At 50.2% G+C, this 57,671-nt stretch carries 49 protein-coding genes (2 of these 49 cut by a window edge); 39 read left to right on the top strand and 10 right to left on the bottom strand.

From position 1 onward, the window contains the following. From KB186_RS17310 to KB186_RS17395, 18 genes are all read left to right on the top strand, one after another. A protein-coding gene (locus tag KB186_RS17310) for a thiolase family protein (RefSeq protein WP_232774051.1) crosses the window boundary here: on the top strand, nt 1-1,003 show its 3' portion. Its footprint begins 197 nt before the window's first position; only the last 1,003 of its 1,200 coding nucleotides appear in the window; the start codon falls outside the window, past its left edge; its stop codon occupies nt 1,001-1,003. A gap of 29 nt (nt 1,004-1,032) precedes the next feature. Beyond that, entirely contained in the window at nt 1,033-1,458 is a 426-nt protein-coding gene (locus KB186_RS17315; RefSeq protein WP_232774052.1) for a thioesterase family protein, read from the top strand. A gap of 169 nt (nt 1,459-1,627) precedes the next feature. Further along, nucleotides 1,628-2,455 carry a phenylacetic acid degradation operon negative regulatory protein PaaX gene (paaX, locus tag KB186_RS17320; protein ID WP_232774053.1) on the top strand — a complete coding sequence of 276 codons (828 nt, stop codon included), beginning with the start codon at nt 1,628-1,630 and terminating at the stop codon, nt 2,453-2,455. A 133-nt stretch (nt 2,456-2,588) separates the two neighbouring features. Next, a complete protein-coding gene (locus tag KB186_RS17325; protein WP_106656170.1) occupies nt 2,589-3,467 on the top strand; it encodes a branched-chain amino acid ABC transporter permease in 879 nt (292 codons plus the stop codon). Beyond that, entirely contained in the window at nt 3,464-4,495 is a 1,032-nt protein-coding gene (locus KB186_RS17330; RefSeq protein ID WP_229088168.1) for a branched-chain amino acid ABC transporter permease, read from the top strand. Before KB186_RS17325 ends, KB186_RS17330 begins: the two co-directional genes overlap by 4 nt. Continuing rightward, nucleotides 4,492-5,253, top strand: a complete 762-nt coding sequence (locus KB186_RS17335) for an ABC transporter ATP-binding protein (RefSeq protein ID WP_221867813.1) — start codon at nt 4,492-4,494, stop codon at nt 5,251-5,253. Before KB186_RS17330 ends, KB186_RS17335 begins: the two co-directional genes overlap by 4 nt. 22 nt (nt 5,254-5,275) lie before the next feature. Next, entirely contained in the window at nt 5,276-6,019 is a 744-nt protein-coding gene (locus tag KB186_RS17340) for an ABC transporter ATP-binding protein (RefSeq protein ID WP_232774085.1), read from the top strand. Nucleotides 6,020-6,070: 51 nt separating this feature from the next. After that, nucleotides 6,071-7,258, top strand: coding sequence for an ABC transporter substrate-binding protein (locus KB186_RS17345; protein WP_232774054.1), 1,188 nt, complete (start codon nt 6,071-6,073; stop codon nt 7,256-7,258). An 84-nt stretch (nt 7,259-7,342) separates the two neighbouring features. Beyond that, the gene (locus tag KB186_RS17350; RefSeq protein ID WP_173609904.1) at nt 7,343-8,170 is read left to right on the top strand and encodes a methyl-accepting chemotaxis protein; all 828 of its coding nucleotides are present in this window, start codon (nt 7,343-7,345) and stop codon (nt 8,168-8,170) included. Nucleotides 8,171-8,285: 115 nt separating this feature from the next. Then, nucleotides 8,286-9,254, top strand: coding sequence for a 1,2-phenylacetyl-CoA epoxidase subunit PaaA (gene paaA / locus KB186_RS17355; protein WP_173609905.1), 969 nt, complete (start codon nt 8,286-8,288; stop codon nt 9,252-9,254). A gap of 10 nt (nt 9,255-9,264) precedes the next feature. Further along, the gene (paaB, locus tag KB186_RS17360) at nt 9,265-9,597 is read left to right on the top strand and encodes a 1,2-phenylacetyl-CoA epoxidase subunit PaaB (RefSeq protein WP_015893218.1); all 333 of its coding nucleotides are present in this window, start codon (nt 9,265-9,267) and stop codon (nt 9,595-9,597) included. A 17-nt stretch (nt 9,598-9,614) separates the two neighbouring features. After that, nucleotides 9,615-10,448 (top strand): 1,2-phenylacetyl-CoA epoxidase subunit PaaC, encoded by an 834-nt coding sequence (gene paaC, locus KB186_RS17365; protein WP_173609906.1) that lies wholly within the window; start codon nt 9,615-9,617, stop codon nt 10,446-10,448. A gap of 17 nt (nt 10,449-10,465) precedes the next feature. Beyond that, a complete protein-coding gene (gene paaD, locus KB186_RS17370) occupies nt 10,466-10,969 on the top strand; it encodes a 1,2-phenylacetyl-CoA epoxidase subunit PaaD (RefSeq protein WP_173609907.1) in 504 nt (167 codons plus the stop codon). 24 nt (nt 10,970-10,993) lie between these two features. Beyond that, on the top strand, nt 10,994-12,436 hold the full coding sequence (locus KB186_RS17375) for an NAD-dependent succinate-semialdehyde dehydrogenase (RefSeq protein WP_232774055.1): 1,443 nt from the start codon (nt 10,994-10,996) through the stop codon (nt 12,434-12,436). A 552-nt stretch (nt 12,437-12,988) separates the two neighbouring features. Further along, nucleotides 12,989-13,861, top strand: a complete 873-nt coding sequence (locus tag KB186_RS17380) for a cytochrome c oxidase assembly protein (protein ID WP_173609909.1) — start codon at nt 12,989-12,991, stop codon at nt 13,859-13,861. Between the two features lie 43 nt (nt 13,862-13,904). Continuing rightward, entirely contained in the window at nt 13,905-14,363 is a 459-nt protein-coding gene (locus KB186_RS17385) for a DUF420 domain-containing protein (protein WP_232774056.1), read from the top strand. Between the two features lie 96 nt (nt 14,364-14,459). Then, complete coding sequence (gene cyoE, locus KB186_RS17390) at nt 14,460-15,395, top strand: heme o synthase (protein WP_232774057.1); 936 nt, start codon at nt 14,460-14,462, stop codon at nt 15,393-15,395. Between the two features lie 122 nt (nt 15,396-15,517). Continuing rightward, nucleotides 15,518-16,432, top strand: coding sequence for a COX15/CtaA family protein (locus KB186_RS17395; protein ID WP_232774058.1), 915 nt, complete (start codon nt 15,518-15,520; stop codon nt 16,430-16,432). A gap of 485 nt (nt 16,433-16,917) precedes the next feature. Here KB186_RS17395 and KB186_RS17400 read toward each other — a convergent pair whose 3' ends face one another. Beyond that, nucleotides 16,918-17,667 (bottom strand): inositol-3-phosphate synthase, encoded by a 750-nt coding sequence (locus KB186_RS17400; protein WP_232774059.1) that lies wholly within the window; start codon nt 17,665-17,667, stop codon nt 16,918-16,920. A gap of 172 nt (nt 17,668-17,839) precedes the next feature. Between KB186_RS17400 and KB186_RS17405 the strand changes: the two genes are divergently transcribed. From KB186_RS17405 to KB186_RS17440, 8 genes are all read left to right on the top strand, one after another. Next, entirely contained in the window at nt 17,840-19,081 is a 1,242-nt protein-coding gene (locus KB186_RS17405) for an exonuclease SbcCD subunit D (RefSeq protein WP_173609913.1), read from the top strand. Then, on the top strand, nt 19,078-22,728 hold the full coding sequence (locus KB186_RS17410) for an AAA family ATPase (protein ID WP_232774060.1): 3,651 nt from the start codon (nt 19,078-19,080) through the stop codon (nt 22,726-22,728). Before KB186_RS17405 ends, KB186_RS17410 begins: the two co-directional genes overlap by 4 nt. Before the next feature lie 15 nt (nt 22,729-22,743). After that, nucleotides 22,744-26,241 carry a helicase-exonuclease AddAB subunit AddB gene (gene addB, locus KB186_RS17415; protein ID WP_173609915.1) on the top strand — a complete coding sequence of 1,166 codons (3,498 nt, stop codon included), beginning with the start codon at nt 22,744-22,746 and terminating at the stop codon, nt 26,239-26,241. Then, nucleotides 26,210-30,037 (top strand): helicase-exonuclease AddAB subunit AddA, encoded by a 3,828-nt coding sequence (gene addA, locus KB186_RS17420; protein WP_232774061.1) that lies wholly within the window; start codon nt 26,210-26,212, stop codon nt 30,035-30,037. Before addB ends, addA begins: the two co-directional genes overlap by 32 nt. Nucleotides 30,038-30,599: 562 nt before the next feature. Then, nucleotides 30,600-31,067, top strand: a complete 468-nt coding sequence (locus tag KB186_RS17425; RefSeq protein ID WP_221867823.1) for a DinB family protein — start codon at nt 30,600-30,602, stop codon at nt 31,065-31,067. Between the two features lie 116 nt (nt 31,068-31,183). Next, nucleotides 31,184-32,605, top strand: a complete 1,422-nt coding sequence (bcaP, locus tag KB186_RS17430) for a branched-chain amino acid transporter BcaP (RefSeq protein WP_304502571.1) — start codon at nt 31,184-31,186, stop codon at nt 32,603-32,605. A gap of 118 nt (nt 32,606-32,723) precedes the next feature. Next, nucleotides 32,724-33,242, top strand: a complete 519-nt coding sequence (locus KB186_RS17435) for a ribonuclease FAU-1 family protein (RefSeq protein ID WP_232774062.1) — start codon at nt 32,724-32,726, stop codon at nt 33,240-33,242. 245 nt (nt 33,243-33,487) lie between these two features. After that, entirely contained in the window at nt 33,488-34,390 is a 903-nt protein-coding gene (locus KB186_RS17440) for an Ig-like domain-containing domain (protein ID WP_232774063.1), read from the top strand. 259 nt (nt 34,391-34,649) lie between these two features. Here KB186_RS17440 and KB186_RS17445 read toward each other — a convergent pair whose 3' ends face one another. The 3 genes from KB186_RS17445 to KB186_RS17455 are packed head-to-tail and all read right to left on the bottom strand — an operon-like array spanning nt 34,650 to nt 37,136. Next, nucleotides 34,650-36,197, bottom strand: coding sequence for an MFS transporter (locus tag KB186_RS17445; RefSeq protein WP_232774064.1), 1,548 nt, complete (start codon nt 36,195-36,197; stop codon nt 34,650-34,652). Further along, nucleotides 36,194-36,634 carry an SRPBCC family protein gene (locus KB186_RS17450; RefSeq protein ID WP_232774065.1) on the bottom strand — a complete coding sequence of 147 codons (441 nt, stop codon included), beginning with the start codon at nt 36,632-36,634 and terminating at the stop codon, nt 36,194-36,196. The genes KB186_RS17445 and KB186_RS17450 overlap by 4 nt, the downstream gene beginning before the upstream one ends. Next, nucleotides 36,627-37,136, bottom strand: a complete 510-nt coding sequence (locus KB186_RS17455; protein WP_232774066.1) for a MerR family transcriptional regulator — start codon at nt 37,134-37,136, stop codon at nt 36,627-36,629. The genes KB186_RS17450 and KB186_RS17455 overlap by 8 nt, the downstream gene beginning before the upstream one ends. Before the next feature lie 243 nt (nt 37,137-37,379). Here KB186_RS17455 and KB186_RS17460 point away from each other — a divergent pair, with 243 nt between their 5' ends. Next, nucleotides 37,380-39,578 (top strand): DNA topoisomerase III, encoded by a 2,199-nt coding sequence (locus KB186_RS17460; protein ID WP_173609923.1) that lies wholly within the window; start codon nt 37,380-37,382, stop codon nt 39,576-39,578. Between the two features lie 53 nt (nt 39,579-39,631). Here KB186_RS17460 and KB186_RS17465 read toward each other — a convergent pair whose 3' ends face one another. After that, nucleotides 39,632-40,009: a VOC family protein gene (locus tag KB186_RS17465; RefSeq protein ID WP_173610237.1), complete on the bottom strand. Its 378-nt coding sequence runs from the start codon at nt 40,007-40,009 to the stop codon at nt 39,632-39,634. A 329-nt stretch (nt 40,010-40,338) separates the two neighbouring features. On the opposite strand from KB186_RS17465, the gene KB186_RS17470 reads away from it, so the two are divergent. From KB186_RS17470 to purU, 5 genes are all read left to right on the top strand, one after another. Then, nucleotides 40,339-41,529: an HlyD family secretion protein gene (locus KB186_RS17470; protein ID WP_173609924.1), complete on the top strand. Its 1,191-nt coding sequence runs from the start codon at nt 40,339-40,341 to the stop codon at nt 41,527-41,529. Continuing rightward, nucleotides 41,526-42,284 carry an ABC transporter ATP-binding protein gene (locus KB186_RS17475; RefSeq protein WP_173609925.1) on the top strand — a complete coding sequence of 253 codons (759 nt, stop codon included), beginning with the start codon at nt 41,526-41,528 and terminating at the stop codon, nt 42,282-42,284. Before KB186_RS17470 ends, KB186_RS17475 begins: the two co-directional genes overlap by 4 nt. Beyond that, the gene (locus KB186_RS17480; protein ID WP_232774067.1) at nt 42,281-43,420 is read left to right on the top strand and encodes an ABC transporter permease; all 1,140 of its coding nucleotides are present in this window, start codon (nt 42,281-42,283) and stop codon (nt 43,418-43,420) included. Before KB186_RS17475 ends, KB186_RS17480 begins: the two co-directional genes overlap by 4 nt. A 17-nt stretch (nt 43,421-43,437) precedes the next feature. Beyond that, on the top strand, nt 43,438-44,118 hold the full coding sequence (locus KB186_RS17485) for a TetR/AcrR family transcriptional regulator (RefSeq protein WP_047073249.1): 681 nt from the start codon (nt 43,438-43,440) through the stop codon (nt 44,116-44,118). Between the two features lie 111 nt (nt 44,119-44,229). Further along, on the top strand, nt 44,230-45,126 hold the full coding sequence (gene purU / locus KB186_RS17490; RefSeq protein WP_173609927.1) for a formyltetrahydrofolate deformylase: 897 nt from the start codon (nt 44,230-44,232) through the stop codon (nt 45,124-45,126). A 68-nt stretch (nt 45,127-45,194) separates the two neighbouring features. Here purU and KB186_RS17495 read toward each other — a convergent pair whose 3' ends face one another. Then, nucleotides 45,195-46,088, bottom strand: a complete 894-nt coding sequence (locus tag KB186_RS17495) for a LysR family transcriptional regulator (protein WP_173609928.1) — start codon at nt 46,086-46,088, stop codon at nt 45,195-45,197. 125 nt (nt 46,089-46,213) lie between these two features. Between KB186_RS17495 and KB186_RS17500 the strand changes: the two genes are divergently transcribed. Continuing rightward, nucleotides 46,214-47,428: an MFS transporter gene (locus tag KB186_RS17500; protein ID WP_232774068.1), complete on the top strand. Its 1,215-nt coding sequence runs from the start codon at nt 46,214-46,216 to the stop codon at nt 47,426-47,428. On the opposite strand, the gene KB186_RS17505 is transcribed toward KB186_RS17500, so the two are convergent. The 3 genes from KB186_RS17505 to KB186_RS17515 all read right to left on the bottom strand — a co-directional run bounded on the left by KB186_RS17505 (nt 47,406) and on the right by KB186_RS17515 (nt 49,667). Beyond that, complete coding sequence (locus tag KB186_RS17505; RefSeq protein ID WP_173609930.1) at nt 47,406-48,170, bottom strand: alpha/beta hydrolase; 765 nt, start codon at nt 48,168-48,170, stop codon at nt 47,406-47,408. The two genes, KB186_RS17500 and KB186_RS17505, sit on opposite strands and share 23 nt — an antisense overlap. 101 nt (nt 48,171-48,271) lie before the next feature. Further along, nucleotides 48,272-48,928: a CoA transferase subunit B gene (locus KB186_RS17510; protein WP_173609931.1), complete on the bottom strand. Its 657-nt coding sequence runs from the start codon at nt 48,926-48,928 to the stop codon at nt 48,272-48,274. Nucleotides 48,929-48,974: 46 nt separating this feature from the next. Continuing rightward, entirely contained in the window at nt 48,975-49,667 is a 693-nt protein-coding gene (locus tag KB186_RS17515) for a CoA transferase subunit A (protein WP_015893185.1), read from the bottom strand. Between the two features lie 265 nt (nt 49,668-49,932). Between KB186_RS17515 and KB186_RS17520 the strand changes: the two genes are divergently transcribed. The 5 genes from KB186_RS17520 to KB186_RS17540 all read left to right on the top strand — a co-directional run bounded on the left by KB186_RS17520 (nt 49,933) and on the right by KB186_RS17540 (nt 56,756). Beyond that, a complete protein-coding gene (locus tag KB186_RS17520; protein ID WP_232774069.1) occupies nt 49,933-51,180 on the top strand; it encodes an efflux RND transporter periplasmic adaptor subunit in 1,248 nt (415 codons plus the stop codon). Continuing rightward, nucleotides 51,173-54,421 (top strand): efflux RND transporter permease subunit, encoded by a 3,249-nt coding sequence (locus tag KB186_RS17525; RefSeq protein ID WP_232774070.1) that lies wholly within the window; start codon nt 51,173-51,175, stop codon nt 54,419-54,421. The genes KB186_RS17520 and KB186_RS17525 overlap by 8 nt, the downstream gene beginning before the upstream one ends. A gap of 110 nt (nt 54,422-54,531) precedes the next feature. After that, a complete protein-coding gene (locus KB186_RS17530; RefSeq protein WP_173609934.1) occupies nt 54,532-55,035 on the top strand; it encodes a VanZ family protein in 504 nt (167 codons plus the stop codon). Between the two features lie 61 nt (nt 55,036-55,096). Beyond that, on the top strand, nt 55,097-56,215 hold the full coding sequence (locus KB186_RS17535) for an acetate/propionate family kinase (protein ID WP_304502566.1): 1,119 nt from the start codon (nt 55,097-55,099) through the stop codon (nt 56,213-56,215). A gap of 127 nt (nt 56,216-56,342) precedes the next feature. Next, nucleotides 56,343-56,756, top strand: coding sequence for a S1 RNA-binding domain-containing protein (locus tag KB186_RS17540; protein WP_173609935.1), 414 nt, complete (start codon nt 56,343-56,345; stop codon nt 56,754-56,756). A 53-nt stretch (nt 56,757-56,809) separates the two neighbouring features. On the opposite strand, the gene KB186_RS17545 is transcribed toward KB186_RS17540, so the two are convergent. Then, on the bottom strand, nt 56,810-57,196 hold the full coding sequence (locus KB186_RS17545; protein ID WP_232774071.1) for a rhodanese-like domain-containing protein: 387 nt from the start codon (nt 57,194-57,196) through the stop codon (nt 56,810-56,812). Nucleotides 57,197-57,314: 118 nt separating this feature from the next. Between KB186_RS17545 and KB186_RS17550 the strand changes: the two genes are divergently transcribed. Beyond that, nucleotides 57,315-57,671 carry the start of a LysR family transcriptional regulator gene (locus tag KB186_RS17550; RefSeq protein WP_232774072.1) on the top strand. It continues 531 nt past the right edge of the window, so the window shows 357 of its 888 coding nt (coding positions 1-357); it begins with the start codon at nt 57,315-57,317; the stop codon falls past the right edge of the window.

Genomic DNA, 57,671 nt, shown 5'->3' on the forward strand with positions numbered 1-57,671 from the left:
CGCGCGTATGTCACTTCTATTGGCGGGATTGCCTGTCGAGGTGCCGGGAGTGACAGTAAACCGTCTGTGCGGCTCAGGGCTGGAGGCTGTGAACCAAAGCGCGAATGCAATCAAAGCCGGAGCAGGTCACGTCTATATCGCGGGCGGGACAGAGAGCATGACACGCTCTCCGCTGGTGATGATGAAGCCTGGCACGGCTTTTCAGCGCGGTAATCAGCAGTTAGTCGATACGACGTTGGGCTGGCGATTGGTTAACGAAAAAATGAAAGAGATGTATCCGCCGATCAGTCTAGGAGAAACAGCGGAGAAGGTAGCGGAGCAATACGGCATAAGCCGCGAAGCGCAGGATGAGTTTGCTTTGCGCAGTCAGCAAAATTACGCGCGTGCCTTGGCAGAAGGAAAGTGGGATGCCGAGATCGTTCCGGTAGAGCTGAAAGGGCGCAAAGGCGAGGTCACGCTGTTTGCTCAGGATGAGCATGCACGTCCAGAGACGACTATCGAACAGTTGCAAAAACTGAAACCAGCATTCCAAGCAGATGGTAGCGTCACAGCAGGCAACTCCAGCGGTCTAAACGATGGAGCCTGCGCTCTGCTCATCATGGAACAGGAAGCGGCTCTTGCGGCTGGCTTGAAGCCTCGTGCAAGAATCGTTGCCTCCGCAGTAGCAGGTGTTGATCCATCCGTGATGGGAATTGGGCCAGTACCTGCTACGCGAAAAGTACTGAAGCAGGCAGGCTTGTCACTTACGCAGATTGATCTGTTCGAATTCAACGAGGCTTTTGCGGCGCAGGCAGTGGCAAGCGTACGCGAGCTGGGGGTCAACCCTGATCTGGTCAACGTAAACGGCGGAGCGATTGCTTTGGGGCATCCGCTCGGGTGTAGCGGAGCGCGCATCCTTACTACTCTTTTGTATGAAATGGAGCGTCGGGATGCCCGTTACGGGTTGGCTGCGATGTGCATTGGAGTTGGGCAGGGGATTGCGACGATTATCGAGCGTGTGTAGCTTGGGCGCAGATAGGGAGGCAGATACTCTTGATAGATAGACTGCAGCCGGGTACGACGGAAGAATTTACTGTCACAGTGACAAAGGACATGCTGCCTGTTTTTGAAGGCCAAGTGGTGCACCCTGTGATGTCGACAGTCAGTATGATTTATTACATGGAATGGGCGGGAAGGCGCGTCATTTTGCCGTACCTGGAAGATGATGAAGAGGGCTCGGGATTTGCTGTCGACATCAAGCATGTCGGACCAGCTGTGATTGGTCAGGAGGTCACGTTCCGGGCTACCTGTGTGCAGGTTACCGAAAAACGCGTAGTGTGCGAGGTTACGGCGGACACTACGCGCAATCGTGTAGGGCTCGGGACGTTCGTCCAGGCTATCTTCAAAAAGGATGAGATCAAGCGGCGTTTTGAGGCCTTGCAAGCTGAGATCAACGAGGAAGTACATGGAAAATCATGAATTTGACAGAATAAATTGACTCTTTTAAAATGTTTTACTATAATTACGTTTAAATAACGTTATATGATTTTATCGTCATATACTCTCGATCGATTCACGCACTTCCTACAGAATATGGTACAATTTCACACAGCATATAGGTATGAATCGATTTGGGGGTAGAAGAAACGTGAAGCCACAATCCATGCTTTTTACAATTTACGGTGAATACGTCCGCCATTATGGAAGCGAAATCTGGATTGGTAGTCTAACCAAGCTGATGGGGGAATTCGGACTGTCGGAGCCGGCTGTTCGTGCAGCGATCTCCCGGATGCTTCGCCAAGGCTGGCTGGAATCGCGAAAAGTAGGGAACCGCAGCTTCTACTCGGTATCTGAGCGCGGCAAAAAGCGGCTGGAAGAGGCAGCGGCACGTATTTATAAGGTCGAGACAGATGTGTGGGACGGGAAATGGTGCATTGCCAGCTACAATATCCCCGAGGAGCGTCGAGCGCTGCGTGATCAATTGCGCAAGGAGCTGGGCTGGATGGGCTTCGGGATGCTGACAACCAGCACATGGATCAGTCCGAATAATCTTAGTGATCGTGTGAAGGACCTGACGGAAGCGCACGAGATTACAGAGTATGTGGAGATCTTTACATCCGAGCATATGGGCTGGAGCAATCCGAAGCAGCTCGTGCAGAAATGCTGGGATATCGATGAAATCAATGAGAAGTACAAGGCCTTCATCGATGACTACCGAGAAGAATATGAGCAGCTTTCAGCAAAACTGGGCAATGGAGAAGAGGTTCCAGACAGCCATTGCTTCGTGGAAAAGACAAAGCTCGTCCACCAATACCGCAAGTTCTTGTTCATCGATCCTGATTTGCCGCAGGAATTGTTGCCAGATCTGTGGTTGGGCAAAGAGGCGGATCAGTTGTTTCAAAATTACTATCAGTTATTAAATCCAGGGGCAGTACGATTCTTCGAGACCGTGTATGAAGCTGCGCCATCCGCATAGGCGAAAGCTGCGAAGGAAAGGCCCTAGCACGTCTAGGGTCTTTTTTCATAAATATTTTTCCATTATTTATAATGTAAGCGTTTTACTTGGGTGTAGTTTGGTGGACGCGAAACAAAGGGGGTACAGCACGAATATGACGGAATTGCTGCAGTACGTTGCAAACGGCCTCGTCAGTGGCGGGATTTACGCGATCGTAGCGGTTGGTTTCATCACGATTTACAACGTAAGCAAGGTGATCAATCTGGCGCAGGGTGAATTTTTGATGCTGGGCGGGATGGTTACAGTCGCCTTGATTGGCATGAATCTCCCGTATGGCTTGGCGGCATTGCTCGCGATCCTCATGGTCACCTTGATCGGTGTTTTGATGCAGAAATATGTAATCGCTTACGTCAAAAAGGCTAATCCGATTAGTTTGATTATTTTGACGATAGGAATCTCCACACTGATTCGTGGCATTGCCAGCTTCATTTGGGGAAAAGATGCGTTTGCACTCGAACCGATTACGAGCAATGAACCGATCTCAATCGGGGGCGTGATGATTGCACAACAAAGTATCTGGATTTTGGCCGCTGTTCTTATCATTCTTTTTTTACTGTGGTACTTGATGGACAAGACGATTCTCGGCAAAAAAATCAACGCCTGTTCGGTAAACCCGATGGCAGCTCGCTTGATGGGGATTAGCCCGACAAAGATGAGTATGCTGGCCTTTGCCATCAGTGGAGCGACAGGAGCGATAGCGGGAATCGTGATCGCGCCGCTTTCCGTAACGTCCTATGATATTGGTGTGTTGCTTGGAATCAAAGGCTTTTCCGCAGCCATTCTTGGCGGACTGGGAAATCCACTGGGGGCAGCCGTAGCCGCCTTTTTACTCGGGATTGTCGAGTCGCTGGGAGCTGGTTACATCAGCTCCGGTATGAAGGACGCGATCGCCTTTCTGGTGTTGATCGGCATGCTGTTGATCAAGCCATCCGGCATCTTTGGAGAACGCAGCGTTGGAAAAGGAGGGCTATGATGAAGCAGATCATCGATAAGTGGGGCAAAAGCATAGGAATCTACCTGTTTTTGATGATTCTTTTCCCATTCGTGATGCCAGATGAATACTATCGTTCTGTTGGAATTATTATCGGTCTTCAAGCAATCGTAACCATCGGGTTATGCCTCGTGATGGGGCTCGCGGGACAAATTTCGCTGGGACAAGCAGCATTTTGGGGGATAGGCGCCTATACCTCCGCAGTATTGACGACGAAGTACGGTCTACCCCCATTTATCGGCCTGATAGCTGCTGCGATTGTTCCAGGGTTATTCGCCTTTATCCTTGGGCGGGCGATAGCAGGGCTGCAAGGTTACTACCTTGCGATGGCGACACTCGCATTTGGCTACATCGTCCAGATCGGGATTACAGAGTGGGAGCCGGTCACAGGGGGAGCAAATGGGATGATCAGCATTCCGCAAATGACTTTCTTTGGTGGAAGCGAGCTATCCATGTACTTTCTGATTTGGGGAGTCGTCACCTGTGTGCTGCTCTTCTCACTTAATCTCTTGAATTCACGTGTCGGCAGAGCGTTTCGGGCGATTCACAAAAGTGAAATTGCCGCGACCTCCATGGGAATTGATGTCCGCAAGTTCAAGCTGAATGCCTTTGTGGTAAGCGGCATGTTCGCTGGTATTTCCGGCGGCCTGTACGCCCATTACATGGGAATTCTCGATCCGCAGCCGTTTGGACTGCACGAGTCGATCAAGTTTTTGACGATGGTCGTCATCGGCGGGATGACAAGCATCTGGGGCGCGTTGATCGGGACGATCCTGATTGGTTTTATCAGTGAAGCGCTGGTTCTCTTGAGTGAAGTGGTGCCAGGCTTGCAGGGAGATGTGGACACGATTGTATTCGGTGCGATTCTCGTGCTGTTCATCATGTTCATGCCAGAAGGATTGGTTCCGCGCATCCGGACTGCTTTCGAAAAAGGGCAGGCCAAAAAGGCGAAGGCCATGGCTGACGAAGTACAGCGAAAGCAGCAGGTGGAAAGGAAGGCTGCAACATGACAACACTTTTGGATGTGCAAAAGCTTTCTCGTGATTTTGGCGGCGTACGGGCAGTGAATCAAGTAGATTTTCAGGTGCGGGAAGGAGAGATTCTCGCGCTGATCGGTCCGAATGGCGCTGGAAAAAGCACGGTGCTCAACATGGTGTCAGGTGTGATCCCGCCTTCGGAAGGAGAGATTCGCTTTAGCAGCCAGCCGCTTACACGTGTGCAAGGCTATGAATATGCCGGATTGGGTATCACGCGAACCTTTCAAAACCTCCAGACCTTTGACGATATGACCGTCTTGGAAAACGTGATGGTCGGCATGCATACCAAGACTAGCGCGAGTCTCTTTTCCTGCGGCATGAATCTGGCAAAGTCCCGCAAGGAAGAGAAGATGATGCAGGAGCAGGCACAGACGTGGATAGAGAATGTAGGTCTGGCAGAGGAAGCGACCTCTTTGGCTGGGAGCTTGCCATACGGGAAGCTGCGGTTGATGGAGATTGCCCGCGCGATGGTAGCCAAGCCGCGATTGCTCTTGTTGGACGAGCCTGCTGCGGGTCTGAATCATACCGAGACGGCGGAGATGAGCCGTATGTTTTGCGAGATTCGCGACAACGGAACGGCTATTTTGCTAGTGGAGCATGACATGGACATGATCATGTCGATTGCAGACCGCATCGTTGTATTGGATCAAGGATCAAAAATCGCAGAAGGAACCCCACGTGAAATTCAGGAGAACCCGCGAGTGATTGCGGCGTATCTGGGTGCAGAATGAAGCGCGAAAGAGGTGGAACATGATGGGGAAGATAGTCCTTACAGTAGACAACATCACGGCTCGCTACGGCCCGGTAGAAGTGCTGCACGGCATTAACCTGCAGGTGAATGAGGGAGAAATCGTCTCCCTGTTAGGCGCAAATGGGGCGGGCAAAACGACGCTTTTGAACTGTATCTGCGGTCTGCACGGCGACAAGGAAGGCAAGATTTGGTTTCGAGACGCGGACATTACGCGTGTCCCTGCGGAGCTGGTGGTACCTCGGGGCATGGCGCATGTACCGGAGCGCAGACAAATTTTTTCCACGCTGACCGTGGAGGACAATTTGTGGCTGGGTGCCTCGCATCGGATGCCCAAGACGAACAAAAAGGAAATTGCCAAAGAAATGGAGACGGTGTATGAACGTTTTCCCATTTTGGCAGAGCGGAAATGGCAGCTCGGAGGAACGCTTTCCGGAGGGCAGCAGCAGATGCTTGCCATTGGCAGAGCGCTCTTGTCTCGACCGCAGCTCCTCTTGTTGGACGAGCCTTCGCTAGGATTGGCTCCATTGATTGCCAAAGAAATCCTGACGATTGTACAGGAGATTCGCTCGGAGTGGGGCACCACAGTGTTGTTGGTCGAGCAAAATGCTCGCGCAGCGCTCGCAATTTCCGACAGGGCATATGTACTCAGTACGGGAACCGTCATGCTGGAAGGGAAGGCAGACGAGATTAGCAATGACCCGCGTGTTCAATCTGCTTATTTGGGTAGCTCCCACGAAGCAGTGTAGCCAACATAGCAGTTTGATCAAGATCAACCACATACATGAGGGGGTACACCCATGAAAAAACGAGCATTCAAGAATTGGTTATTACCAGCAGCAGTCGCTTCACTTGTTTTCTTAAGTGCCTGTGGAGGCGGCGCCACGCCAGCAGCAGAGTCGGGCACTGGTGGTGCCAGCAAGGACCCGATCAAGGTCGGCGCTATTTTCTCACTAACGGGTCCGAACAGTCCGCTCGGCGTACCGGAGAAGCAAGCGGTAGAGCTGTTGGTAAAAGAAATCAACGGCGCAGGCGGAGTAGATGGTCGACCGTTGGAAGTTATTTTTGAAGACGACAAGTCTGACAATACAGAAGCGGTAAAAGCGATCAAAAAACTCGCTTCGAAAGAAAAGGTCGTAGCTGTACTCGGCTCCTCAGGCAGTGGTCCATCTCTCGGGATGGCTGAGTATGCTGCAGCAGAAAAGCTCCCGCTGATCTCAATGGCAGCGGCAGACCAAATCACCAATCCGGTTCGTGCAGGCATCTACAAAACACCGCACACGGACGTACACGGAACGAAGCGCATCTTCAAATATTTGAAGGAAAAAGGCATTACGAAAATTGCTACGCTCAATGACAGCAATCCATACGGAAGTGGCTGGACGACGCAATTGCAAAAATATGCGCCTGAATACGGCATCACGATTGTAGCTGAAGAAAAGTACGGTACAAAAGACCCGTCCATGAGCTCCCAATTGACCAAGATCAAAGGGACTGATGCGCAGGCTCTGATTGTGGCAGGTACGAACCCTGGACCTGCTACGATTGTGAAGGAAGCCAAGCAACTGAACCTCACTATTCCGATCATCAGCAGCCATGGCTCTGCGAACAGCAAATTCCTTGAACTGATTGGAGACGCGGGCGAGGGTGTCCTGATGGTAGCGGGAAAACTGCTCATTCCTGAACAAGTAGCGGCGGACGATCCGCAATCTGCCATCATCAAAAAATTCGTGGATGGCTATCAAGCTGCTTACAATACACAGCCAGACGGATTCGCGGGATACGGTTACGACGGCTTGAATCTGCTCGTGGAAGGCTTGAAGCAGGCAGGCGGCGACACATCCAAACTGGGCGAAGTATTGGAAAAGGTGAAATACGTAGGGGTAACCGGAGAATTCAAGTTCACGGCTGATGATCATAACGGTCTGACAGAAGACAGCATGATCATGGTTGAAGTGAAGGATGGAAAATTCCAGCTCGTTAAATAAGTGAAAGAAGTTCGTTCCCTCCGCGTTGTGAAAAAGAATGCGGGGGGAATCGTTGTTTTCATCACAAGGGTAGGAGGATCATGCATGTCTCAATTGCTGAATAGCGTCTTAATGGTCGCACCGATTTTACAAAAGGCATTTTTGTCCGAATGTATGGTAGGAGTCACTGACAAAGAGAAGTTTCTCGCCTATTATCCGGCACAGGGCTTGAACCTGGGGATTCGCGTAGGAGACGAATTGCGCCCGGGGAGTATCAATGCGACGGCGGTAAAAGAGGGCAAGCGGGTTGTAAAGAAGATTTCCAAAGAGCTGTACGGCATCCCTTATATCGCAGTCGGTTATCCGCTTGTGGAAAACGGGCAAGTGGTCGGTTGCTTGGCGACAGGCGTGACGACTGATCAAGAGGATCGCTTGCATGGCTTGGCTCAAAACTTGACGGACGCGCTGGAAAATATCGCTTCGCACACAGAAAGTCTGGCAAAGGATGCAGACCATTTGGCACAAGCGAGTCACACTTTGAGTGATGCAGCCGGTCAATTAGAGATGAAAATTGCAGAAACGACCCAGATCAACGAATTGATCCGGAATATCTCGACGCGCTCCAATGTACTCGGCTTGAATGCCGTCCTCGAAGCGGCACGTGCAGGGGCTGCTGGTCGCGGCTTTTCCGTGGTCGCAGAGGAAATCCGTCAGCTTTCCCAGACGACGGCTACTTCGGCGAAGGGTATTTTCCAACTATTGGATGAAATGAATGCACTCGTCGGAACGGTTACTGGCGAAATGGAGAAGACGATGAATCACAGTGTACAGCAGTCGACGCGAATACAGGAGCTGGATGCAGTCATGCAAGAGCTGCGACATATGGCCGAGCAGTTGAAAAAGACAGCAGAAATAACTGGGCGCGGGGAATAGGAGAGTCGCTATGTAAGCGTATTGCAAAAACGTATGACGTTATGTTATTATTGCGTTATAAAAACGTATTATAATTTTATCATAATGCATATCTGATAAAAGGAGGGCGTTCTCCATGCAAATGAGGCTCGAACATACCGATCTGACTGAAAACGAAAAGTTGGAAGCGTTTTTAGCGAGAATCGATCGCGGGGAAAAAATAGAGGCAGACGATTGGATGCCAGACGATTATCGCAACCAGTTGATCAAGCTGATTTCGATGCATGGCATCAGTGAGATCATGGGTGCCTTGCCGGAAAAAGAATGGGTACCAAAGGCGCCGACACTGCGCAGAAAGCTGGCGATTATGGCGAAGGTCCAGGACGAGATGGGGCATGGTCAATTGCTGCTTCGCGTCGCAGAAGACTTACTTGAGCCATTGGGAAAGACGCGCGAGGACATCATGAATGATTTGTTTACAAAAAGACTGAAATTTCACAATGTATTTCACATGGAAGCGCCTACCTGGGCTGATGCTGGTGTGATTGGCTGGCTGGTTGACGGAGCGGCTATCATTACGCAATCGATGTCCCTCGATACATCTTATGCACCTTATGCCCGCGCTCTGCATCGGATCTGTGCGGAGGAAAAGTTCCACGCCCAGCACGGGGAGAGCATCGTCTTGGAGTTGGCGGAAGGCACCGATGAACAGCGTCAAATGCTGCAAGATGCTATCCATCGTTGGTGGCCAGCGCTCTTGATGTTTTTCGGACCACCGGAAAACGGCAATATAACAAGCAATCAGGAAGCCAACATGCGTTACAAGATTCGTACACAGACCAATGAAGAATTGCGCCAAGTGTTCCTGAAAAAGTATTTGCCGCGTATTTTCCACCTTGGCTTCACAGTGCCAGACGATACGATTTACTTCGACGAGGCAGAAGACAAATGGGTCTACCAACAGCCTGACTGGGAAGAGTTCAAGCAAATCGTCAAGGGGAACGGACCTCGCTCCGCTCACCGTCTGAATCTTCGGGTAATGTCTTATGAGGAAACCAAATGGGTGCGCGATGCGATTATGTCGTACGGCCGACAAGTAGGGTAGGTGAATGTGGATGAGCAATGAAAACTTTTTCATATACGAAGTATTCAGCCAAAAAAGCGTAAATGCTCCGTTCGTCCAACAGTTCAGTTTGTTGGCACCCAATAAAGAAGTTGCCTTGAGCATGGCGAGGGAGAACTTCCTGCGTCGCGAGCCTTGTTTTAATTTGTGGGTAGTCAAGCGCGACGACATTTTTGGACTGCCGCCAGAGGAGCGTCCTTTCCTGGAAAGACTCGACAACAAGAGCTATCGGGAGACCAAAGGATACGGCGACTTGCAGTCGAGATGGCGCCACCATCGCGAGCAGTACGAAGAAAAACAGAAGCATGCAGGCAACGGCAGTTAAGCAGGAGGGATACAATCATGGGCGACCGTTTACATGTAGAAACAGTGGAAGCAGCAAAACAAAACCCGGCATTCGCAAAAGCCTTGACCGACCTGTTGTTCCAGCTTGCTGATGACGATTTTATATTGGCTTATCGTGGATCGGAATGGCTTGGGCTGGCTCCGCATATTGAAGAAGATGTGGCCTTTTCATCAATGTCTCAAGACATGATGGGCCATGCCGTAATGTTTTATGAAATGCTTGAGCAGCTAGGGGTGGGCAAAGCAGACGATCTCGCACAGCTTCGCGAGGCGAAGGCGTTTTCCAATGCGATCCTGGTAGAGCGTAAAAACGGCGACGGCGAATACAACGATCATCCCCATTACGATTGGGCTTATGCGATTGTTCGCAGCTATGTTTATGGCTTATACAAGCAGGTTCGCTTGGAGGCACTTATGCAGTCGTCATACGCACCACTCGCGCTGGTCAGTCGCAAAATGATGACAGAGCATCGCTATCATCTGATGCACTGGCAAGTTTGGTTGAAGCAATTGGCGAACAGTACGGCTGATGCCCGTCAGAGGCTGGAGGCAGCCATTGCAAAAGTTTGGAAGGATGCCGGGGAGCTGCCTCATCTTGGACCAAACCAGGGTGATATCGTTCAATTTGGTCTTATTGCAGATGAAGAGCAACTGAAACAAAAATGGCTGACGCTGACCAAAGACATTTTCGAAAAAGCAGGACTCGACTGGCCGGGTGAGCCAGGAATGCCACAAGAGCGAGGCCGTCACGGTGAACACACTGCTGATCTCGTGCAGGCTTTGGCTACCTTGTCTGAAGTGTATCGCATTGATCCGGCTGCAGGCTGGTAAAAAGGAGTGATTCTCTCATGGCGCAAGAAGAACTGCAACTGCATGAAGGGCTTGAAGCGACATGCTGGGAACTGCTGCAGCAAGTAACGGATCCCGAAATTCCGGTGATCAGCATGGTGGAGATGGGGATGATTCACAAAGTGCGCGTCGAGGCAGACGTCGTTCACGTCGAGGTGCTCCCTACCTTTGTCGGCTGTCCGGCACTCGAGATCATGAAGAAGAACATCACAGAAAAGCTGGTGGAGGCAGAAGGAATCAATCAGGTTCAGGTCGTGTTTGTCTATGATCCAGCCTGGACATCTGATCGTATCGCCTTGGATGCTCGCGATAAGTTGAAAAGCTTTGGCATCGCGCCGCCACCGCTTGACTTTAAACCGGGAGACACATGGGAAGTAGCCTGTCCCTACTGTGATTCCCCCTATACACAAATAGAAAATTTGTTTGGTCCTGCTGCTTGTCGAAGTATTTTGTATTGCCGGCACTGCAAAAATCCGTTTGAGGCCCTAAAACCAATCTATTGAGAGAGATTGAGAGGAGCGAAAGTCATGGGAGAGTACAAGCAAATGTTTATTAATGGAGAATGGGTGAATGCTGAGAGTGGCGAGTCCATTCAGATTACGAATCCTGCTACAGGTGAAACAGTTGGAACTGTAACCTTCGGCGATGGTCGCGATGCCAACAAGGCCATTGATGCCGCTCATCAGGCGTTTGCCAGCTGGTCTCGACTGACTGCTCGCGAGCGAGCCAAATATTTGTACAACTTGTCCGAGCTGGTGAAAAACAATCGGGATGAACTGGCGGGCATCATTTCTGCTGAAATGGGCAAGCCTTTGGGCGAGGCAAAAGGCGAAGTGCTGGGAGCCGCAGATAACTTTGTCTGGTACGCAGAAGAGGCCAAGCGTGTCAACGGAGAAACGATCCCATCCTCGGTTCCGAACAAGCGTATCATGGTGCTGCGTCAGCCTGTAGGGGTAGTAGGGGCGATTACCCCATGGAACTTCCCGGTGAACATGGTTGCACGGAAGATCGCTCCGGCTTTGGCTGCGGGCTGCACGGTGGTTTTAAAGCCAGCAGAAAGCACACCGCTGTCTGCGATTCGCATGTTTGAGCTGATTGAGCAGGCTGGCTTTCCAAAAGGCGTCGTAAATCTCGTCATTGGAAATCCGGAATCGATTGGGAAGGAGTTCATCGACAATCCGAAGCTCTCCAAAATCGGATTTACAGGCTCCACTCGTGTCGGCAAGCTGTTGATGGAGGGCGCGGCGAAGCAAGTGAAGCGCGTCAGCATGGAGCTTGGTGGTCACGCACCTTTCATCGTATTCCCGGATGCCGATCTGGATGCAGCGGTAAAAGGTCTGTTTGAGAGCAAGTTCCGCAACTCCGGTCAAATGTGCATTTGCACGAACCGCCTGTACGTCCATGAGGATGTCGCAGATGCGTTTACAGAAAAGCTGGTAGAGCGTCTGAAGCGTGCAAAGGTAGGGGATGGCCGCCAGAAAGAGACGGAGATCGGTCCACTGGTAAATGAGCGTGCCTTGAACAAGGTGCTCGAGCATATCGAAGACGCCAAAGACAAAGGCGGGCAAGTGGTTTACGGCGGAAATCGTTTGGTTGAAGGTGATTATGTAAAGGGCTTCTATTGTGAACCGACTTTGATTTCAGGCGTGACAGCCGAAATGAAAATCTCCTATGAAGAAACATTTGGTCCTGTCGTTCCGCTCATTCGTTTCACAGAGGAAGCGGATGTCGTGCAAATGGCAAATGATACGCGCTATGGCTTGGCTGCCTATGTGTACACGCGCGATAATCAACGTTGCTTCCGCATGGCTGAGCTCCTCGAATACGGAATCGTTGGAATCAATGACGGATCGCCAACTCAAACACAAGCGCCGTTTGGCGGTTTCAAGGAAAGCGGAATCGGCCGTGAGGGTGGCCGCTACGGAATGGATGAGTATTTGGAGACGAAGTTCGTTTCCTTTGGACTATAAGATTAGAAAGGAAGAAGAGTTCAGACAAGATCTGGACTCTTCTTTATTTTCATATGGGAAAGATTTTAAAACGTACCGATGAACAAACAAAGCTGGTGAGAAGAAAAAGCACAGGGCTCGTAGATCTTGACAACGCCTACCCAGTCGGAACTTCCAAAAGAGGACCACGCTTATCGAACACTTCTTCCCTGAGAAACTTCCGCCCGTAGGGTGGCTTTGGCTCGACGGTCCCCTTTTGGAAGTGGAGACGGACAGTAAATCCCCCTTGCGGGCGTGTCAGAGTCGAAGAGAACTGTGCTTTTTCTTCTATTCCACCATGATGACTCAATTCACAATAGGTTTTATGTGAATTTTTCGAATTGTATTGTTCAACACTTTGTTCATTTTTGTCTTCAAAGAAAAAGGGAATAAACGGTATAATGGAGATTGGATCAAGGGCAATATTTAATAGATAAAAATTGGTATTTCATATTGACACAAAATGTACATATGACGACGCCAAGTGAGAGTGGCATCGTCCAAGATTTCACATTCGGAAGGGAGGATATAAACTTGGGAAATGCACATCAAATGCACGAGATGTCACCGACTACCGGATCAGCAACCTTTTCGGATTTATGGAGTCCGGATGTGATGCTTCTATCGTTGCTCGTGACTACTGTCTACTTTCTCGTAACAGGTCCCATGCATAAACGTTTTGAAAACGCTACACCGGCGACTGGCAAGCAAAGATTGCTTTTTGTGTTGGCAATCGTATTGTTTTACATTGCACAAGGAAGCCCTATCAGTTATTACGGCCATCATTACATGTTTAGTTTACACATGCTCCAACAATCGATCTTGTACTTTGCTCTGCCACCACTCATGCTTCTGGCAATGCCTGAATGGCTTTTGGCCAAGATTTTCCGTCCGAAAGCGCTGAAGCTCATCCTAAACTCTTTGACACATCCGTTAGTGGCAGCGCTGTTGTTCAACTCCCTGTTTTCGTTTTACCATGTTCCGTTTATTTTTGATGCCGTCGCGATCAACCATGAGTGGATGACGTTTTATCATGTCATTCTCGTGATTGCCGCATTTGCAATGTGGTGGCCAATTGTGAGTCCGTTGTCTGATAACAAGCGACAACTGGCCGGATTGAAAAAACTGTCGTACGTTTTTGCAAACGGTGTCTTGATCACGCCAGCCTGCGCGCTGATTATTTTTGCCTCGGAACCGCTGTACGCTACGTATATAGCTGCTCCACAACTATTCCAGAGCCTGGACGCGTTTAATGATCAGCGTCTTGGCGGGATCATTATGAAGCTGGTACAGGAGCTTGTTTACGGCTGTGTGCTGGCCTATGTGTTCTACCATTGGTACAAGGCAGAGAAGCAGGACGACCTGCCGATGGATCAATCTTTCGGTGCTGAAAAGCCGACTTTTTAAATATGTGCGAACAGCAGAAACGTTTGTTGAATGAGGTGAAAAAATGGGGCTTATATTGCCTACAGTAAGTACGGCTTTTATCGTCATTAGCGGAATTCTCGTTGCGATTGGCTGGTACGCCATTGCGAAAAAGCAAGTAGAAAAGCATGTGAAGATTATGAAATGGGCTGCGATCTGTGCCACGATCTTCTTTATCACTTATGTTTCCAGAACGGCTTTTATTGGAAACACGCATTTTGGCGGACCTGACAGCATCAAACCAATCTATCAGACGTTCTTGTTCTTCCACATCGTCCTGGCAACAGTAGGTGGTGTGATGGGTCTGATTACACTCAGGTACGCTTACACGAAAAACTATGCTTCTCATCGGAAGATCGGTCCTTGGACGTCCATTGTCTGGTTTGTCACTTCGATTACAGGAGCTGCGGTTTATCTGCTGCTGTACTGGATTTATCCAGGTGGCGAGACCTCTGGCGTGCTGGATGTAATTTTTGGTAAGTGATCGTTTTAGTAGTTTTTGGGGCATTGGATACAATGTAGGTAGTTTATCCAGTCATGATTCGGATGTTCAGATAGAAGGAAACAGGAGGTACAAAACGTGGACCAGCAAATAACCGTGCAGGAATCGCTTGATGCCGATGCTTCTTCGCAGACACAGCCGGGAGGGCCAGCTACCTTTCGGGATTACGTACAACTGACGAAGCCCGGCATTACCCTGTCAAACTTGATGACCACTTTTGCTGCTTTATGGTTAGCGTCCTACGGTTATCCGAACTGGAAACTGGCTTTTTTCACCATGCTGGGAACCGCTTTGGTCATTATGTCGGGGGCGGCTTTAAATAATTTCTACGACCGAGATCTGGACAAAAAAATGAAGCGGACGCAACATCGGGCGGTAGCAACCGGAAGAATTTCTGCACGTAGCGCGATCATCTTGGGAATTGGTCTGCTGTTGGCAGGGGTTACTGTGTTGGCTGTATATGCGAATCCTTTGGCGGCGGTTTGGGGATTGATCGGTCACATTTTTTACGTGCTGATTTACACGCCGTTGAAACGAGTGACAACTCTCAATACGGTGATTGGCGGTATTTCAGGTGCAGCTCCTCCGGTAATTGGGTGGGTAGCAGTAACAGAGACCATGGACATGACTGCATGGCTGTTATTCCTGGTTTTGTTCTTGTGGCAGCCTCCCCATTTTTTGGCGTTGGCCATGCTGAAAACAGAAGAATACCGTGCAGGTAATCTGCCGATGCTACCGGTAGTAAAAGGCTTTGCCGAGACCAAGCGACAGATGGTGCTATGGGGTTCGGTGTTGCTCCCGGCTTCTTTGCTGCTGTTTGTCCATGCTAGTCTAGGCTATGTGTATTTGCTCGTCATGGGTGTGATGGGGATTGTGTACATGGTTTTGCTTTTCCAAGGGTTCAAAACCAAGGATGATCTTGCATGGGCACGCAAACTGTTCGGGTATTCCATCCTTTATTTGACAGTGTTTTGTGCAGCGATCGTCATCAGTACCATGGTCAACTATTATTGACACGAAACACTCACTAAATGTTCACGGAACATCCCTTGCTTAGCAGGGGATGTTTCATTATCGTAAAAGAGGACATAGAACGAGGTGTTGTTTGATCCTCACAAGAAACAGGGTGACTTACTATGGGAAAATGGCTGAAGCCATTAGCTTTTCTTGCTACCTTGATCATGTTTATCGTGATGGTAGCCGGTTCGCTTGTTACAAAGACAGATTCAGCACTCGGTTGTGGAAATGACTGGCCGCTGTGCAACGGTAAATGGGTTCCTGAATACACGTTGGCATCCATTATTGAATATTCTCATCGCCTGATTACAGGTGTTGCCGGTATTGTTGTCGCAATTTTTTCTGTGCTATGCTGGCGTTATTACAAAGACAACCAAGAAGTTCGCAATCTCGCTATTTTTGGTTTGTTTTTCATCGTAGTGGAGTCCATTCTCGGCGCTTCTGCCGTCATTTGGCCACAGTCCTCATCTGTTTTGGCTCTGCACTTCGGATTCTCCTTGCTTGCTTATTCAGGCGTGTTCTTGTTGAGTATGTTTGTTTATCAACGAGAAAAAACGCAAAGTCTGGTGAAAACGACCGTCTCAAAAGGCTTCCGCAACTGGATGTGGTTCGTCGCTATTTATACGTACGCTGTCGTTTATCTCGGAGCGTATGTCAGACATACGGGTTCAAGTATGGCATGCAGTGACTGGCCTCTGTGTCAGGGACAGGTCATCCCAGAGTTGTACGGACAGACCGGTATTCATTTTGCCCACAGAATCGCTGCGATGGTGTTGGGATTCTTGTTGTTGGGGACAATGATTTACTGTATACGTCATTTCAAGGAAAAACGGCGTGACTTGTACGGTGCAAGTATCCTGAGCTTTATTCTTTGCATTGCGCAGGTGTTCAGCGGCGGCTTCGTGATTATTTACAAACTTCACCTGTACGCTACGCTGACTCACTCGATGATTATCACGATCTTGTTTGGGATCATCAGCTACATGTGTTTGCAGACATTGAAGTCACCGACAAATGAAAAGCTGAGAAGATAAGAGGAAAAGCTGCGCTCCTGATTCGTGGGAGTGCGGCTTTTTATTATGTAGCTGTAGTGGTGGGGAAGAAGCGCATTTCCAGTCTACGCTTCGGCCTACGCCCCGCAAGGAGATTCACTGTCCGCTCCGATATGAATGGCAGGAGCGCTTCAAACGTTGAAGTTTCGAGGAAGGATCTCATAAGTGAAGCTGAAATTCCCTGCCATTCATTTCTACGCTAGGTAGGGCTCCAGAGGCGTTTGGACTGGAAATGCACTTCTTCCTAAGTGACCTTTTATTAAAAATCTTGCGAGTAAATTCAAGAAGCTACCTGCCCTACTTTCACAATGATGTAAAAGCATCGGATCAGGTACACAGCTGTTGGAAGTCCTGTCACATGTTCGGAAGGAGACCGCCCGAACGCAGAGAGGAAAAAGGCGACTGGAGAACATGTGGCAGGGCTTCGCCCCCATCACAACGGATAGAAGACATTCCGAACCGTCAGGCTATTGCCCTGGCGGTTTTCCTACATTCCAAGGAACAAAAACACCATTTTCCCAACGATAAATTTGCAAAGAAGTCTCGAGTTTGCCCGGAAGTGGTTCACCTGTATCCGGGTTTAGCTCTTGCTTTGTTTGCCAGTAGTAGAGCAAAGGTTTTTCAGTGTCGTCATAAAGGATTTGATAACTGCCGACAGTCCGCAATAGTTGACCACCCGGCATGGAAACCGTTTCCCGCAGCAGCCCTTCCCATGCTTTGACTAGACGCCCTTTGTCCAAATACCACAGATTCGCCTCGTAGATACATATGCCGGAGCCGCCTGTATGGTGGATGGTTTCAAATACTCGTTTTTCTGCGAGCAAACGCAGTTCAGCGTCGTCGTTTTTGTCGATCTCGGAGTGATTCACTTCACGCGTATAGTCCCAATGATCCAATTGCAGGTGCGGTGGATTCCATTGCTCTTCCGCGATGAGGGCATACGTACGATCTGGTTTTTGATCCAAGATGTAAAAATTTCCGATATGTACGCTGCCGTTATGCTTGGCGACAATTTCTGGTTCTGGGTCATCATCCAGATTGACGAGTTGAAAATCAAAGTAGTCGGAAACAACTGGATCTTTGGCTTGCTTGTTAATCCATTCTATTACTTGGGTCTTGGTAGGCTCCTTGGAGGCAAGAGAAGAGGGGGCACTGAGGACGAGACTGGAGGCGGCAAGTCCTACTGTCAGGTTGAGCAACAGGTGGGAATTACGCAACGGTAACGAGCTCCTTTCCGGGAAGAGATCGATTAAGCACGATCCTTTCAGTTGGAAGACGAGCAGTCAGGAGCAAAAGTTACGGAAAAGTGGAGTAAATTTCAACCGCGAACAGCGCTGTCTTTTGTTACAATGAAAAGCAAACACATGATCGTGGAGAGTGATAGTAGCTATGCGGATTTTACATACAGCCGATTGGCATTTCGGGCGGCAACTGGAAGGGCGGGACCGCCGCATTGAGCAAGTGGCATTTGTGGACGAGCTCTGTCACATAGCTGATGAGCGGGAAGTGGACCTGGTGCTCATTGCTGGGGATGTGTACGACTCTGTCAATCCGCCTGCTTGGGCGGAAGAGCTTTTTTATGATGCATTGGAGCGCTTGTCTTCGGAAGGCAGGCGAGGTGTTGTCGTGATCGCGGGGAACCATGACCAGCCTGAGCGGGTGCGGGCAGCAGCTCCGCTTGCCACAAAGCACGGGATCGTTTTGTTGGGGTTGCCGAAGGAAGCGCCATTGCTGACACAGGAAGCCTCGCCTGATCGCGTGCAAATTGTGCAGGGAGGCCCTTCTTGGCTGGAAATGAAGATTCCTGGCTGCGCCGCGAATGCGGTCATTTTGGCATTGCCCTATCCTTCTGAATCGCGATTAAAGGAGCTGTTGAGCGAAAGCTTTACCCAAGAGCAGATGCAGCTTGCTTTTTCCGAGCGTATTGCGCAATTGCTTGCTGATCTGTCTGTTCATTTTCGCGAGGATACGGTCAACCTGGTCACGAGTCACTTGTTTGTCATGGGCGGTAAGGAAACAGATTCCGAGCGACCGATTCAAATTGGGGGAGCGTTGACGGTATCGCCGCAGGCTTTTCCGAAGAACGCTGATTATGTGGCGCTCGGCCATCTCCATCGACTGCAAAAGCTCAGTGACAAGCCGTTGGTGCGTTACAGCGGCTCACCGATTTCGTACAGCTTTTCTGAAGCAGGTCAGAGCAAGGCAGTCGTACTGGTCGAGGTGGAGCCGGGACAAGAAGTTCGTGAGGAGATTATTTATTTGACGAGTGCACGGCCATTGGCACGTTGGAAGGCGACAGAGGGAATCGAGCAAGTCGAGCGCTGGTTGGAAGAGGGACGCGATGCAGGGGCGTGGATTGACTTGGAGCTGCATGTGTCTGGTGTGATCGACCCGGCAGAATTTCAGCGTGTCCGCAAGCTTTCGGATGATTTCTTGAAAATACAGCGTGTTGTCGTGAGAGAAGAGCGTGAGGAAGAAGAGGAACAGCGTGTCGAGTTGACAGAGCTGACCTCCGATCAATTGTTCAAACGCTTCTATGAACGAAAGAGGGGAGCAGAGCCGGATGAGCAGCTCGTGGCCTTGTTCCAGCGTCTATTGGCAGAAACCGGAGGAGAGGGGGAAGAAGAGTGAGACCGATACGATTGAAGCTGGCAGGGATGCACAGCTACCGAGAAATGCAAGAGGTCGATTTCGAAATGCTATGTCAGGCGGGACTGTTTGGGATATTTGGCCCGACTGGAAGCGGGAAATCGACGATTTTGGACGCGATCACGCTCGCGTTGTACGGGCAGGTCGTCCGGCTGGGCGGGGGAAACCATCCAAAAGAAGTGCTGAATCAGCTCGAGCAGCGCGTTTTCGTTTCCTTTACCTTTGAGCTGGGGACTGGCGATGAGCGCAAGCAATATACGGTGGAGCGGGAATTTGGTTTGGATAAAAAGGGGAACAAGCGACAGCCGGAAGTGAGGCTGATTCAGTCGGGCGCCTTGACCGGAGAGCCGGATGTCGTATTGGAGTCTAAAGCCACGTCCGCGACAGCCGCGATTGAGGCACTGATTGGTCTCACTTTGCAGGACTTTACCCGGGCGGTTGTTTTGCCACAGGGTCAATTTTCTCGCTTTTTGACGCTGAAGGGCAGTGAACGCAATGAAATGCTGCAACGGATGTTCCGCCTACATATTTATGGGGAAAAGCTGAGTGAGCGCGTACGGCACGCGTTGGAGCAGGTCAAGGAACAGATGCATCGCTTGCAACTGGCAAGTGCAGCTCTGGGTGACGCAGGTCCGGAAGCCTTGGAGCTGGCGAGACAAACGTGGGAGGAAGCTGCGCAAAAAGAGCAGGAATTCACCCAGCAAAAACAGGAGCTGGCAGGGAAGCTCAAGGAGCTGGAGCAGCTTAACCAGTGGCATCAGGAGCTATTGCATATCCAGGCGCAACTACAGCAGCAGGAAGCAAATGAAGCGGAAATAGCAGCTCTAACGGCAAAGATTCGCGAGTGGGAGTCAAGTATTCGGCTGTGGCCATTACTCCAGCAATATGAGCGCTTGGATCAGGAATGGCATGCGACCGGTGCGGCATTGGAACGCAGCCGCGAACAACAGGAGAGTGCTCGTTTAGCCGTAGATGAGGCAGAGCAAGCGTATCAGAAGGTCCATGCCGAGTTGGCTGTACAAGAGCCGTTACTAATTCAGCAAAAGGGCAGGCTGGTACAGGCACAGGAGTGGGAAGAGGAGCTAAAGGCGATCCGGGAAGAGTGGACAGGTCTGGAACGTGAATGGAACGAAGTGTCAGTTGCCTTGACCAACATAGAGCAACAGCTGGAAAAGGATGAAGCCGACTTAAAAAACTGGGAGCTTGCGTGGGCGGACCTGCAAGAACAGATGAAGCAGGTCACGATCTCTCCTGAATGGCGAGCACAAATAGCGGCAGCCAGAGAAGCGAAGCAGCAGTGGGAGCGTGACCATGCCAAGGTACGTGAGCTGGAAAAAGAACAACTCGCAGCTCAGCAGCAGATTCAGGCGGCAGCCCATACAGCTGATGAGCACAAGCGTAGCTGGGAAGCGTGTGCGAATCGCTTGGCACAAAAAAGAGAAGAGCTGGCAGCACCATCCGACACGGCTTTGATGAGCGAAGCGGAATGGGAGAAAGCAAGAAATGTACTGGCAGACATGAAGCAGGTAGGTCGCCAGTGGCGGGAAGTATTGCAGGCTTTCTCATCATGGCAGGAAAAGTCTCAGCACATCATCCAGGAGCGCAAACAGTTGGATGAGCGGAATCAGGAGCTGACTCGGGAAGTAGAGGCAAGCGAAGCGCTTGTGAAAAGTCAACTGACCCAACGAGATGAGCTGCGACAGGAATGGGAAAGATGGCAGCAGGAAAATATGGCGCGATTTTTGCGTGAACGTTTAGAGGAAGGAAAGGAGTGTCCGGTATGTGGTTCCGAGCACCATCCACACGGCCACCAGAAGCATACAAAAGCATCTGAAGCGGGAACGGAGGGTGATACCCTGCGTGCTCGAATCAAAGCGTCAGAGGAGGCTTTGCGTGCGGCTGAACAAGAAGCAGGCAAGACCAAGGAAGCTTGGTTGGCAGCAAAGGGAGCGCTTGCTGCTTTTGATGAGCGCCTAGCAAGTGTAAAGGCTGAACAGGAACAGCTGGAAGCGCGCTTGGACGCGATCAAGGCAGAGTGCCACGGGTATGGACAGCCTTGGATCGTGGATTCTTTTGAAGAGCTTCTCGCCGTCTATCAGCGTGAGGAAAAGGAACTGATTGCCAAGCAAGCGGAAAGAGAGCGGCTAAAAGCAGAGCGTGAGCAATTGCAGCAGCAGTTGGAGGTCTTGCGTGAGGAAGAGGCGGAAAAGAAACGCTTGATGGAGCGGAGCGCGCTGTTGCTCGAGCAGGCACAGAAGGCAATCGATGAGAATAAAGTTCGCCTGGACGCTGCTTTCACACAAGAAAAGCAATCTAGAGAAGAGCTGGACACGAAGCGCAATGAACTTCCCATCGAGGAAATCGAACAGCGGTACGAGGAAATCGGAAAATCAGATCGCCGATTGGCGGAACTCCAACAGGTGCGATCAGAGAAAGAAACGCAGCGCGGGAAGCTGATGATGCAGGTAGAAGCCGCCAAATCGCGCAAGGTAGAGGGCAAATCACGGGAAGCGGCGCTGAAGGAAAAGCTGGAAGATAGAAAGCGCATGTGGGAACAAAAGCATGCTCAATGGCTGGAACGCACGGGTGGACTTACTGCGCAGGAGTGTCTGATGCAGGTAGAGGATACTCTACTCCGTTTACGTCAGGCAGTTACGCTGGCAGAGACAAAGCGCAAAGAAACTGCCGAAGCGCGGGAAACGGTGCAAAACAATCTGGTCAAGTATTCGGAGACGCTCGCGATCCTCACACGGCAACGCACGGAAGCTCATGAGACATTGTATCAGGGCTTACAGGAAACAGGTCTCGGTACTGTCGATTATGTACGAGAGCGGTATGCAGAGCGCGAGCAATTGCCTCAGGCACAGGAGCAAGTCGAGGCTTACACGCGAGTCGCTGGGCAGCTTCGTTATGAGGAAGAAAGGCTTCAACAAGCAATAGCAGGCCGTTCGTTTACACAAGAAGAACTCACCACCGCAAAAGAGGCGTGGGATCAATGGGAGCAAGCCTTCCAGGAGGCGCAAAAGCAAGTCGCTGTCGCCAAAGAGCATGTGGATCGCATGGAAAAAAATCATGACAAATGGCAAGAACTCCATAAAGAGATGGTACAGCAGCAGGATGAGCAGAGCCGCTTGGAAGAGTTGAAAAAATTGTTCGAAGCCAAGGCGTTTGTCCAGTTCATTGCGGAGGAAAAACTGGTATCAATCGCAAGAGACGCTTCCTATCACCTCAAGCGAATGACCGCCAACCGCTACGGGCTGGAAATCGGGGACGAGGGCGAATTTGTTTTGCGGGATGAGGGAGCTGGAGGAATGCGCCGCCCAGTAAGCACATTGTCTGGCGGGGAAACATTCCTGACCTCCTTGTCGCTGGCTCTAGCCCTGTCAATGGAGATTCAAATGCGTGGCGGACGCTTGGAGTTTTTCTTCCTGGACGAAGGCTTTGGGACACTTGATCCGGAGCTTTTGGAGGTCGTTATGGATGCGCTTGAGCGACTGCGCATGGACGATTTTACCATTGGGGTCATTAGCCACGTCCCGGAAATACGTGTGCGCATGCCGCGTCGTCTGGTCGTGACACCTGCAGAACCGATGGGAAAAGGAAGCATGCTGCATCTGGAAATGGAGTAGGGAAGGGGAAAAATCATGGCAGTCCAATTTATACTGGGACGGGCAGGAACGGGGAAGACAGAATCGATTCATCGGCAGATGCAAGCCCGGCTGCGGGAAAAGCCGTTGGGTTCTCCTATGATTCTGCTCGTGCCGGAACAGGCCAGCTTTCAGGAAGAGTATGCGCTCGCTACACTGCCAGAGCTGGGCGGTGTGATGGGGACGCAGGTGCTCAGCTTCGGTCGATTGGCTCACAGGCTCATGCAGGAGCTGGGCGATCTGACTACCGTGCCTGTTGACGATCTGGGTAAGCATATGGTTTTGCGCATGCTTTTGGAGCGGCATAAGGAAGAGTTGAACGTATTCGGGCGCTCGGCGACACAGCCTGGGTTTGCTGCTCAGCTCGGTCGCTTGATTAGTGAGTGCAAATCGTATGGGGTATCCTTCACCCATTCCGAGAATCTGGAATGGGGAGGAGCCAATCTCAATCAAAAAATACATGACCTCCGCTTGATTATGAATGCGTACGAGGCTTACTTGTCAGAGGGATATTGTGATGCGGACGACATCCTGAACCGAGTGGCCACGATGGTGCGTGATTCCACCTACATCAAGCAGGCTGAAATATTTATCGATGGATTTACCGGATTTACGAATCAAGAGCTGCGCTTGATCGATCAGTTGATGCAGCACGCCAAGCAGGTGACGATTGCGCTGACGCTTGACCCGAATGAACGTGACGCTTCTGTGGATGAGCTGGGGCTGTTCCACCCTACACTGCGAACATACCAAGCCCTGACACTGATGGCGCGTGAATCGGGTGTATCAATCGCCAAGCCGCTTTTATTGACCGAGGCAAAGCGCTTCAAGAGCAGTCCGTGGTTGCGTCAGGTCGAACAAGTGTATTTCCAATGGGGAGACCCGCCAATACCGGATCAGCCTGGACGAGCGGACGAAGTGACGATGCTCTCAGCGGTGAACAGGCGCGCAGAGGTAGAGGCTGTGGCGTTGAGGCTCCTGTCTCTGTCGAGAGAAGAGGGATATCGCTGGAAGGACATGGCGATTTTGCTTCGGGAAATCGGGACGTACGCCGATGAGATTTCCGCTGTATTTACCGAATACGGCATCCCGCACTTCTTGGACCAGAAGCGCTCCGTCATGCACCATCCCTTGGTGGAGCTGGTGCGCTCGGCTTTGGAGGTCATTGTTACGAGGTGGCGGTACGACGCTGTTTTCCGCTGCTTGAAAACAGACCTGCTCCTTTTGGATATCACCGATGAGCATACAGCCCGGAAGGAAATCGATCGACTGGAAAACTACGTGCTGGCTCATGGTGTCTTTGGTTATCAATGGGCAGAAGAATCTGCCTGGCATTTCCGCGGGCAGGCAGGCGCCGAGGAAGACGCGCAAATCGATGAGCTGAGACGCAAATACGCAGCGCCGCTCCTGTCCTTTGAAAAAGAGATGAAGCAAGCAGCGGGTCTAAACGTACAGGAAATGACCCTTTCCCTGTACAACCTTCTGATCGCGCTGGATGTGCCTAACAAGCTGGAGCATTGGCAGCGAAAGGCAGAAAATGACGGCGATCTCGATGCAGCACAGGTGCACGGACAAGTATGGACAGGATTGATCGAGCTGATGGATCAGGTCGTAGAGGTCATGGGCGACGAGAGCATGGACCTGGCGACATTTGCCCGTGTGCTCGACAGCGGTCTGGAGACGATTGAACTGGGACTCGTTCCCCCGGCGTTGGATCAGGTGTTGATCGGGGCGATGGAGCGCTCCCGTCAACCGGATGTCAAAGCTCTGTTTTTGCTTGGTGTAAACGAAGGCATTATTCCGTTGCGTCCAAAAGAAGAAGGAATTCTGGATGAGGCGGAACGGGAGCGACTGGCTGAAATGGGCATGTCTCTGGCACCGAGTGCGAAGCAACGGCTGATGGCAGAGCCTTACCTGCTGTACCAGGCGATGACGAGACCGTCGGAGAGGCTGATCCTGAGCTGTGCGTTGGCAGATGAAGAGGGCAAGGCCCTGTTGCCTTCCTCAGTGTTTACCCGCATTCGGGAAGTACTGCCGGATATCCCGCATCAGGTGTTCTACAATGAACCGACGGGGCAGCACGAGACAGACGTATTCCTGCTCGGACATCCGAGACGTGTATTCCGCCATCTTTTGACGCTATTACGATCTATGAAGAAAACAGGTGAGCTGCCAGACTTCTGGTGGGAGGTATACGATTGGTATATTCGCTCTTCTCCCGATGTCAAACGGGAGCAGTGGCTGTTGTCCGGCTTGCGTTACTTCAATCGGCCGCAGGAGCTGGATTTGGAAACGAGCACGACGTTGTACGGCAAACAACTGAAAATGAGCGTGTCTCGTCTGGAGCGGTTCCAGTCATGTCCGTTCTCGCATTTCTCTTCTCACGGCCTCAGATTGGCGGAGAGAACGATGTACAAGCTGGAGCGTTTCGATGTGGGAGAACTGTTCCACGCTTCACTCAAGCGAGCCGTTGAAAAAATGAACGAAGACAATCTGGAGTGGAGCAAGCTGACGGAAGACAATAGCATGCAGCTTGCAAACGTGGTCGTAGAAGAACTGGTTCCTGCGACTCGCAGCAGCATTTTGACGCGGACAGCCCGGTATCGTTATTTGTCCGGCAAGCTGAAGCGAGCAGTTGGCCGCGCGATTTATGTACTTGGGGAGCATGCGAAGCGCAGCCGTTTTGCCCCGGTAGGACTGGAGGTTTCCTTTGGGCCGAATTCAGATTTGCCGGGATTGGCTTTAACGCTTGAAAATGGCGTGGAGCTTCAGTTAATCGGACGAATTGACCGCGTTGACCAATCACTGGATAGTGAGGTCCCGTATTTGCGCGTGATTGACTACAAGTCCAGTCCCAAGCAGTTGTCCCTCTCCGACGTTTGGAATGGCCTGAATTTGCAATTGCTCGTCTATCTCGATGTCGTCGTGGCAAATGCGGAGGAATGGCTGGGGAAAAAAGCCGAAATGGGAGGCGTTTTCTACTATCAGGTAGCGGATCCTTTTGTAACGGCAAAACGCTTGCTAACGGCTGACGAAGCGGCAAAGGAGCGGGCAAAGCGCTTGCGCATGAAAGGCTTGATGCTCGCAGACCCAGAGCTGGCTAGAATGATGGATGGCTATGTAGAGCAAGGGGCGTCAGAGCTGGTGCCATTTGAAATCAAAAAGGATGGTACGCTTTCGTCGCGATCATCTGTGGCAACAGCCGAGCAGTTCCAAGCCTTGACTTCTTATGTTCGCGATACTGTGAAGCAAATCAGTACGCGTATGACCAATGGGGAAATCCAAATCGAACCGTACACAAACGGGACGATGACCGCTTGCGATTACTGTTCATACAGGCCGGTATGCAAGTTCGACGGAGATGCAGGCGGGAATGAGCACCGACAGCTTGCCAAGTGGAACAACAAGCAAATATGGAGCATGCTGGCAGAGCAGCAGATGGCAGGAGAAGGAGGAATGACCGATGGCGGATCAACAGTTGCAGGCCAAGCCTGAACAATGGACGGACGAGCAATGGCAAGCGATTGTCCAGCGCGGGAACAATCTCCTGGTGGCCGCTGCGGCAGGCTCCGGGAAAACCTCAGTCCTGGTTGAGCGGATTATCCGACGCATCATGGACGAGAAGGACCCGGTTGGCGTTGATCAGCTGTTGGTGGTGACCTTTACCAATGCGGCTGCGGCAGAGATGCGACACCGGATTGGCGATGCCTTGCGAAAGGCCTTGAAAGATGACCCGCACTCCTCTCATCTGCGCCGACAACTGGCACTGCTCCAGCGGGCGACGATTACGACACTTCACTCGTTTTGCTTGGGAATTTTGCGCCAGTATTACTATCTGATTGATCTCGATCCTGATTTTCGCATTGCTGATCAGATGGAAGGGGAGCTTTTGCGGCAGGATGTCTTGGAGGAACAGCTGGAGAGCTGGTACGAAAATGACGCGGACTTTCATGCATTAGCTGATGTGATGCTGGATGGTCAGGACGATCATGCCCTCACCATACTACTACTCAGGCTGTATGAGTTTTCGCGAAGTCATCCGGCACCAGAACAATGGCTCGGGGAAGCGGCTGGAATGTTTGCGGTTCACGATAAAAACGGTCTGGACGGGCTGGAGTGGACCAGAAGCGTGCTGCGTTCTGTGGAGCTGGCACTCGGTGGAATGACCGCCAAGATGCGCAGGGCAGTTCTTCTGGCCGGCTCACCGGAAGGGCCTGCTGGCTATTTGCCTTTGCTTGAGGCGGAAGCGGCTGCCCTGCAACGTGCAGGAGCGGCTTGCAGAGATGGCTGGGAAGCTACCGTCGAAGCTGTTCGAGGAGTTGTATTTGCCAAGCTGCCTCCAGTGAAAGGGATAGATCCGCTTTTGAAAGAACAGGTACAAGACCTGCGAAACAGTGTGAAGAAGGAACTGGCCGAACAAATCGAGCAATACTTTTCTACGACAGCCGAGCAGTACGTCGCGGATTTGCAGCGGATTGCTCCTCACATGCAGACATTGGCCAGGCTGGTGACAGCATTTTCGGATGCTTTTCAATTGGAAAAGCGCTCGCGTGGGTTGGTCGACTTTGGCGACTTGGAGCATCTGGCTCTGCGCATTCTAACCGAAACGAATGAGTCCGGGGAGACTGTTCCTTCGTCAATCTCCACTCAATTGCGCGAACAGTTCGCTGAAGTACTCGTAGACGAATACCAGGATATCAACCTCGTGCAAGAGACAATCTTGCAAATGGTTTCCCGAGACGGAGCGAATGTTCAGCCAGCGAATCGCTTCATGGTAGGGGATGTGAAGCAGAGTATTTATCGGTTCCGCTTGGCAGAGCCGAAGCTGTTTCTCGAAAAATATGTGACCTATCAAAAAGATGGTGACACCGACGAAGCTTGCATCGGTCGGCGTATCGATCTGGCGGCGAACTTCCGCAGTAGAAGGGAAGTTGTAGATGCCGTTAACTTTTTGTTTCGCCAGATCATGTCTCACGGGGTAGGTGAGATTGGCTATGATCCTTCGGCGGAGCTGATCAATCGTGCATCTTATCCTGAAGCACAGCCTAACCGTTTGCAGGCAGAGATGCATCTGATCGATCGGAATACAGCGATAGCAGAAGAAGGTCAGGCGGTAGTTGCAGAGGGGACAGATGAGGGCGAAGCAGGTATTCCCGAGGGAGAGTCGGCAGAGGAAGCGAGCGTAGCGCAGCTGGAAGCTCGACTAATCGCCAGCCGTATTCGCCGCTGGATGGAGCCGGGCGAGGGAGAAGAGCCACTGCTCGTTTTCGATAAAAAGGCTGGGGGAATGCGCCCGCTCGCCTATCGCGATATCGTTATTTTGCTTCGTGCGACCTCAGGCTGGGGGCAGACGATGCAAGAGGAGCTGCACGCGGCAGGAATTCCTGTGTATGCGGAGCAGACTGCGGGTTATTTCGCGGCGACAGAGGTAGAAACGATGCTCTCTTTGCTGCGTGTCATTGACAATCCGCTTCAAGACATTCCATTGGCAGCCGTATTGCGATCTCCTATCGTCGGCTTGCGGGAGGAGCAACTTGCTCAAATCCGCATTCACTACGCGACAGGGCCGTTTCACCAAGCTGTTCTTCAATATGCAGAGGAACGCCCAGCTCAAGAGCCGTGGGAGAAAAGGCTCAGACAGTTTTTTGGCCGATTAGATCTTTGGCGGACAGAGGCTCGCAGAGGTGCTTTATCGGAGCTGTTGACGATGCTGTACAGGGAAACAGGTTATCTCGATTATGTGGCGGCTCTGGAAAACGGCCAGCAGCGACAGGCCAACTTGCGTGCGCTCTATGATCGTGCGAGACAATACGAAGCAGGCTCCTATCGTGGCTTGTTCCGCTTTTTGCGCTTTGTCGACCGCCTGCAAGAAGCGGGCAATGATATGGGCGAAGCCAGAACCATCGGGGAAAACGAGGATGTCGTACGCATCATGACGATCCACAAAAGTAAAGGGCTGGAGTTCCCGGTTGTATTTGTGGCGGGCATGGGCAAGCAGTTTAATACGATGGATTTGAAAAGCCAGTTTTTGCTGCATAAAGATCTGGGCTTTGGCCCGATGGCTGTTGAGCCCTCCATGCAATTGCGCTATCCGAGTCTGGCTGCGCTGGGCATCCGGCAAAAGCTGCGTCGGGATATGCTGGCAGAGGAAATGCGTGTGCTTTATGTGGCTTTGACGCGTGCACGCGAGAAGCTCATTCTTGTCGGTTCATCCAAGGATCTCGCAAAAAGTGTGACAGATTGGGGCAGACAGGATGACAGCGAGCGGCTCAGTGACGAAGACTTGATTCAGGCAAAGGGATACCTGGACTGGGTGGGGCGTGCGATGCTGCGACATCCTGGGGCAGGATTGCTGCGGGGATACCCAGAGCAACAAGGCTCAGGAGAAGTCGTGAGAGTCAGAAGTGTGCCGGATGATTCGGTTTGGTCGTTTCACTTCTATCAGGCAGATGAGCTCCGTGCCCAAGGAGAGTCAACCAACGACGAGGTATCTCTGTGGGAGCGCATGACCAGACGAGAGGCGATCGCGGAACGACCGTCTGATGACACGTTACGTAAGATTGTCGACAAGAGATTAGGATGGCAGGACCCGCATCCAATCGCGCCACGCGTAGCTGCGAAATGGAGTGTCAGCGAACTCAAGCGACATGCCAAAGTCAGCAAAGGCGGACAGCCACTCACTCTGCCGTCCATTACGGAAAAGCCAAAGTTTTTATCTGAGCAAAAATCCAATCGGCTGACAGCAGCAGAAAAAGGGACAATCACTCACTTAGTGTTCCAGCATCTCGATTTAAAGCGTCCGCTGGATGAAGCGGATATTCGGGAGCAGGTGATGGAACTAGCGGCACGCCGCTTTTTGACTGACGAGCAGGTACAAGCAGTAGATGTTTCCCAGATTGCCCGATTCTTCGCTGATCCTTTAGGGCAGCGAATGAAGGCTGCGGCGGTCGTGCATCGTGAGTTGCCATTTACCCTTGTGCTGCCTGCTTATGAGGTAGAAGCGGAGCTGGGTGAAGAGAGCGACGAGAAGGTTGTCGTGCAAGGGGTCATTGATTGCCTGTTGGAGGAGCAGGATGGAAGCCTCGTCCTGATCGACTTCAAGACAGATTGGATGGCAAAAGAGGCGACTGCCGAAGCCATTGAAGAGATGAAGCGAAGATACGAAGGCCAGATCAGGCTATACGTCCGAGCGATCAAGCAGATTCTCAAGCCAAAAGGGAACGTGTCTAGTTATCTTTATTTGCTTTCAGGTGGATTCTCACTATCGTTTTCGGATGAAAGCATAGATTAGTATGTTGGACCGTCAGGGTTAATAGCTCTGGCGGTCTTTTTGTTTATTAGAGCTGCTGTGGTGGGGGAAGAAGCGCATTTCCAGTCTACGCTTCGGCCTACGCCCCGCAAGGAGGGAATGACTGTCCGCTGCGAAATGAATGGCGGGAGCGCTTCAAACGTAGAAGTTTCGATGAAGAATTTCATAGGTGAAGCTGAAATTCCCCGCCATTCATTTCGCAGCTAGGATGGGCTCCAGAGGCGCTTGGACTGGAAATGCGCTTCTTCCTGCGCAGCTTTTGGTTAACTACTTGAAAGTAGGTTCAAGGAAGCTACTTTGAACTGGCCTTCCATTATGATCTAAAGCGGTAAGGGATCACAGCCATACGAAAGCCCTGTCACATGTTTGGAAGGAGACCGCCCGAACGAAGAGAGGATACAGACGACTGGAAAACATGTGACAGGGCTTCACCCGACCACTACGGTTAGAAGACCACCAATGGTTTTACCAAACGAGAACATACGTGCTATAATCAGTTGAAATTTTCCTAATCTACATAATCATCAAACAAAGGGTGAACTCGATGAAGATGTTTTTCCAGTATAACTGGCAGGTACGGGACGAATGGATGGAATGGTGCAAGCAGCTTCCACCAGAAGAATTGCTACGCAAGCGTACAGGTGGAGCTGGCACGATTTTGTACACCTTGTTTCATATTGCTGACGTCGAGTATAGCTGGCTTCGGGGCGTGCAAGGAAGGCCGGATGTTCAGGTGACATTCGAAGCGTACAAGACGCTGGAAAAAGTAAAAGAGCTATCAGATGCCTGGCGCGTAGAATTGCGTGATTTCATCGAGAAGTGGTCAGACGAGAGGGAGAACGAGCCTGTAAAGGTGGAGTGGGACAATGAGATTCACACGAAGGGCGAGCTGCTTCGTCATGTCATCGCCCACGAGATTCATCACATGGGGCAGTTGTCCATTTGGGCAAGAGAGCTCGGGATTACTCCCGTTTCCGCCAATGTCATTGGGCGCGGATTAACGGGTAGCTAGCCCTGACAAACGCGATCCTAGCTGCACATGTGCATAACTTTCCTCCAAACGGATCATACTCCAACTGTTTTCTATCACGGTTGGAAGTGAATGACCCGCTTGGGAGGTCGCACATGATGTCATGGAAAAATCAATTGCTGAGGAAAAAGTCAGTTGCGCAAATGCTGGAGCAGGTGGATAAAAATGAAAGCTCCCTCAAAAAATCATTAGGTGCTTTTGACCTGACAATGCTGGGCATCGGCGCGATCTTGGGAACAGGGATTTTTGTGTTAACGGGCGTTGCCGCTGCCTTGCACGCTGGACCTGCACTTGTTTTGTCTTTTGTTATTGCGGCACTTGCCTGTGTGTTTGCCGCGCTCTGCTATGCAGAATTTGCTTCGACTGTTCCCGTGTCGGGAAGCGCTTATACATACAGCTATGCGGCATTTGGCGAATTTGTCGCCTGGATGATCGGGTGGGATTTGATTCTCGAATACGGAGTGGCTTGTGCTGCGGTGGCAAGTGGATGGTCGGGGTATGCCCAGGGATTGCTAGCCGGGTTTAATATTCACCTGCCGCATGCGCTCACAAGTGCCTTTGATGTATCGAAAGGAACAATCATTGATTTACCTGCAGTCCTCATCATTGTCATCATTACAGCTTTATTGATGAAAGGGACGAAAGAGTCAGCGAGTTTGAATACCATCATGGTGTTAGTAAAAGTAGCGGTAGTTGTCCTGTTCCTCGTCGTTGGGGTCATGTATGTCAAGCCGGAAAACTGGAGTCCATTCATGCCGTTTGGTTTTGCAGGAGTAGCAACTGGTGCCGCAACGGTGTTTTTTGCTTTTATCGGATTTGATGCGGTGTCTTCTGCGGCCGAAGAAGTGCGCAATCCCCAGCGCGACATGCCAATCGGGATCATCTCGTCCTTACTCGTGTGCACAATTTTGTACATTGCTGTCTCACTGACATTGACAGGGATTGTTCCGTACCATTTGTTAAATGTCAAAAATCCTGTCGCGTTTGCCCTCAACTATGTCAACCAGGACTGGATAGCAGGCTTCATTTCGTTGGGAGCCATCGTCGGCATCACGACTGTTTTGTTAGTCATGATGTATGGACAAGCCCGGATGTTTTTTGCGATGAGCCGAGATGGCTTGCTTCCTGAGGTCTTCTCGCACGTACATCCCCGCACACAGGTACCACAAAAGAGCACGCTAGTCGTGGCTGCATTAGTAGCAACCTTCGGCGGATTATTGCCCCTCTCCAGCTTGGCTCAGCTTACTAACATCGGCACGCTGTTTGCCTTTATTTTGGTCTCGGTTGGACTGGTTGTACTACGTCGCACTCATCCCCAATTACCACGCGCGTTTCGGGTCCCATTTGTTCCGCTTGTTCCCTTGCTCTCGGTTCTTTTTTGCGGATATCTCGTTTTCAACCTGCCTACGCTGACAAAGATCGGTTTTCTCGGTTGGCTGTCGGTAGGGGCGATCGTCTATTTTCTATATGGGCGAAAACACAGTCGATTGGCAACAAAAGACGACTCCTCCCAAACATAAAAGGCAGGTTCATCCGTTTAGGCATGTTCTACGTGAGCATGTCTTTGTTTGCTATCTGACAAAGCGATCCCATTCATGGTAGAGTAAAAACAACCAAAATGACGAGGGAGGGCAGGCTATGAAGCGAAAAAGAGCAGATCGACCTGGTTGGAGACGTGTGAAACGATTGGGCTACCAGCAAAAATGGGTAGAATCTTTATCTTTCTCTGGATACGCTGTCCGCCTGACTCTGGATGAAGTAAGTGAGCCTGCCTACATGCATGTCGGGGATCAAACGTTATGTGTGGGCGATCGAGGATATGTGTATTTGCAGTATTTTCCACATGGTCAAGCTTATGCCGTTACGAAAATGATGGATGAGTTAGGGAATACCGTGCAATGGTATATTGATATTTGCCGGGGACATGGCAAGGATGAGAACGGACATATCTGGTATGACGATCTGTACCTCGACATCGTGGTATTGCCGACAGGAGAAATATACTTGCTTGATCAGGATGAGCTCGATGAGGCATTGAAAAAAGGCGTTATCACGAGCAAGGATCACCAGTTTGCCTCCGAGACCGCTGATCTTTTATTACGAAATATTTTGGCGGGCAAACGGGATGACTTTGATTTTCCGAATTTTTTTGTATAAACGTATGAAAGAACGAAGGCGGTTGTTGCTTTCGTTCTTTTTTTGGTAGACGTACCGCTTTTTGGAGTGGAGACGGAGGAGGCCCGGAGTTTGCTCCGAGTTTTCTAATTTAGGAAGGTCACGATGGATGAAAGAGTTCCTAGTCCAAAATAACTGTATTTTTATTTCGTGTAAAAAACTGTATGTTACGCCTTAAAAATCAAATACGATTTTTATGAACACACAAACTATTTTGGAGGAGAAGTATGAAGAGTTTATTTCAAGCCTTACTCGCAGTAACACTCATGTTCAGTCTAACCCTAAACAGCAACAACGTATCAGCAAAATCGGAGAAAGAAGCGCTTGGTGTACCGAATCAGTTCCTTGATGATGAGCAGCTAGAGGAAATTGACGCGAAATTCAAAAGTGAATACCAACTTGATAGCACGTATATTTCCGACGACCTAATCAGTTATCCAAAGCCTGGGGATGTGTTCGTATCAGTTTCTAATCCTATTATTGCGCAGACAGATGTTCCTACAAACATTCGACCTGCGCTAACATTCCCGGTGCCAATTACTTTTGACAATGATCCGTCAACAGTAGTATCGCTCTATAAGGTTGAAGGAAAATCACCAGTCAGCGGAAAATTGGAGATTAGAAATAACACACTCTATATTCGTCCTGACAAGACTTTGGAATCCAATACGAAATATGCGATCGAGATTGACAAAGGAGCAATTGTAAGCACCATTGATTCTACTAAATCGATCGATAAGTATTTATTACAGTTTGTGACCAGCAACAACGAAGCGCCTATAGTAATCGATGTAAAGCCGTATGGAGAGGAAACAAAAGTGGATGTAGATGCGGTTATTACAATTAAGTATGATCGCAAAGTGATAAGTGGAACAAAGAAATTCCTATTAATGAATGACAATGGTGCGAAGGTTCCTGCAACTTTTACTGTCAGTAATGACACTGTAACGATCCAACCGAAAGCGCCTTTAAAAAATAATGTAGAGTACTACATAGATGTAGCCCAAGGAGCAGTAAAGGATACATCAGGGAATGAAAGCTATAAATATTTTTCCGTGTTTTCAACAGGCACCCCATCTGGTGGATGGGATGATCTAGAATTTGGTGACCTTTCAACAGAGGTTGAGTAGAAAAAGCATCTTCTTCTGACACCTCTGTTGCGACTGTTACTGGAAAGGGCAACAAGTGTATAGGGTGAAATGTTAAAGATAGAAGGGTTGTCTCTATTCCAGAGACGGCCCTTTTTTCATTCATTCCTGAATCCCTCCTACGACTTCTTTGTTTACAATCGTTACAGGGATGTTTGACTAGGTTTGAAAGGATGTCTCGCATACATGAGACAGCGGCAGTCTGGGACGGGAAAATAAAGTCCCAGACTGCCACGGATCATTACATCTCACCTGGCGTTTTCTGCCCGATGGGGGGGATATGCCGAAGCTTGATCACGGTGAGTATGGCGATAGCGATCATGAGCCCGCCGCTCACGCCCACAACAGCATGCATGCCGTCGGTAAATGCTATCTGGGCGCCATGAAGAAGTGTTGAAGCAATAGGTTCGGGTAAAGCTTTGGCCGCCGAGACTGCCCCAGCAAGACTTTCGCGGGAGGCTGCGGATGTTAACGTCGTAACATCTCTTGGTATGAAGCTGGCAATTTGAGTGCGGTACACGTATGTTCCGATGCTCCCTAATACAGCGATACCCAGTGCAAATGCGAATTCACCGCTCGTCTGCAGCAAGGACGCTGCCGACCCCGCTTTTTCTGGCGGTGCCGACCCGATAATTAGATCGCTGGACAAGCTCGCAAACGGGGCCACTCCCACATTAAAAAAGATATAACCGACGATCAGGGTAGAGAGTCCGGCCCCCGCCTCTACCTGGGAGAGTAGGATACAACCAGTCGCCGAGACGGCAAGGCCAGCCCCGATAAGGTGCGACGGTCGGGCCCGCCGAGCGATGATCGGCGACAACAACATGCCTGCCATCGACGCAACCACTCCCGGGAGCATGCACATCGCTGCCGCAAGAGGTGATAGTCCTTCCACGAACTGAAGATGCTGTGCGATAAAGAGCATGGAAGCGCCTGTCAAAGTGATACCGAACAAGCCGCCCAGTGCTGTGCTGAAAGCGGGGTTTGCAAATAGGCGCAAGTCTATTAGCGGACTGTCCAACCGTTGCTGCCGTCTTACGAATAACGCCCCAAAAACAAATCCAGCCGCAATGGCAATGAGAGGCAGAGTCTGTAGACCTTCCTTAGCCATTTCCTTTAGGCCGTATATGGCCGGTAGAATGGTGCACATCGACAACACGACGCTAGTCAAATCCAAATGACCAGGTGCGGGATCCCGATATTCGGGCAGAAGATGGGACGCAGTCAGCAACAGCAGCGCCATGACGGGAACGCCGAGTAGAAAGATCGAACCCCATGAAAAATGCTCCAGCATCATCCCGCCGACTACTGGGCCAAGCGCCATGCCTCCCATGGAGCACATGAACCATATGCCTATAGCGAGGGAGCGCTGCTTATGATCACGGAACATATTGCTGATCAATGCCAGGGAAGAAGGCGCTACCGTCGCCCCGGCTATGCCGAGCAACGCCCGTGCTGCAATCAGCATTCCAGAGGTGCTGGAGTAAGCGGCCAACAGCGAAGCCGAACCGAATGCCGCTGCGCCGAACATCAGCAGCTTACGGCGGCCGAACCGATCTCCGAGCGAGCCCATCGTGATCAGAAATCCCGAGAGCATGAAGCCGTATATGTCCATGATCCAGAGCTGCTCTGTACTGTCAGCGCCGATAGAGACGCTTATGTGAGGAAGTGCGAGAATCATTACGGACAAGTCTATCGAAACAAGCAGTGCAGGCAATGAAAGCACGGCAAGTCCAATCCATTCGTTCAAACTGGCCCCGGTATTCGATTCAAGCGCAGCATCTTTCATTGGGCGTCCAGAACCTCTCCGAGCCGGTCCAACATCACGTTTGTTCCGTGCTCACGCTGTTCAGGCGTATCGAGACCGTCCAGAAAAACGCCCTGCTCGGTATAGATCAAGCGTGTGCCGCCGTCCACGGAATCGAATTCCACCGTCGTTACAGAGACAGACATCCGCTTGTCTTCCATGTCCAGCGTGTATGAGTATACAATGCGTCTATTCTGAACGATTTCCTGATAGCAGGCATCGAATGTGTAAACGGGTCCCTCTGGTGGACCACCGCGATTGAATTCGCGGCCGCCGACGCGGAAGTCGAACTCGTCGGCTTTAGGAAACCAACTAGCTTTGGCTGCTTGACCCGCCCATGCAGCGAATACACGAGCTGGGGAATGCTTATAGTTCTTTTCGATGACAAATGTGGAATGTTTGGCAGATCTATCACTCATAGTCGAAACCTCCTGGTCCGGGTTCTTCCGGATGCTCATCTAAATATTCACCAAGTCGGTCGAGATGGCGATCCATACTCGATTTTCTCTCGGCGAAAAATTTCTCATGCTTCATTCTCATCGTTCGTATGATGTTCATGAAATGCTCAACAGTAAACGGTTCGTTCCTTTGCATCCGACTCGAAACATTCTCAAGCTCATGCAAGAGTTTCTGCTGCATGCGGATACTTTCTTTCAGGCTGTCTATTTGGATGGTAACAATGTCTGACAGGCTGAGCTGGTCTCCGGCCATAACGGCTTTAATCTGCTCCAGCGATAGTCCCAACTCCTTTAAGGACAAAATTTGCTGTAGGCGTGAAATGTCCTTTTCGGTGTAGAGTCTGTATCCGGATGGCGAATAGCCGGATGGAGAAAACAAGCCTATCTGATCGTAAAAACGTAAAGTTCGTATCGTAATTCCCGCCATTTTCGCAAGTTCTCCGACTTTCCAATGTTGTTTCATGATCAGCCCCTTTCTTGATCGCTAGCGTTTCATCGGTAACTTCACTATAAACCGTTACGTTACGTAATGGTCAAGGAGGCTTTTGAAGTTTTTCCCAATACCGAAAATGAGCTTGCCCGTTAGCGTTTCATAACCCTAAGAATTTAAAACTTTATTTTCTCGAAACATTTCGAAGCCCCTTCTTCCTGCTTTTTTGTTTACAATGGATACAGATTGTTGAATTGGTTTGAAAGGATGTCGTACATGAGTAAAACAGTTGTACTGGCAGAAAAGCCTTCGGTTGGACGCGACATTGCCAAAGTATTGCAGTGTCACAAAAAAGGAAACGGCTTTTTTGAAGGAGATAAATATATCGTGACGTGGGCGCTCGGGCATTTGGTCACTCTCGCAGACCCTGAAGCGTACGGTCAGCAATTCAGCTCGTGGCGAATCGAGGATTTGCCGATTATGCCGTCCCCATTACGCTTGGTCGTGATCAAGGAAAGCAACAGGCAATTCCAGGTCGTCAAACAACAAATGAGACGCAACGATGTCGGGCAGATCGTCATTGCGACGGATGCAGGACGAGAAGGAGAGCTCGTTGCCCGGTGGATTCTCGAGCTGGTTCACGTGAATAAGCCAATCAAGCGTCTGTGGATTTCCTCCGTGACAGATAAGGCAATCCGGGAGGGCTTCCGTAATTTGAAGGACGGCAAAAACTATGAAAACTTGTTTGCCTCCGCAGCTGCTCGTGCAGAAGCCGACTGGCTCGTTGGAATCAATGCCACACGCGCCTTGACGTGCAAGCATAACGCCCAGCTCTCATGCGGTCGCGTCCAGACGCCAACACTTGCGATTGTGGCAACGCGAGAAGAGGAGATTCGCCGTTTTACACCCAAGCCATTTTACGGACTGTCTGCGGTGGCCCAAGGTCCGATTCAGCTCCAATGGCAAGATCAGCAAACGAAGGATTTCAAAACATTTTCCAAGGAAAAAGCGGATCAGCTAATAGCCGTTCTCAAACAGGAGAAAAACGCAGAAGTCATCGAGGTTACTCGTGCACACAAAAAGACGTATGCTCCACAGCTGTACGATTTGACGGAGCTGCAACGGGATGCCAACCGGATGTTTGGCTATTCACCAAAACAGACACTGTCCATCATGCAAGGGCTGTATGAGCATCACAAGGCAGTGACGTACCCACGAACCGACTCTCGTTATCTCTCTGCCGATATCGTAGAGACACTGCCGGATCGAATCAAGGCTGTCCAAATGAAGCCATATGCGCCCCTCGCCGCCAGAATTCTGCGTTCGCCAATCAAAGCGAACAAATCGTTCGTGGATGACAGTAAAGTATCGGATCACCATGCGATCATCCCGACGGAGCAAGCTGTTTTTCTCGGTGATTTGAGTGATAAGGAACGCAAAATTTTTGACCTCATCGTGAAGCGCTTCCTGGCTGTTCTACTGCCTGCCTTCGAATATGAGCAAACAACCATCCAGGCGAAAATCGGGAATGAAACCTTCCTGGCAAAAGGAAAGACCGTGCTCTCCCAAGGCTGGAGAGAGGCGTACGACCACGATGTAGAAGAAGACGATGCGAAGGACGGCGTAAAGGAACAAATCTTGCCTTCTCTTGCCAAAGGAGATCGCTTGCAAATCCAGTCGATATCCCAGACCAAGGGCGAGACGAAGCCGCCAGAGCCTTTCACAGAAGCGAGTCTGCTGTCCGCGATGGAAAACCCGGCGAAATACATGGCAAACGAGAGCAAGGATTTGATCAAAACGATTGGGGAAACAGGCGGACTAGGTACTGTAGCCACCCGCGCGGATGTGATCGAAAAGCTGTTCAACAGCTTTTTGCTAGAGAAGCGCGGCAAGCATATTTTTGTCACCGCAAAAGCGAAGCAATTGCTAGAGCTCGTCCCAGATGAAATGCAGTCGCCGACCTTGACGGCCCAATGGGAGCAAAAGCTCGGTGCCATCGCCAAGGGAAGCTTGAACAAGCGAGCGTTTATCGAAGAGATGAAAACGTACGCCAAAGAAGTCGTCCAACAAATCAAGAACAGCGATCAGACTTTCCGGCACGACAACGTGACCAGAAGCAGATGCCCGGAGTGCAACAAGTTTTTGCTGGAGGTAAACGGAAAGCGTGGCAAAATGCAGGTGTGCCAGGATCGGGAATGCGGTTATCGCAAAAGCATTGCCAAGCAAACCAATGCCAGATGTCCAAAATGCCATAAAAGATTGGAGCTACGCGGAGAAGGGGAAGGACAAACCTTTGTCTGCGCTTGTGGGCACAAGGAAAAACTGAAGACCTTCCAGGAACGTCGCGATAAGGAAAAGGGCAGCAAGGTTTCGAAGAAAGAAGTAGCCAAGTATTTGAAGGGGCAAGACAAGGAGCAGGACGAAGGAATCAACTCAGCGTTGAAAGACGCACTGTCCAAATTAAAGTTCGACTAAATAGGCATGAAACAAAAGGCGGCCGACCATTCCTGTCAGCCGCCTCCTTCTATTTACTTTTTCTCCAGAATAGCAAAGTAATTTTCTTCATCGTCTGCGAAGTTAAAAACACGGCCCGAAGGCATCGTGACAATGTCTCCAACCTTTACATTTTTATTCATGAGGTCGTTTCGCAATTCCTCGATATTTTCCGAAAAGAACAGGAGCGAAGGCGTGCCAAGATTCATTCCGGGCGACATTTTCGCAACGAATTCCTTATTGTGCAGAACGATGCTTGTTTCAGCGCCTTGAGCTGGTGCAATTTCAATCCATCTCATTTCACCGTTCTTCTCTTCTGAAACCACGCGAAACCCTAGCTTTTCGGTCCAAAAGCTCACTGCTTGATCCTGGTTATTGACATACAACATGATTTGACCAACTTTGCTAATCATCATGGACATGATCCACTCCCTACATGGTAGTTTATAATCCGACGATTTTAATCCTTTCCATCCCGACGGTATCTGATACCCGATGCCAACGGACGTGGTCTAGCTTGTCTTCATCATAGCATGAATAATCAGACAGGATTTCTTTTCAATTGCGCATTTTAGAAAAAGGAATTGCATTTCGTAAAAGAGGAGCATATACTCACGATTAAAAGTGAGTAATCACTCGCTAATCTAAAAAGCTCATCTCGAGCCTGATTCTGAGGCTTGCTTTTTTTACTCATAAAAAGAAAGTGATTACTCACTTAATTACGTAGGTAGGGGGAAGCGTTATGAAACCAGTTGTTCGCTCCATTTGTATCGGGGGACTCTTACTGGCTTTGTCGGGCTGCAATTGGACATCTGAAAATCATTCGTCACTGTCCGGCACAATCGAGGCCATTGAGTTGCCGATCGTAGCTGAAGTAGGCGGATTGGTGACAAACGTTACGGCAGAAGAGGGAGATGCAGTAAAAAAAGGACAAGTGCTGGCCCAAATCGATAAACGAAGCTACCAAATGACTGTGGCAGAAGCACAGGCAGCATTGGATCAAGCGACAGCCAAACTAGAAGAGGCGAGGGCTGGATCACGCGACACGACGATCCAAAGAAGCATAGCCAATGTCCAGCAAGCAAATGCGAATATCCAACTGGCACAAGCGAGAAAAAATCAGGCGGAAGCAGGAAAAGCACGTGCTGCTGAACAGATGACGCAGGCAGAATCGCAATGGCAGGGAGCGAAACAGACCCTTTTGTATCAACAAAAAAGACTCGAGGAAGCAACAGCGCTTTTCGAAAAAGGAGCGATCTCTGCCAAAGACCTCGAAACACAAAAAGAAGCAGTGAACCAGGCAAAAACGCAGGCAGATCAATGGGCAGCACAAGTAGCTCAGACACAGGCACAGTACCGTTCTGCACAAGAAGACATCGCTGCTGCTGCGGCCCAAATCGGTACAGCACAAGCCGCGCAAGCCGGAGCGCAGGCGGATCTTGATCAGGTAAAGGAAGGAAGTACCGATTACGCGATTCGGGCATTGCTTGCCACTCAGCAGCAGGCAAAAGCGAAACTGGATCAAGCCTTATTACAGCTGGAAAAGTCCAAGATTACAGCTACAGACGACGGGACTCTCTTGCGCTCCTCTATCGAACAGGGGGAAGTAGCCAAAACAGGTGCCACTTTGTTTACGATGATGAAGCCAGATCAGCTTGAGCTCGTCGTGTACATTCCGGAAGCACAATTGAATCGGGTGAAAAAAGGGCAAGAGGTTGGCATCAAGGTGGATGCCTATTCGGAAGAGACGTTTACAGGAACGATCAGCCGCATCTCGGAAAAAGCAGAATTCACGCCGAAGAATGTACAGACGCCAGATGAACGCACCAAGCTTGTGTTCGCTGTTACGATACACATCACAGATGGACTCGACAAAATCAAACCAGGTATGCCTGCCGATGTCCTGTTGGCAGACGGGGAGGGAGGTCAATGAACGCCGCTATCCAATGCGAGCAGTTGACGAAGCGTTTTGGAGATCGAGTAGCCGTGAACAGCTTGACACTCACAGTTCCGCGAGGTTCGATTTACGGTTTTTTGGGTCCGAATGGCTCAGGGAAATCGACCACAATCCGAATGCTTTGCGGTTTGCTGACCCCGACGACGGGAAAGGGGACGGTACTTGGCTTCGATGTCATGACACAGAGCGAGGAAATCAAGCAACGGATCGGGTATATGTCGCAAAAGTTCAGTCTGTATGAAGATTTGACAGTGGAAGAGAATCTCGATTTTTATGCTGGGGTTTATCGACTAGGGGCAGCAGAACGCAAGGAGCGGAAAGCAGAGCTAATTGAGATGGCAGGCCTGACAGGCAGGGAAAAGCAGCTTGCCGGATCGCTGTCAGGGGGATGGAAGCAACGCCTTGCGCTCTCCTGCGCTCTTTTGCACAAGCCGGAGCTGTTGATTTTGGATGAACCGACAGCAGGGGTCGATCCTGTTTCCCGCCGAATTTTTTGGGACGTGATTCATGAGCTGGCGGGAAAGGGGATCACCGTACTGGTGACCACACACTACATGGATGAGGCGCAGACATGCGATTGGATCGGCTTTATCTTTTTCGGCAATCTGCTGGCGGAAGGCACACCACAAGAGTTGATCGATCGTATGGGAGTAGGCAATCTGGAGGATGTCTTCATCGAGCTGGTTAGGCAGGAAGAAGCTAGACAGGCGGTGGAGGAGGGAGTCCGATGAGGCACTTTGTCTGGGAGCGTTACTGGTCTGTCGTGAAGAAGGAAATCATCCAAATCAAACGGGATCGTCCCAGTTTGGCGATTGCACTGGTCATGCCGCTGATGCTGTTGTTTTTGTTCGGATATGCTGTCAATACAGACGTGAATGACATCCAGATGGCAGTCTGGAATCAAAGTCCATCTGCTGCCAGTCGAGAGCTGGTAGATCAATTCGTCAATACGCGTGTATTCGAGGTGGCAGCACATGTAAGTAGCTACAAGGAGATTGAAGCCATGTTAGACGATGGCTCCGTAAATGTAGCGCTCATTATCGGGCCAGACTACACCCGCAAGCGTGATCGCAACGAGCCGGTAGACGTGCAAATGCTCATTAATGGCTCTGATCCGAATATCGCCCGGACTGCGACCTCTCATGCTCAGTTGATCATTCAGCATCAAGCGATCACGTTGCAGGAAATAAAGCTGCAAAAACAAGGCTTGGGGGAGCTGGAACAGCCACTCGGTTTGGATACACGCGTGTTGTTTAACCCCAATATGGAGAGCATCGTCTTCAATATTCCTGGCTTGATCGGCTTGATTATGCAAAACGTCACGATGATTCTGACGGCGTTTTCCCTCGTACGTGAGAAGGAGCGGGGAACGATGGAGCAGTTAATCGTGACGCCGATACGCCCATTGGAGCTGATGCTCGGCAAAATTACCCCCTATGTAGGTGTAGGTCTCTTCTCGTTTTGTCTGGTGCTATTGGTTGGAACGTATTGGTTTGGAGTCCCCGTCAAAGGCAGCATTTCGCTTTTGGTGACATTGTCTGTCTTGTTTTTGGTGACGACGCTTCTCTTGGGCATTTTCATTTCCACGGTGGCAAAGACCCAGCTTCAAGCGATGCAAATGGCATTCGCCTTTATCCTGCCTAGCGTGCTTCTCTCCGGCTTTATGTTCCCGCGCGATTCGATGCCGCTCGTGATACAATGGTTAGGCGGGCTCGTCCCGTTGACCTATTTTCTGGAAATCCTGCGGGGAATTTTCTTAAAGGGCGTGGGCATCGATGCGCTCTGGAAGGATGTCGTCGGAATGAGCAGCTTTTGTCTCTTGATCCTGACCGTCGCTATCCTGCGATTCCGCAAGAAGATCGAATAAGAGGAGCGTAATGGGTGATGAACAAGCCGCCAACATTTGTAGAAGGCCTGTTGCAATATGTAGAAGAGTTGAAAGATGAGAGTGAGATGACAGAGAAGCAGCGCAATATTTTGCGTGCATCAGTGAAGCTGTTCGCTGAAAAAGGCTTCCATGCCAGCTCCACCTCTGAAATTGCCAAAGAAGCGGGTGTGGCAGAGGGAACGATTTTTCGCCACTACAAATCGAAAAAGGATATTTTACTCGCCGTCGTTGCACCTGTATTGGTCAAATTCGCGGCGCCGTTTATCTTGAAAGATGTCCGTGAGATTTTTAAAGAGCAGAATAATAAAGCATTCTCCCAAATCGTGACAGAGCTGTACCGAAACCGGATCGACCTGGTGCTGGCGAATGAAAAGCATATTCGGATTTTGCTGCAAGAAGCTTTTTTCCATGACGAAATCAGGGAAGCACTGATTGCTACGGTTTTCACGGGTGTGAAGGAGATGGCAAATAAACTGATCGAGGCAAAGGTAGAGGTAGGCGAATTGCGTCCGCTCCCGACACAGGCTGTCTTTCGGGCGATCCTGTCCTCGATGATCGGGCTCGTCCTGTTCCGGCAAGTCTTGGATACCGATGAATTTACGCAGTTCAGTGACGACGAGCAAATCGCATTGACCGTAGATATTTTGCTAAATGGGATTGGAAATCACTCTATCTAAAATTTTTTATCGATAAGTGAACATTTTTCTCTCTATTTGGGTATAGAAATTCCTTCTGGGAATGGTATAATTGCAAACAACTTTTTGCTGTTTTTTGGAGGAGAGTAAACCATGCAATTGTTATCAGAGAGAGAATGGCTCGCGTATCGGGAGAAAAACAAAGATCGTGCGCGCATGCTGATTTCTTGCCCGGACCGCGCGGGTATCGTCGCGGCTGTATCGAACTTCTTGTTCCAACAAGGAGCCAACATCGTTCAGTCTGACCAGTATACGACTGATCCGGAAACAGGCCGTTTTTTTATGCGCATTGAATTCGATCTCATCAATCTGGAGGAGCGCTGTGAAGAGATCAAGCAAGCATTCACCCCAGTAGCCGAGAGCTTTGGGATGGAATGGTCGCTGGTCGAAGCGAACAAGCGCAAAAAGGTTGCGTTGTTTGTTTCCAAAGAAGATCACTGTCTTTTGGAGCTCTTGTGGCGCTGGAAGTCCGGGGAGCTGTTCGCAGATATCGCGGTTGTGGTCAGCAATCATCCTGACATGCAGGAGACTGTCGAGTCCTTTGGTATTCCATATCGTTGCATCCCAGTCACAAAGGATAACAAGCCGCAGGCAGAAGAAGAGCAGATTGCAGCAGCAGAGGGCGTTGATCTGATCGTTCTGGCTCGCTACATGCAGATTTTGTCCCCGCGCTTTTTGGAGGACTATGCGATGCGGATTATCAATATCCACCATTCCTTCCTCCCTGCCTTTGTCGGTGCGAAGCCTTACGAGCAGGCGTATCGTCGCGGCGTGAAGCTGATCGGAGCGACTGCGCATTACGTCACGGAAGAACTGGACGCAGGACCGATTATCGAGCAAGACGTTCAACGTGTATCGCATCAGGAAGACGTTGAGGCACTTAAACAGCTTGGACGTCAGGTAGAGCGTACAGTGCTGGCACGTGCAGTTCGTTGGCATCTGGAGGATCGGGTGCTGGTGTACGGCAACAAGACGATTGTGTTCCCATAAGCGGTGCATATAAGAAGAGGCTATTCCTTTGCGGAAAAGCCTCTTTTTTCGTTTTGATTCTCTTATTTTCAAGTCAGTCTTTCACGCTTTACCAACTCCAGAAACTGAGCAACAACAGGCCGCTGCTCTGTCTCATCGTCACGCGTGCAGACATACAAGGGTCGCTTGATCTCTACTCCTGGCACGGTTACGCGCCCGACCTCCCCACGCTCTACCATTTCCCTAACGGCCAGAGCAGGAGCCAACATCGTCCCATATCCCGCACGAACGGAGTGGATAGATTCGACCAGTCCGTGATACTGCATACCGATCTGCGGACGTTTCACACCATGCTCGCGACAGAGGGTAAAAAGCCAATCGCGGGTAGAGCTGCCTTGCTCCCGCAACAAAAATGGTTCCTCCACGAGTTGCTCCATACGGATCTCTTTTCCTGCAAGCGGATGATGGGCGGGCAAAATAAACCAATAGGGTACGTCCATCATATGGTGCCGATTGATAGGCAGCTCATCCCACGATTCCTTGATAATAACGGCCACATCGACCTCACAGCTAAGAAGCAGTTCAATCGATTGCTTGGAATTACGCGTGCGAATTTCTACCTCAACCCCTTCATAATCGCGCTTGTACTGAGCCAGCCACTGTGGCACGAGATAATGGGAGGGGAGATAGGTAGAAGATATCCTTAGCCGTCCTTTCTTCCCTTGTTTGATTTCTGTCAGATGTGATTCGATTTCGCGTTCCCAGTCGTAAATGCGGCGTGACTTTTCAAAGAGAAAGCGCCCCTCATAGGTGAGAGCAATGCCGCGACCATCCGGGATGAGCAAGGTCATGCCCAATTCACTTTCAAGCCTGCGGATTTGGGCACTTACGGCAGGCTGGCTGATCGAGAGTGCGATTGCTGCTTCGGTGACACTGCCTCGTGACGCTACTTCTACGAAAATGCGGAGAGCATGTAAGTTCATCTTGTACCTCGATTCATAACTTTTATTTATGAGTGATAGATAAAGATGTATTAGAAATGATGATTGATTGCGCGTAAGGTATAGCTCAGAAAGACGTAAAAACAAGCAGAGAGAAGGATCAGGAGATGAGAGAAGTCAGTGGAAAGACACAAGTCGTGGCAGTCGCACTGGTGACAGCATTATGCATGATAGGAGATTCGATGCTGTATGTAGTGCTTCCTCTTTTCTGGAAGGAGGCAGGATTAACATCGCTGTGGGAAGTGGGGGTATTGCTTGCGGTGAACCGCTTCATCCGTGTACCAATCGGCCCTCTTGTTGGGAAATGGTATGAACGCTCGGGTGGACGCACAGGTTTGATTGTGGCAGTGGTGCTGGCTTTTCTGACGACACTTTCGTACAGCTTGGAAGGCTTTTGGCTGTGGCTTCTGATGCGATGCTTATGGGGAGTCGCTTGGACATTTTTAAGGCTAGGTGCGTATTCCTTGATCGTAAGTGTTTCCGAAGGGCATAATCGCGGGCAACTCATGGGCTTGTACAATGGATTGTATCGATTGGGCAGTCTGGGCGGCATGCTGGTCGGAGCGCTGCTTGCCACTTGGTATGGGCTTTCTGTTACCTCTATTGCACTTGCGGTACCTTCCTTGTTTGCATTCATTCTTGTTTTTCGCTATATACGTCCTTCCTTTACCAATCAGCATCCGAATGACATGAAGCAGATGGATACAGGGAAACGCTTGTGGAGTCAGGCGCAGGTGCTGTTGACGCTGATGACGGGATTGCTCGTCACGATGGTGTACCAGGGAGTGTTTACCTCCACGCTAAGCAGAGTGATCGAAGTCCGCGAACCGCTTATCATGATTGGGGAAGTCGTGTTGGGGGCAGCGGTGATTGCGAGTGTGATCCAAGGCATTCGCTGGGGGTGGGAGCCGTGGGCTGCCCCATTGGTAGGCAAATTGTCGGACAGGCATGGCCGGACGAATCTATTTATCGGGACGTTGCTAGTCGCTTCTGTTCTGTTTGGCTCGTTGCAGGCAACGTCTTCGCTTGTGCTATGGTTTGCGATTTTATTCGGCATCCAGCTGAGCGCGACGATTATCACGACCGTCATGGATACTCTTGCGGCAGATGAAGCTGCGAGACAGGCCAACAGCCAGGCAGTAATGACACAATACTCAGTTGTAAGTGACCTGGGCGCGGCTCTGGGTCCGCTCTTGGCCTTCTGGCTGGATGAACAGGTTGGTTTGGGTCCAATGTACACCGGAATAGCGATCATCTTGCTTCTGGTCGGCCTGGTATGGTTGGGCCGACCGAAGCTGATCAAGATGGAAAGCGCTTCTTAATTGTTGTCATGACGTGAGCAATGGCTGCCTCCTTGTCCGGACCGTGTAGCAGCATATGGTTCGAATGCTCGTACCAGGTGATTTGCGGGGAGGCAGATTCGTCTACACTGGTTGCGAGTATTTGGGCGCTTACGGCGTGTACAGTATCGTCTCGCCTTGCTTGCAGCAGGACGTAAGGGGTTGTAATTTGAGGCAAAAGCGGCTTCGTTTCTGCCAACAGCCTGCGAAATTGCAGCATACTGCTAATAGGGATTCTGCCGATGCCATGTATGTAGCGTTTGGAGTGGGTAGAGAAATCCTCACGCAAATAATGCATCGCCTCTTTGACATCCCAATATTTATAAGGGGTGTTGATGGTAATCAGCAGGGCGACGGGGTATTTCGTCGTCAAGTGAAAGGCGAGCAGTCCCCCCATGGAAAATCCGATAACCACGATGGTGTCAGCGCGCATGGACAGTCGCTTGTAGCCTTCTTCTGCCGAGCGGAGCCAGTCGTGGCGGGTGCTTTTTGCCATGTGACGACGAGTGGTCCCATGTCCCTCCAAGGTAGGGCATTCCACCTGATAGCCAGCCTCGCGAAGCTTTTTGGCGAGTGGGAGTATATCGTTGATGTCTCCGGCAAATCCATGGATGAGTAAGCAACCGACTGTTCCTGACATGGAATCTCTTCCTCTCAGATATTGGGAAATTTGATGGATCATCCATATTATATACGAAAAGGTCAGAAGGAGGCGACCGCGCAAGTGTGCCCACACCAAGCAAAAAAAGGAAAGAAAAAGCGACTTCACGCGGCTGCGATGAAGTCGGCTATTTACTAAAAGGGGTTCTGTACCTGAAAAATAGGTTACAACCCAATCGTTTTTAGTTCTGGAGAGATAAGGAGCGTAGGCTGCGTGCAGGCTTGGATATCTTCCGCTGTATAACCTTCTGCTACTTCGACGAGGACGAGCCCGTCTGGTGTCACGTCTATGACAGCTCTGTCCGTAATGATCCGGTTGACAACCTTCTTTCCGGTAAGAGGCAAAGCACATTCATTCAAGATTTTTGTCTCACCATGCTTGTTGACATGATCCATAATGACGACGATTTTTTTCGCGCCGTGGACGAGATCCATGGCACCGCCCATGCCCTTGACCATTTTTCCAGGAATCATCCAGTTGGCGAGATCACCCGCAGCAGAAACCTCCATCGCCCCCAAAATAGCGAGGTCAATATGGCCACCGCGAATCATCGCAAACGATTCAGCACTGGAGAAGTAGGCCGCACCTGGAATAGCCGTCACGGTTTCTTTTCCGGCGTTGATGAGATCAGGATCGAGGTTTTCCTCCGTCGGGTAAGGGCCAATTCCGAGCAAGCCGTTTTCCGATTGCAGAACGACTGTTTTTCCTTCCGGGATGTAGTTGGCGACGAGCGTGGGCATTCCAATCCCCAAGTTTACGTAAAAGCCATCTTCTATTTCCCCGGCGGCACGAGTGGCGATTTGCTCACGTGTAAGCGACATTTGTGTTTTCCTCCCTTGAATGTAATCCAGTTCTCTCTTTTGCTCTCTATGAGCGGACAGTGCGCCGTTCGATGCGTTTCTCGAACGAAGGTGCCTGTATCACACGTTGCACATAGACGCTTGGTGTGTGAATATGCTCAGGGTCCAGTTCACCTGTCTCTACGATTTCTTCCACTTCGACGATAGTGATTTTTCCCGCTGCTGCCATCATCGGATTGAAGTTTTGGGCTGTTTTGCGGAAGACGAGATTGCCCATCTTGTCAGCCTTCCACGCCTTGATCAGTGCGAAATCACCTGTGATGCCATATTCAAGCAGGTACTCTTTCCCTGCGAAATCGCGCGTTTCCCGTCCTTCAGCGATAGGTGTGCCGACTCCAGCCGGGGTATAGAATGCCGGAATGCCAGCTCCGCCTGCACGAATTCGCTCCGCCAGCGTCCCTTGTGGCGTCAACTCGACTTCGAGCTCACCGGACAAAAATTGACGTTCGAATTCCTTATTTTCTCCCACATAAGAGGAGACCATTTTTTTGATTTGCTTTTCTCGTAAAAGGAGACCGAGTCCCCAATCATCGACCCCACAGTTATTTGAGACAACGGTCAAGTTTTTCACTGCTTTGTCCCGCAGGGCGATAATCAGATTCTCCGGAATTCCTACCAGTCCGAAGCCGCCCACTAATAAAGTGGCACCATCGTGAATATCAGCCACGATGTCCGTGTAAGACGTATAAATTTTGGCCATGACGATCACTCCCACCATGAAGAAATAAAGGATTTTTGTAAGCGCTAACAATAGGGCGATGCAGTTGCCCCGTTTTCCTGCCCTTCTATCATACTAGATACGAGTTACAAACAAGTGACGAGACATTTGGATTATAAAAAATAATGTAAAATGACAGAAAAGTAGTACAACTATACCATTTTTTTCTGTAAAATATATTTTGTCAATATTCGTCGTTTTTTTGATCAGCATAGGAAGATTCAGGTGGAAATGTGGGGTTGCAGGAATGAAAAATTCGAATAAATGGATAAGTCTCACGGTTGTGGTCCTGCTGCTCGTAGGGTGCGAAAAGCTAAATGAGGATGTCTCAAGTCTGAAGCGGACGAAAGAAGAAACGGTCATTAAGGTGAAAACGGTAAGTGCGTATACGGTGGAGAATGGCAAGGGTGAGCGTCTGATGGAAGTAGCGGGTGTGGTGGCACCGCGTCAGGAGCTGGCATTATCATTTGGCGCCTCAGGCAAAATTTCAGGCATTCTCGTGGAAAAAGGAGCCACTGTCAGGGCAGGGCAGACGTTGGCGACATTAGATGGTACGGCCTTGCAGCAAGGAATTCACGCAGCCCAGGGACAGGTAGCAAGTGCTGCGATCAAGCGGGAAAAGGCTGCCAAGGGACCGGAGAGCCATGAGGTGCAGACCAAGAAGCTGCAGGTAGAAAAAGCGAGAGAACAGATGCAAAAGGCTCGCGACGAGCTCACCAAAGCGGAGATTCTGTATGCGAATGGAGCCATCTCGAAGGATGAAAAAGACAAGTTGACGTCGGCGCTGCGACAGGCCGAGCTGAGTCTGGAAGAAGAACAAGTGGCGTACAACAATCTGCTGAAGGGCGCCGATCCACTGGATATCGAAGAAGCGAATGCAAGTGTCCAGCAGGCCAATGTTCAATTGAGCCGCGCGAAGCAGGAAGCGGCTGACGCAGTGATCAAAGCTCCGTTTACAGGCGTGGTTGCAGCGATCTCCAAGACAGCGTCGGAGCAAGCTGGACCTGGGACCGAAGTCATTCGAATGGTCGATACGAGCTCCTGGCTTGTCAAGCTACAGGTAGAAAGGGAGCAAGTCGCCCATTGGCAGGCAGGTAAAGAGGTAAAGGTGAAAGCTTCGGACGGCAGTGAAGCAGAAGGAAAAGTGACATTTGTCTCACCTGTTATGGATACCGGCTTGGGGTCTTATCCAGTCGAGGTGACCGTAGACGGCAAGAATGTAGCGTGGAAGGGTGGCATGACTGTCACTTGTCAGTATCCGCTGCCAGCGTCAAATGTTGCGCTCGTTCCTGTTAGCAGCATCGGTGTCTCTGATGAAGAATATTACGTCATGAAAATCAATGAACACTCAGTGGAAAAGACGTTTGTCAAAGTGGGGGCCTTGCAAGGAACCTTCTACGAGGTAGTGGAAGGTCTCGCACCTGGTGACCAGATTGTTGCTGCAGGCTTGTCGTATGTAGTGGATGGTGAGGCGGTGAAGGTGGCGGATGAATAACAAGACATTTTTAGCGACTGTCCCCTCCTTTGCCCGCATTCTGGCGGTCATTTGCTGTCTACTTGCGACAGGATCCTGGTTCGGGCTGGATATCAAGACGTTTCCAGATCGGTCTGTGCCAGAATATACAATCAGTCTCTCGGCCCCCAAACTCTCTTCTGCGGAAGTAGACGAATCGGTCGCGAGAAAAGTAGAGGAATCGGTGCGTTCATTAGGCAGTGTGCTTACGATAGCTACCGAATCTCGGACAGGGTCGGCGGTTATTACTGTTAAAACATCGGAACAAATCGGTTCGGATTACAAGGAACGGTTGGAAAAGAAGCTGGGAGAGATCACGAAGCAGCTCCCCGTGCAGGAGTGGAGCGTCAGTCAAAGCAATCTGGCAGATAGTAAAATTGGTTTTTATGTCCTGTACGGCACAGACTTGCAGACCTTGTCTGACGTTACCAGAAATACTGTCTACGACAAATTGATCAATCTGCCAGGAATCGCTCGTATCGAAATGGACAAGCAAGCCTTGAAGGAGCAGGTAGATATCATTTTCCGACCGTCCATGCTGCTCGCCTACGGGCTCACACCTGCTGATGTTCTGTCGCAACTGCCGACAGATGTGGTTGGGGAAGAGGTAGGCTCTGTTGGAGCTGATAAGGATCGAACCATGATTCAATGGACGAGTAAATCGGAAGGGCTGCAAGATCTGGGCAAGCACTTGATCTCCACCGATAAAGGATACGTGCCATTACATACGTTGGCTGACATTCGTGATAGACGTGGGAGCAAAGGCGAACAAATCGGGATGTATCGTGGCTCGCCTGCATTAGGAATAACAGTGTACGCAGCAGATGTCGGTCAATTGCCTGTAATCAGCAAGCAAGTAAAGGAAGCGGTTGGCGAGTTGAATCAGGCTTCGGGCGGAAAATACCGCCTCGATTTGTTTCATGACGACGCGCAGACAATCACCAGTGCATTGAGACAGCTTGGAATACTGGCGGCTCTAGCCGCTGTCATCTGTTCGCTCTTTTTGTATCTGACCCGAAAACAATGGGCAGGGGCTGTACTCGCGCTTTTGGCAAACGTACTTGCGGTCGGCAGTGTACTTGGAGGCATGTGGCTTTGGGGAATCCCATTGACGCTCTCCACGCTGGGCCCACTCGTGTTGTTTTCGCTATTGTTCACAGGAGCAGGTTCTGCGTTGTTTCATCAGTTTTCAGGTTTGCCCTCGTACTCGTTTGTTCGTTGTTTGCAAGTGGCGTGGGGGTTGATGAAGCCGTTTTTGCTCACGGTTGTGGTGGTGGCAGCCTGTTGGACAGGTGTCGTTTTTACTGATTTCCTCAAGGCGGAAGACAAGGTTGTCTTGTACGATGCTTGGCCCGTTCTTTTGCTAGGGACGTTTGCTCTTATTCTTATCTATGGATTTATCACGCCGGTACTGACAGGAACGTGGCTGGAAGCTTCCGAACGAGTAGTGGAGAAAACACCACGGGCTTCCAATAAAGTGACAAGTTATTTTCAAAATCGTTGGGAACGACTGGTGGAACAAGGGTATTTGCCTTATGGAATCACACTGGTTGCCTCGCTTGTCTTTGTCTTTTTGCTCAAGTCGTTTATTTTGGTAGATCCGTACGCCAAGCTTGATTATGCAGACAAGTCGCTTTCGTTGCCAATGGTGCAGGGAAGCAGCATCGATGAGGCCATGCGGGCAGCACAAATAGCTGAGGAGCGTTTGCTCGCCATTGACGAAGTCCGAGATGTCTACACGATTGCCTCCGAAGAAAATCTGAGCTTTCAGCTAAAGCTCGTGGACAAATACGATTGGACGCAATCGGTTTCGGACTTGGAAAAAGTACTGGACAAAGAGCTGCGAGATATTCCTCGGACAGATCCGTTTGCGCTGGTCATTAATAAAGATAAGGCAACTCGTCTCGTCTTGACGATCATGGGGCCATCCTTGCAAACGACGCAGAACATTGCCAATGAAGTATTGGCATTCATGGAAAAACAGAGTGCGAAGGATAAAGAGGGACGAGAACTTGTAACAGATGAACGAATCGGTTCAGGTTCAGAGGGAACCTTTATCGATATTCGTCCAAAACAAGAGATGCTGGCACGCTACCGGATTACGCAAGAGGAGATCAAGAGACAACTGGAGAGTTATTTGGGAGAAAAAACAGCTGGCAGTGTCTATTGGAACGAGCGTCAGGTACCTATCCACGTCCGTTTCCCTGACGGGTGGATGGACTATCCGGATCAGGTGAAAAATATTTTGATTCGAACCTCACAAGGTACGGTGCGATTATCTGAGCTGGTAGATTGGTCGATCGGCAGCGAACCGCCCATTTATCAACGGGAAGACGGACTGTATGTTTTCAAGGTAAGCAGTGCCGTCTCAGACCCAAGCCGAATTGAGCTGTGGTCTTACATCATTCCATATTCCATGCAAGAAAAAATGACGATACCCGAAGGCTACACGGTATATAACGATGATGAGTTGAAGAAATTGGAGGAGAAAAAGCTCAATACGGTTGATTGGAGCAGCAGGTTCTTGACGATTGGCAGTCAGATTGCCCTCGTACTTATCATGAGCTTGCTTTTGCAACGCAGAACGCGCGATGGATTATTTGCCCTCGTTCTCTTGCCAGTCTTGACTGGAGGCTTTGCGCTGGGATTGCTGTGGTTGGATCGACCTATGAACGTGATGAGCTTCTACGGTATGGTGGCTGCCGTTGCCGTCATCGTGTTGCAGGCACTTCTTACGATGGATGAGCTGTACAAGGCCCAAGCCGAACAGGACCGGGTTTGGGACGGTATCAAGCTGGGGGCCAAACGCACCATGGTCAATCAAGCTGGGATATATTTGGCGATTGCGTTAGCCAGCCTTCCACTTGCTGGGGGCTTGGGTAATGGGAATGATTCGTTTGCGTCCTTCGCCAGCGTATTGTTGTTTGGCATACTAATGGGGGCTTTTGCCACTATGGCACTTCTTCCTGGTATGCAACATGCAGCTGTGCAAAAACAGGCTGCTCATTCTGAGATGTCCTTGCCGATCCTCGCCCGTCATTTGCGGATTTGGTGGGAGAACAACCAGGTACGTCGCCGTGATTTCAAAGATAGAAAACGGGAACAAGCCTGCTCACCAAAAACAGGGCAAGCCGAAGCCTCGAACCACCATTCCCGGGAGTATGTTCCTAAACAAGAGGACTTCTTGCCTCTTTCTTCTTCTACACATGACGCCAACCGCTAAAAAAGGTTGGCGTTTTTCTTTTTCAATCGTTCACGTAGCTGTAACCGACTAACCAGGTATGCGTCATGGTAAGATAGGAAAGAGAATCGAAAGCAGGGGGTAGCAAACACGTGCGTCGATATCGGAAAGTATGGGATTACTTGCTTTTGATTGCCATTCTGCTTGGGTTGTTTATTTCCTCTTCACAGCCATACGCCAAACAAGACATGCGAGGGACGATAGACAAGCTAGTGGACGAACAGAGCTTGCAGAACCGTATAGGCGACATATCCATTCCTTACGGAGGCAAAGATGTGAGCCTGGAAGAAAAGGGAGCCGCTGGTTTTATAGAGTTCTTGATACGGAAAGGGACACATTTTACTGTTTTTGCCCTCTTGGCTTTTAGCTGGTATCGCGTGTTTTCGAATCATCTCTCGTTTGGGCAAGCACTGCCCTGGAGCGCTTTTTGCAGTGTGATGACGGCTGCTTTGGATGAATGGCACCAGACGTTTACACCGGATCGAACCGGAATGGTGCAGGATGTATTGCTCGATGCATCTGGATCTGTCACGATGTTGTTGATAATTGCTCTCAATTACCTGTATTCACGAAGAGCATATCGTTATAAAATGTAGGAAGCCTATCCATCCTATGGATGAGAAGGCTGTGATGAACGATTGGAGAGTGGATTAGATCGTGGTAGAAAAAAAGAATGTTCTTGTACTGAACTGCGGAAGTTCTTCAGTGAAGTACAAGCTCTATGAAATGCCTTCCAAAACATTGATCGCGCATGATTATTTGGAGCAAATCCAGCGTGGCCAATATGAAGATACTATTCGGGGAGTGTTTGAATCCCTCAAACAATATTCGATAGATATCGTTTCTCATCGTGTTGTCCACGGAGGAGAAGCATTTAAGCAGTCTGTTATTGTCAACGACCAAGTAAAAGAAGAAATTCGTAACCTGTCCCGTTTCGCCCCGCTTCATAACCCCATTAACCTAACCGGGATTGAAGTTGCTCAAAGTCTGTTTCCTGATTTGATTCACGTAGCTGTTTTTGATACAGCATTCCACCAAACGATGCCACCATCCTCATATTTGTACGCACTGCCTTATGAATACTACGAACAATACGGTATTCGCAAATACGGTTTCCATGGAACGTCTCACCGCTATGTAATGGGCCGTGCAGCAGAAATGATGGGTCGCCCGAAAGAGCAGCTTCGTCTGATCAGCTGCCACATCGGAAGCGGGGTAAGTATCACAGCGATCCGAAATGGTGAATCTTATGATACGTCGATGGGGATGACACCGTTGGCAGGTTTGTCCATGGGTACGCGCAGCGGAAACATTGACCCAGGTATCATCCCTTACATTGAGGAAATTGAAAAGACCGACACGGCTGGCGCTATTAAGATTCTGAATAACAAGAGCGGTCTCATGGGCGTATCGGGTGTATCCAATGATTTGCGCGACGTTATGAAAAAAGCAGAAGAGGGGCATCTCCGCAGCAAGCTTGCGCTGGAATTGTTCACCACTATCCTGCATAAGCATGTGGGACTGTACCTTGCTCGACTGAATGGAGTCGACGGCATTATCTTTACAGCAGGTGTTGGAGAAAATAGTGCTGCCGTGCGTGAATTGGTGTGCTCTGGTCTGGAATTTGCCGGGGTAAACCTGGATCGCGAGGTAAACCGCACCAGCAAAGGGGAGACATTCATCAGCACGAAATACTCCCCGGTAAAAGTCATGGTAATTCCAACAAATGAAGAACTTGTTATGGCAATGGATGCATTCGAACTGGGACATAACTAGCTTGGAGTATGCACCTAGAAAGAATAGGCTTTTCAGTATTGGAATTTCTCTGCTATACTAAGAGAATGAGGCTTCTGGTTTGAGGTTCTCACCATTTTTCTGAAAAAATAAAAGGAGTGCAAACTGGATGGCAGTACAAGTGGGAAGCATCATCGAAGGAAAAGTGACAGCGATTAAACCGTTTGGGATGTTCGTAGCAGTCAGCGAAACGGAGCAGGGGCTGGTCCACATTTCCCAAGTAGCAAACGGTTTTGTTAAGGATATCAATGATCACTTTACCGTGGGGGCACAAGTAAAGGTAAAAGTACTCTCCATTGATGATGCAGGTAAAATCTCGCTTTCGGTTCGCGCAGCACTCCCAGCGCCTGAGCGTCCGGAACGTGAAGAACGCCGTGGTGGTGGATATCGTGGAGGCGACCGCGGAGGGAATGCAAAACGAGAAAGCGGAGCTTCTTTCGAAGACAAAATGAAAAAATGGTTGAAGCACAGCGAAGAGAACCTTGCGACAATCAACAAAAAGAACGCAAAACGCGGCTACTAAGCCTTGCGATAACTAAGAAGGACGGGATCAGCTCCCGTCCTTTTTTGCGTTTCCTATTCGAGAGGATTCCCCTCCTTTTCCCAATATTCCATCCCGCCGAGCATCTCTTTTACTCGAAAGCCGAGAGCGGCCAGTTTCGCGCAAGCTTTTGCAGCACCGTTGCAGTTGGGACCCCAGCAGTAGACGACCAGGAGCTTGGTCGGGTCCAGCGCAGCCGTCGTTTCAGCGGAAATAAGCGAATGAGGGAGATTCAAAGAACCGGGAACGTGACCATCCCGATACGCTTTCTCGCTGCGAGCATCCAGGATGTAAAAGCCTTCCACGCGGTTCTGGATGTCATTCCATACATCAGAGACATCTGTCTCAAGAGACAGCTTGTCGAGAAAATGAGTGCGGGCTACTTCAGGTGACGCGGCGGGTGTTTGCAATACAAGGGACATATCCAATCCTCCTCGGTACATGTGATGGTGATGTACACAGCATAGCATTGAAGTAATCATCACAGTTATCTATACTATTCAATGAGGATCATTACTGATTTCTATGGGAGGAAGCGGGATGGAGCTGGTCTATTTACATACTTTTCGCGAAGTAGCCCGGTATGGGAGTTTTACACGGGCAGCAGAAGAACTGGGCTATGCTCAGCCAACGGTAACGGCACAAATGCAAAAGCTGGAGCAGTCGTATGGAGCCCCGCTATTTGAACGATACGGGCGCAAGCTGCGACTGACGCAAGCAGGAGAAGCCTTGCTGCCGTACGCACGGGAATTGATTCGTCTGTATGGGGAATCTAAAGAAGTGATCAAGCAACAGACGACAGGCCCCATTGCCATTGGGACGATTGATACACTGGCGGCGTTCTTTCTGCCACCGTATTTACAGGCTATTTGCCAGCAATATCCTCAGGTTGATTTA

Origin of the sequence: Brevibacillus sp. AF8 (assembly GCF_021270385.1) — a bacterium.
In the GTDB taxonomy this organism is placed as follows: domain Bacteria; phylum Bacillota; class Bacilli; order Brevibacillales; family Brevibacillaceae; genus Brevibacillus.

Coding starts and splice junctions, on each gene's coding strand:
- KB186_RS17325 (WP_106656170.1), top strand. CDS start 2,589: ATGACGGAATTGCTGCAGTACGTTGCAAACGGCCTCGTCAGTGGCGGG.
- KB186_RS17330 (WP_229088168.1), top strand. CDS start 3,464: ATGATGAAGCAGATCATCGATAAGTGGGGCAAAAGCATAGGAATCTAC.
- KB186_RS17335 (WP_221867813.1), top strand. CDS start 4,492: ATGACAACACTTTTGGATGTGCAAAAGCTTTCTCGTGATTTTGGCGGC.
- KB186_RS17340 (WP_232774085.1), top strand. CDS start 5,276: ATGGGGAAGATAGTCCTTACAGTAGACAACATCACGGCTCGCTACGGC.
- KB186_RS17345 (WP_232774054.1), top strand. CDS start 6,071: ATGAAAAAACGAGCATTCAAGAATTGGTTATTACCAGCAGCAGTCGCT.
- KB186_RS17350 (WP_173609904.1), top strand. CDS start 7,343: ATGTCTCAATTGCTGAATAGCGTCTTAATGGTCGCACCGATTTTACAA.
- paaA (WP_173609905.1), top strand. CDS start 8,286: ATGCAAATGAGGCTCGAACATACCGATCTGACTGAAAACGAAAAGTTG.
- paaB (WP_015893218.1), top strand. CDS start 9,265: ATGAGCAATGAAAACTTTTTCATATACGAAGTATTCAGCCAAAAAAGC.
- paaC (WP_173609906.1), top strand. CDS start 9,615: ATGGGCGACCGTTTACATGTAGAAACAGTGGAAGCAGCAAAACAAAAC.
- paaD (WP_173609907.1), top strand. CDS start 10,466: ATGGCGCAAGAAGAACTGCAACTGCATGAAGGGCTTGAAGCGACATGC.
- KB186_RS17375 (WP_232774055.1), top strand. CDS start 10,994: ATGGGAGAGTACAAGCAAATGTTTATTAATGGAGAATGGGTGAATGCT.
- KB186_RS17385 (WP_232774056.1), top strand. CDS start 13,905: ATGGGGCTTATATTGCCTACAGTAAGTACGGCTTTTATCGTCATTAGC.
- KB186_RS17395 (WP_232774058.1), top strand. CDS start 15,518: ATGGGAAAATGGCTGAAGCCATTAGCTTTTCTTGCTACCTTGATCATG.
- KB186_RS17405 (WP_173609913.1), top strand. CDS start 17,840: ATGCGGATTTTACATACAGCCGATTGGCATTTCGGGCGGCAACTGGAA.
- addB (WP_173609915.1), top strand. CDS start 22,744: ATGGCAGTCCAATTTATACTGGGACGGGCAGGAACGGGGAAGACAGAA.
- addA (WP_232774061.1), top strand. CDS start 26,210: ATGGCGGATCAACAGTTGCAGGCCAAGCCTGAACAATGGACGGACGAG.
- KB186_RS17425 (WP_221867823.1), top strand. CDS start 30,600: ATGAAGATGTTTTTCCAGTATAACTGGCAGGTACGGGACGAATGGATG.
- bcaP (WP_304502571.1), top strand. CDS start 31,184: ATGTCATGGAAAAATCAATTGCTGAGGAAAAAGTCAGTTGCGCAAATG.
- KB186_RS17435 (WP_232774062.1), top strand. CDS start 32,724: ATGAAGCGAAAAAGAGCAGATCGACCTGGTTGGAGACGTGTGAAACGA.
- KB186_RS17440 (WP_232774063.1), top strand. CDS start 33,488: ATGAAGAGTTTATTTCAAGCCTTACTCGCAGTAACACTCATGTTCAGT.
- KB186_RS17445 (WP_232774064.1), bottom strand. CDS start 36,197: ATGAAAGATGCTGCGCTTGAATCGAATACCGGGGCCAGTTTGAACGAA.
- KB186_RS17450 (WP_232774065.1), bottom strand. CDS start 36,634: ATGAGTGATAGATCTGCCAAACATTCCACATTTGTCATCGAAAAGAAC.
- KB186_RS17455 (WP_232774066.1), bottom strand. CDS start 37,136: ATGAAACAACATTGGAAAGTCGGAGAACTTGCGAAAATGGCGGGAATT.
- KB186_RS17460 (WP_173609923.1), top strand. CDS start 37,380: ATGAGTAAAACAGTTGTACTGGCAGAAAAGCCTTCGGTTGGACGCGAC.
- KB186_RS17465 (WP_173610237.1), bottom strand. CDS start 40,009: ATGATTAGCAAAGTTGGTCAAATCATGTTGTATGTCAATAACCAGGAT.
- KB186_RS17470 (WP_173609924.1), top strand. CDS start 40,339: ATGAAACCAGTTGTTCGCTCCATTTGTATCGGGGGACTCTTACTGGCT.
- KB186_RS17475 (WP_173609925.1), top strand. CDS start 41,526: ATGAACGCCGCTATCCAATGCGAGCAGTTGACGAAGCGTTTTGGAGAT.
- KB186_RS17480 (WP_232774067.1), top strand. CDS start 42,281: ATGAGGCACTTTGTCTGGGAGCGTTACTGGTCTGTCGTGAAGAAGGAA.
- KB186_RS17485 (WP_047073249.1), top strand. CDS start 43,438: ATGAACAAGCCGCCAACATTTGTAGAAGGCCTGTTGCAATATGTAGAA.
- purU (WP_173609927.1), top strand. CDS start 44,230: ATGCAATTGTTATCAGAGAGAGAATGGCTCGCGTATCGGGAGAAAAAC.
- KB186_RS17495 (WP_173609928.1), bottom strand. CDS start 46,088: ATGAACTTACATGCTCTCCGCATTTTCGTAGAAGTAGCGTCACGAGGC.
- KB186_RS17500 (WP_232774068.1), top strand. CDS start 46,214: ATGAGAGAAGTCAGTGGAAAGACACAAGTCGTGGCAGTCGCACTGGTG.
- KB186_RS17510 (WP_173609931.1), bottom strand. CDS start 48,928: ATGTCGCTTACACGTGAGCAAATCGCCACTCGTGCCGCCGGGGAAATA.
- KB186_RS17515 (WP_015893185.1), bottom strand. CDS start 49,667: ATGGCCAAAATTTATACGTCTTACACGGACATCGTGGCTGATATTCAC.
- KB186_RS17520 (WP_232774069.1), top strand. CDS start 49,933: ATGAAAAATTCGAATAAATGGATAAGTCTCACGGTTGTGGTCCTGCTG.
- KB186_RS17525 (WP_232774070.1), top strand. CDS start 51,173: ATGAATAACAAGACATTTTTAGCGACTGTCCCCTCCTTTGCCCGCATT.
- KB186_RS17540 (WP_173609935.1), top strand. CDS start 56,343: ATGGCAGTACAAGTGGGAAGCATCATCGAAGGAAAAGTGACAGCGATT.
- KB186_RS17545 (WP_232774071.1), bottom strand. CDS start 57,196: ATGTCCCTTGTATTGCAAACACCCGCCGCGTCACCTGAAGTAGCCCGC.